This window comes from Sphingobium lignivorans (genome assembly GCF_014203955.1).
In the GTDB taxonomy this organism is placed as follows: Bacteria; Pseudomonadota; Alphaproteobacteria; order Sphingomonadales; family Sphingomonadaceae; genus Sphingobium; species Sphingobium lignivorans.
Map to the genome: position 1 here is coordinate 2519271 of NZ_JACHKA010000001.1, position 57671 is coordinate 2576941.

Genomic DNA, 57671 nt, shown 5'->3' on the forward strand with positions numbered 1-57671 from the left:
GGGTACGCATTCGGGCGAGCCCGTGTCCCCGCCGCCGATGGGCGCGGCGGACAAGGGCTATCCCCCGCTGGGCGATGCGCCCGGCCTTTATGTCCTGGAGCGATGATCCCATGACCAAGCCGGACATGATCGAGAACCGGACATTCGACGAGATTGCCGTCGGTGATCATGCGAGCCTCTCGCGCACGCTGGGCGAGCGGGAGATCCAGCTCTTCGCCCTCGCCTCGGGTGACGTCAATCCGGCGCATCTCGACCCGGACTATGCCGCCACGGACATCTTCCAGCGCGTCATTGCCCACGGCCTGTGGGGCGGCGGTCTCATTTCCGCCGTGCTCGGCACGGAGCTGCCCGGCCCCGGAACCATCTATCTGAGCCAGAGCCTGCGCTTCGTGCGGCCCGTCTGCCTGGGCGACACCATCACCGCGTCCGTTACGGTGAAGGAAAAGCGCCCGAAGACGCACGACCTCGTTCTTGATTGCCGGTGCAGCAACCAGCGCAACGAGGACGTCATCACCGGCGAGGCGCTGGTACGCGCACCGACGGAGAAAGTGTGCCGGCCCCGCATCGCGCTGCCCGACGTGCGCGTGCCTGATCACGACGACTATCGGCGGCTCATCGAAGCGACGCGGGGCGGCGCGCCCGTGCCCACGGCCGTGGCGCACCCCTGCTCGGCAGCGGCCATCGCGGCGGCAGCGGAAGCCGCCGAAGCCGGCCTCATCGTGCCCATACTCGTCGGACCGGAAAGCAGGATCAGGGCGGCAGCACAGGAAGCGGAAGTGGATATCAGCGCTTTCCGCCTCGTGCCTGCCCCGCACAGCCATGCCGCCGCCGCGCAGGCAGTGGCGCTGGTGCGCGCCGGCAAAGCGCAACTGCTGATGAAAGGCTCGCTGCATACCGACGAGCTGATGAGCGCGATCGTGGCCCGCGAGACGGGCCTGCGTACCGAGCGGCGGATTAGCCATGTCTACATCATGGACGTGCCCGGCCATCCCACGCCCCTGCTCATCACGGACGCGGCCATCAACATCGCGCCGACGCTGGAGGAAAAGGCCGACATCATCCGCAACGCCATCGACCTTGCCCATGTCATCGGCATCGAGACGCCCCGGGTCGCCATTCTCTCGGCCGTGGAGACGGTCAACCCCGCCCTCGCCTCCACGCTGGACGCCGCAGCGCTCTGCAAGATGGCGGATCGCGGCCAGATCGCCGGGGGCGTGCTCGACGGCCCCCTGGCCTTCGACAATGCAATCAGCGAGGCGGCCGCGAAGGAGAAAGGCATCGTCTCGCCGGTCGCCGGCAAGGCCGAGATCCTGATCGTGCCCAATATCGAGGCGGGGAACATGCTGGCCAAGCAGCTCACGTTCCTCGGGGGCGCGGATGCGGCGGGCATCGTGCTGGGCGCACGCGTGCCGGTCATCCTCACCAGCCGCGCCGATTCCGCGCGCACCCGCATGGCCTCCTGCGCGGTGGCGGTGCTGCTGGCCCGCGCCGCGACGAAGGCCGCGCCGGGCGTGGCGAGCCAGCCCGCATGAGCCAGGCGATCATCAGCCTCAATTCCGGTTCCTCCAGCATCAAGTTCGGTCTGTTCTCGCTGGAAGGCGGCGTGCCCGTCCATGCCGCCGGGGGCAAGCTGGAGAAGATCGGCATCGCGCCCCAGCTCACCATCCGGGATGGCGAGGGTAGCATCATCGCGGAGAAGGAATGGCCGCAGGGTGCGAGCCTTACGCATCAGGCGCTGCTCGACGATCTCTATGACTGGGCAGGCAGCCACCTCGCCGGGCACGAGATCATCGCGGTCGGGCATCGCGTCGTGCATGGCGGCGCCGATTTCGCCGCGCCGGTGCGGGTGGACGCGGCCATTCTGGCGCGGCTGGAAGCGCTCTGCCCGCTGGCGCCTCTGCACCAGCCGCACAATCTCGCCGCCATCCGGGCCATTGCTGCCCTGTCTCCCGACCTTCCCCAGATCGCCTGTTTCGACACCGCATTCCATCACGCCATGGAGCCGGTAGCGACGCGGCTCGCCCTGCCCCGCGCGATGTCCGACAGGGGCATTCGCCGCTATGGCTTCCATGGCCTTTCCTACGATTATATCGCCCGCCGGCTGCGCGAGATCGATCCTGAGCTGGCAAGCGGGCGCGTGATCGCGGGGCATCTCGGCAATGGCGCTTCGCTCTGCGCCATCCACGCGGGCCGCAGTGTCGACACGACGATGGGCTTCACGGCGCTCGACGGCCTGATGATGGGCACGCGCAGCGGCGCACTCGATCCCGGCGTCGTGATCCACCTGATGAAGCAGGAGGGCATGAGCGCCGACGAGATCGAGACGCTGCTCTATCGGGAGAGCGGGCTGCTCGGCGTCTCCGGCATTTCGAGCGACATGCGCACGCTTCACGAGAGCGACGATCCGCGCGCGGCCGAGGCCATCGCGCTTTTCGTGTGGCGCGCCGCGCGGGAAGCCGGCGCACTCATCAGCGCCATGGGCGGGATCGACGGCATCGTGTTCACGGCCGGCATCGGCGAAAATGATCCGGTCATCCGCGCCGCCATCGCCGCGCGCCTCGCCTGGACGGGCCTGGAAATCGACGAGGCCGCCAATCGCGCCAATGCGCCGCTCATCAGCACCCCCGACAGCCGTGTCACGGCCCGGGTCATTCCCACGGACGAGGAACGGATGATCGCCCTGCACACGCTGGCGACCCTGCAAGCGGAAGCAACGCCCTGGGCATGACCGCCGGTGCCTTCCGGCTTTTCAGCCCCGGGACAGAACGCGCCTTCTCTCGCACTCAGCCATAGCGCTCCTCCTTCCAGGGATCGCCGCGCATATGGTAGCCGTTCTGTTCCCAGAAGCCCGGCTTGTCGCCCCCGAGGAAATCGATGCCGCCGAGCCATTTGGCGCTTTTCCAGAAATAGAGATGCGGAATGACCAGCCGGACCGGCCCGCCATGGTCCCGCGTCAGCGGCTTCCCGTCCCAGCCATGGGCCAGCAGGGCATCGGGCGCGGCGAAATCCTCCAGCGGGACATTGGTCGTATACCCGTCATAGCCGTGCAGCATGACATGCGTCGCTTCCTCGGCCGGGCCGACCAAATCCAGCAGGTCACGGGTCGCCACGCCCGTCCAGTCATTGTCGTAGCGCGACCAGGTGGTGACGCAGTGGATATCCGAGCGGACCTGGGTCTGCGGCAGGGCCATGAAGGCGGCCCAGTCCAGCGACACCGGTTCCGCGACCATCCCGCCGATCCTCAGGCGCCACCGCTCGGTGGAGACGTCCGGCTGCCGGCCGAGATCGAGCACCGGCCAGTTGCGCACCAGATGCTGGCCGGGCGGCAGGCGCTCCTCCGCCGGGCGGGCGGGCGCGCCGGTGATGAACTTGTGTTCGCTCGCCCAGCGCCGCTTCGAGCGCGTCAGCTTGCTGTCCGGCGGAGTCGTCTCATCGTCCATAGGCGGTTCCCGGAGAGGCGCGGCGTGCCAGCGCAGCATCCGCCAAACCGCAGCCGCGCGCAAGGCCGGAACGCGCAGGGAGCGTGCTGCCAGGTCCACCTGCCATCTCAATTTCCCACGATGAACGCAGCCCATTTCTGCTATGCCGAGGCTTGATATGACGGCCCCAAGCTGCTTTCTATCATGATAGGAAAAGCCGGCGGCAAATATCGACCGCCGGCGCAGCGCGCAGGAGAGTAACCGTGCTCATCAAACGGCTCGATCACGTCAATATCCGCACGCGTGACCTGCCGCCGGTCGTCGCTTTCTATCGCGACATACTGGAGCTGGAGGAACGCGACCCGCCATCCAATCTCGACAGGACGATGGTGCGGTGGATGTACGATCACAAGGATGACCCGATCGTCCACATCAGCACGCCCGGCGCGCTCAGCGAGCATGGCATCTACGACAATATCACCGGGACGACCGGCGGGCTCGATCATGTCGCCTTCCAGTGCGTGGGCCTCGCGCCCCTCGTAGAGCGGCTGAAGAAGCATGGCGTGCCCTGGCGCGAGAACCGGGTGGACGTCATCAAGATGACGCAGGTGTTCCTGCACGATCCCACCGGCGTGCAGATCGAACTCAATGTGTTCGACGAGGATCCCGGCCCTTGAGCGGCGGGGCCGCTCCACACGAATAAAGAAGAAACAGAACCATAATCATCAGGAGAGAGACCATGAACAAGCCCGAGGTGAAGATGACGGCTCCTCCCAGCCAGGAGCGCAAGATTGTCAACGTTCCCGAACTTTTCCCGGACCTGATCGCGAAGCATGCCCATCCCGGGCGGTTCGTCCATTATGACGAGAAGGACAGCCCCTGGGTGCCCTTCGGCGAGAATGCGGCGATCAAGCACCTACTCTTTGACACCCGCCACAACATCTATTCCAACATCCTCTGGATGAAAGGGCCGGCCGTGGTCGGCACGCACAAGCACCGGGGCTATGTGGTGATGATGTGCCTGGAAGGCAGCGTCCATTATCTCGAATATGACTGGCTCGCGACGCCCGGCTGCTTCATCTACGAAACGCCCGGCGAGGCCCATACGCTGGTCACCGACCATCCCGAGGGCTGCAAGCTCTTCGGCTGGATGCAGGGCCCCAACGAGTTCTACGATCCCGAGGGCAATCTCGTCATGACCGCCGATGTCTGGTGGTTCATGGATCATTACGAGAGCTACTGCCGCGAGCACGGCATCCCGCTCAATCCCGAACTCTATCTCTGACGCCGCGCGCGCCGATCCAGTCGCCTATCCTTTCGAAAGGACATCATGGTGAGCCATCCTCCCAAAGCGCTCGAACAGTTCGACATTGCCGGCCGCAGCGCCATCGTGACCGGCGCCGCCTCCGGCATCGGCCTTGCCTATGCCGAGACCATGGCCGAGGCCGGCGCCCGCGTGACACTGACCGATGTGGACGGCGCGGCGGCGGAGCGCGAGGCGGCGCGGTTGCGCGCGGAAGGATATGATGCACGCGCCGCGCAGCTCGACGTCTCCGACCGGGCGCGCACTACGCAGGTGTTCGACGAGCACGAAGCGGCCTATGGCGGGCTCGATATCGCTTTCGCTAATGCGGGCGTAGGCATCGGACCCGGCTTCTGGGACCCCAACGGCCACCGCGCCCCGGACGGTCAGGTGGACAGCTACAATCCCGAATATTGGGACCGGATCATCGCCATCAATCTCACCGGCGCCTACAACACGATGCGCGACGCCGTCCGGCTGATGAAGAAGGGCGGCAAGGGCGGATCGATCATCGCCACCTCGTCCAACGCGGCGGTCATCTGCGAAGCGATCGTCCCCCTGCCCTACATGCCCGCCAAGGCCGGCGTCAGCCACATGGTGAAGCATCTCGCCTTCGAGCTGGCGGAATATCATATCCGGGTGAACGCCATCCTGCCCGGCCCCTTCGTCACCAACATCGCCGATGGCTCGCTCAAGGACCCGGTTGTGCGCGCGGCGTGGGACAAGTCGACGCCGATGGGCCGCATCGCCGAACCCTACCAGATCAAGCCGCTCGCGCTCTATCTCGCCTCGGATGCATCGAGCTACGTCACGGGTGCACAGATGTTGATTGACGGCGGCATGGCGCTGGGGAAATTCCACTAGTCGCAAGCCACGCGCCGCCGCTGGCCGGACCGGCCATGCGGGGCCTGCACGGCAAGCCAAGGAGCAAGACATGACCACGACCACCCGCGCCGCCATCTGCTATGGGGCGGAAAAGCCCTTCTCCATAGAGGATGTCACGCTGGACGATCCGCGCGAGGACGAAGTTCTGGTGCGCATCCACGCCTGCGGCATCTGCCATACCGACATGGCCGCGCGCGACAGCCAGATCCCGACACCGCTGCCGATGGTGCTGGGCCATGAGGGCGCGGGCGTGGTCGAGAAGGTCGGTGCGGCCATCACGCATGTGAAGCCGGGCGACCGCGTCATCATGAGCTTCAACAGTTGCGGCCATTGCCCCTCCTGCGCCATCGACCGGCCGACTTACTGCTATAATTTCGTGCCGGAGAACTGGACCGGCAAGCGCGCCGACGGGAGCGCGACCGCGCATCAGGACGGGGGGGACGTCAACGCCAATTTCTTCGGCCAGTCGTCCTTCGCCGCGCACGCGCTGGCTCATGCCCGCAATGTGGTGAAAGTGCCCGAGAGCGCGGCCGCTATTCCCCTCGCGACGCTGGCACCGCTGGGCTGCGGGCTGATGACCGGTGCGGGCGCCGTGCTGCGCAGCATGAATGTGCGCGCGGGCATGCCGATCGCCGTCTTCGGATCGGGCGCGGTGGGCCTCGCGGCGGTGATGGCGGCCAAGATCGCCGGGGCGAACCCGATCATCGCCGTCGACGTGCATGACAATCGCCTTGCCCTCGCCCGCGAGATGGGCGCGACGCACAGCATCAACGGCAGGACGCAGGATTCCGTCGAGGAGATCCGCAGGATCAGCCCGCAGGGTCTCGCTTATGCCTTCGACACGACGGGCCTCAAGTCCATCATCGAGCAGGCCTTCGGGCTGCTGCTCCCGCTCGGTGTGCTGGGCCTTGTCGGCGCGTCGGGCCCTGCGGAAATGCTGAGCTTCAACGAATCCAGCCTGATGGGCGGCGGCAAGCGGGTGATCGGCATCCTCGGCGGCGATTCCGATCTCCAGACTTTCCTGCCGGAGCTGATCGAGCATCATCTCGCGGGCCGCTTCCCGCACGAGCGCCTGATCCGCACCTTCCCCTTCAGCCAGATCAACGAGGCTTTCCACGCCGGCGAGAGCGGCGAAGTGGTGAAGCCCGTGCTGGTGATGGAAGACTGAACCCGGCACGCGCCGAACCTGCCGAGAGGATGACACCGATATGCGCGCCGCCATCATGCAGGGCCTGCACAAGCCCCTTCGCGTGGATACGCTTCCCGATCCCGTGCCCGGCGAAGGCGAACTGGTGGTGAAGGTCGGCCGCTGCGGCATCTGCGGCTCCGACCTGCACATGACCGAGGACCCCGGCTACGGGAAAGGCGCAGGCGACGTGCTCGGCCACGAGTTCGCCGGCGAGATCGTCGCTCTGGGCAAGGGCGTCACCGGCCTGCGCACCGGCGACCTCGTCTCGGTGAGCCCGCTCAGGAGCTGCGGCCACTGCGCCGCCTGCCGGGCGGGCGATGTTGCCTGGTGCGCGCATTTCGGGCTGCAGGCAGGCGGTTACGCGGAATATGCGCTCACCCGCCCCAATCAGTGCGTGAAGCTCCCCGACACGCTGAGCCTTGCCGATGGCGCCATCGTGGAGCCGCTGGCCGTGGCGCGGCACGGCATTGCCCTGTCCGGCATCCGCGCGGGCGACCGGGTGCTGGTGCTGGGCGCCGGGCCGATCGGTCTGGCCGTGGCATTCTGGGCGCGCCGGGCAGGCGCGGCGGCCGTGATCGTGCAGGACATCGCCGACTGGCAGCGCGAGCGCGCGCTCATCATGGGCGCGACCGGCTTCATCGTCGACAGGGACGATCCGGTGGGTGCCGCGACCCGCGCGCTCGGCGGCCCGGCGGACATCGTGTTCGAGTGCGTCGGCGTGCCCGGCCTCATCGCGCAGGCCGTGCAGCAGGTTCGCCCACGCGGCACCATCCTGCTGCTTGGCCTGTGCAACCAGCCCGACACGTTCAACAGCTTCGCCATGCTTTCCAAGGAGATCCGGCTGGTCACCTCGGCCTTCTTCACGCAGGGCGAATATGAGGCGGCGCTTGACGCGCTGGACCGGGGCGCCGCCGAACCGCGCGCGCTCGTGACCGAAACGATCAGCCTCGCCCGGACGCCGGAGATCTTCGAAAGCCTCAAGCGCCGCACGCATCAGTGCAAGGTGATGATCGCGCCGGGCGAATAGCCGCGCCCACGCAGGGACCGCAATGGCGCTTTCGGGCCACTATTTCCTTCGCATATGTGATCGTTTCATATACGGCGAACCCGGAATCAAGAACCATGAGTCTCGGGTAAGCGGAGTAAGGACATGACGGCACGCGGTCTGACGGTGGAAAAACCAGCACGGGCAGAAGGCCCCACGGTGCGCGATGCAGTGATGACCCTGCTGCGTGATCTCGGCATGACCACCCTGTTCGGCAATCCCGGCTCCACCGAGCTTCCGCTGTTCCGCGACATGCCGCAGGACTTCCGTTATATCCTCGGCCTGCAGGAAAGCGTCGTCGTCGGCATGGCCGATGGCTTCGCGCAGATGAGCGGCAATGCCGCCTTCGTGAACCTGCACAGCTCGGCCGGCACGGGCCATGCGCTGGGCAATATCTTCACCGCCTTTCGCAACCAGACGCCGCTGGTCATCACCGCCGGGCAGCAGGCGCGCAGCATCTTCCCTTACGACCCATTCCTCTATGCCGAGCGCGCCACGGAATTTCCGCAGCCCTTCGTCAAATGGACCTGCGAACCGGCCCGTGCGGAAGACGTGCCGCTCGCCATCCTGCGCGCCTATCACATGGCAATGCAGGCACCGCGCGGCCCGGTGTTCGTCTCCGTGCCCATCGACGATTGGGATCGCGCCTGCACGCCCATCGACGTCTCGACCGTATCGCAGGACGTGATGGCCTCGCCCGCGCTGATCGGCGCGGCTGCTGAAGCGCTGGACAAGGCAAGGTCGCCGGTCATCGTGGCTGGCGCGGGCGTGGGCCGCGAGAATGCGCGCGCCGCGCTCGCCAAGCTCGCCGAGGCGCACAAGGCGCGCGTCTTCGTCGCCCCGATGGCCGCGCGCGCCGTGTTCCCGGAGGATCACCCGCTGTTCGCCGGTTTCCTCCCGGCCTCGCGCGAGGCTGTCGTCTCCGCGCTCAAGGGGCATGATCTGGTGCTGGTGCTCGGCGCGCCCGTCTTCACTTATCATGTCGAGGGCTTCGGCCCCTATGTGCCCGAGGGAGCCTCGCTCATCCAGATCGTCGATGACCCGTCGGTCGCCGCCCGCACGCCGGTGGGCACGGCCATCATCGGCAATGTCGCCGACGCCATTGCCCGGCTGAGCGCTGCCACAAGCCCCGCCCCGCCGCGCGCCGTGCCGGACGCCGCTCTTCCCGCGCCCAATGTGGTGGGCAGCGGAACGGCCATCGAGGAAGCATTGCTGATGCAGCAACTCGCGACGCTGCGCCCGAAAGGCATCATCATCAGCGAGGAAGCGCCCAGCACGCGCGGGCCGATGCACGATCATTTCCCGATCCGGCTCGAAGACGAGTTCATGGCGACGGCAAGCGGTGGCCTGGGCTTCGCGCTGCCGGCCGCGGTCGGCGCGGCGATCGCGCAGCCCGATCGCACGGTTCTCTGCCTGCTTGGCGACGGATCGTCCATGTATTCGATCCAGGGGCTGTGGACGGCTGCCGAGATGGGCCTCGACGTGCGCTTCCTGATCGTCAACAATGGCGGCTATGCCGCGCTCGACCAGTTCGGCGCGCTGTTCGACATCGAAGTGGTGGGAAGCAAGCTGCCCGGCCTCGATTTCGTGAAGATCGCCGAGGGCATGGGCGTGCCGGGCGCGCGTGTCTCGACCGTCGATGCGCTCGACGAGGCGATCCGGGAACTGTTCGCCGGAAAGGGTCCGCGACTGCTCGAAGTCGTGGTCCAGCGCCCGGCATGACCCAGTGTCTTGTGCGCAGCATCGCCCGCAGCAAATGCGGGCCTGCGCACGGCACGACCATAATCACAGGAGAGCGATAACATGGCCAAGACCTTCATCACCTGCGCGATCACCGGCGCCTCCCCGATGCCCAAGCATCCCAATTTCCCCTTCCGCCCGGAGCATGTCGCGCAGGAAGCGCTGGACGCGGCGGCGGCCGGCGCCTCGATCATCCATGTCCATGTGCGTAACGGCGCGGACGGCACGCCGAGCCAGGAGCTTGAGGATTATCGCAAGGTCGTGGGCCTCATCCGCGAGAAGAACACCGACGTGATCCTGAACGTCACCACCGGGCCCGGCTGCATGTGGTTCCCCAAGAGCGCCGAGGAGCCGGCCGTGCCGGACATGGAAAAGACGCTGATGTTCACCGCCGAGCGGCGCATCGAGCATATCCTTGAGCTCAAGCCGGACATGTGCACGCTCGACATCTGCACGATGAACCTGTGGGGCGGCATCGCGATGAACCTGGAGATGATCGTCGGCAAGATGGGCACCATGCTGCAGGATGCAGGCGTGCTCACCGAGATCGAGTGTTTCGAGGCGGGGGATTTCGTTTTCGCCGACGATCTGATGGCCAAGGGCCTCATCCCGAAGAACTCGCCCTTCACCTTCGTGCTCGGCACGAAATACGGCCTGCCCGCCACGCCCGAGGCCATGATGTATTCCAGGAACCAGATCCCGCGCGGCGCGCACTTCACCGGCTTCGGCGTCTCGCGGCACAGCTTCCCCATGGCCGCGCAGTCCGTGCTGCTCGGCGGGCATATGCGCGTCGGCTTCGAGGACACGATCTACCTGCGCAAGGGCATGCTCGCGAACAGCAATGCCGAGCTGGTCGAATGGGGCGCGGACATCGTGAACAAGCTGGGCGGCGAAGTGGCCAGCCCGGGCGAGACGCGCGAGATGCTCGGCCTCAAGAGCTGAGCGACGGCGCATTGCCGGGAGGGGGCGGAAACATGATCCAGAAGGTGGACTCGTCGTCGGTCAAGTCGGCGACGCGCACGCTCGATATCCTCGAGTTCGTGGTCGGCTGCGGCCGGGCCGTCAGCGCCGCCGAGATCGCCGCGGCCCTCGCGATCCCGGTGAGCAGCCTCTCCTATCTGCTCGGCACGCTGGTCGAGCGGGGCTATCTCACCCGCAACGGCCGCCTCCATTTGCCGGGACCGGCGCTTGCGCGCCTCGGCGCCGGGGAACGCAGCGCGACACTGGCGGAGCGCGTTTATCCCGTCGTCCGCTCGGTCTCGCTGCAGCTCAACGAGACGGCCTCCTTCTTCGTGCGGCATGGTCATGAGATGGAAGCCATCACCGGCGAAGTCGCGCCGCAGGCCTTGCGCTATACGATCGAGGTAGGGCGGCCCGTGCCGCTCCATGCCTTCGCGGCCGGCAAGGCCATTCTCGCGACGTTCGACGAGACGGAGCTGAACGCCTATTTCGCCGCCAGCCGCCGCGATGCCTTCACGGCCCACACGCTGACCAGCGAGGGCGATCTGCGCCGGGAACTGGCCGCCATCGCCCGCACCGGCACCGCCCGCACCATTGAGGAATATACCCCCGGCATCATCGGCATCGGCCGCGCGGTCATTTCCGGCGGGCAATTGCTGGGCGCGATCAGCGTGGCGATCCCTGCCGCACGCACGACACCGCAGCTCGAGGAACGGGCCATCCAGATGCTCCAGCGCGCCGCCGAGGCGCTTGGCGACCGCTGAAGGCGCGGGCCCCGTGAACCTGCTCCACTCCCTGCCCCCGGCGCGGAATGAAGAGGACTTCACGGATATCCTCGCCCGGCCCGGCCTGCGCATCGAGCGGATCGTCTCGCATGGCCAGGTCACGCCGCCCGACGCGCCCTATGACCAGTCCCACGAGGAATGGGTCCTGTTGCTTGCCGGCGCCGCGCGGCTGTGGCTGGAGGATCGCGGCGAGGTCGCGCTCGAGCCGGGCGACAGCCTGCTCATCCCGGCCCATGTCCGCCATCGCGTCATCTATACGCAGGCCGACCCGCCCACCATATGGCTTGCCGTCCATCTGGAGGGCTGAGGCCATGGCCGAGATCATCAATCTGCGCATGGCCCGCAAGGCGAAGAAGCGCGCCGACGCCGCGCAGCAGGCGGCCGAGAACCGGGCGAAGTTCGGGCGGACGAAAGAGCGCAAGCAGCAGGAACGCATGGAAGCCGAGCGCGCTGCCCGCACGATCGAGAGCGCACGACGCGAAGGCCCTGCCGTCGAGGATTCCCCGCGCGAGGACGACTGAGGCCAGCCGTCCTTCGCGCCCATGATCGGGCGCTCTCGGGATATGCGGACAAGCGAACGGCCGCCGGATCGCTCCGGCGGCCGCCTGTCATGCGCTTTCTGGCGAACCGGCCCGATCAGGCCTTCTTGGTGCGCCAGCTGTCGGCATAGCCCGTGCGTGCCACAGCCGAGTACGGCACCGGCGCCACGACCGCCTTGATCTCCGTCTGCTCGTGCGGCTCGACGGTCGGCTTGGAGGTGCCGCCATTGGGCTCGCCCCAGAGCAGCGAGACTTCCGTGCCGGGCTTGGCATATTTGGGATCGATCATCGCCAGCGTGAGCATCTTGCCCTCGTTCGACGAGTAGCCGACCCAGGTCGAGACGCCGACATGCTTGCCGTCGACCAGCACCGAGTCATAGGGGTGCATCGAATAGACCGCGCTCGGGAACTCGAAATATTTCGCACGACCGGAGTCCGAGAAATAGCTGCTCATCACGCGCAGCATGTCCTCGTCATCCAGCGCCAGCGTTACCTTCTCGAGGTGCGGCTCGTTCGCCATCTTCTCCAGCGCTTCCTTGCCGATGAAGTCATGGTCGAACTTGACGATGATGCCATAGCCGATGTCCCAGGGCGTCAGGCCATAGCCTTCCAGGCTCTCGGGCACATAGGAACCGCCGATGGAGCACTTGGCGCCATAGCTGTTCTCGCCGGCCCACTTGCGGAAGTCGGCCGAGCCTTCGCCGAAGAGATAGCCCGGGAACGGCGAGGGCACCCAGCCGGATTCCAGCGTGTTGGACGAATAGGCACGGCCGCCGACAAGTGCCAGCCCATGGTTCTTGCCCGCCGCGACCAGCGCCGAATGAACCGCCTCATAATCCGCCCAAGGACCGTAGAGCTCATAGCCCGGCTGACCGGCCATGCCGTGACGCAGCGCGCCGACGGTCTTCCCGGCGATCTGGATGTCCGCCATGTTGAAGAATTTGAGGTCCGGCGGGGTCTGGCCCATCGCGTCCGTCAGGATCGCCATGGCGTTGGGGCCCTGCAGCTGGAAGCGATAGTGGCGGCGCACACCGTCGGTGCGCAGCGCGGTGCGCTCGTCACGGGTGAGCGTGACGTTCCACTTGCCGGTGGCGGCATGGAACTCGGCCCACTCGATGGCCGGCGCGCGGCCGACGAGGTTGAACTGGTTCTCGGCGAGATAGAACAGGATCACGTCGCCGATGACATAGCCCTCGGCCGTCACCGGAACCCACTGCTTGGCCTTGCCGGGCGCGAAGTTCTTGAAGCTGTTGATGCCGAGATAGTTGAGGAAGGCGAAGGCGTCGGGGCCTTCGACCATCAGCTCGACCATGTGGTAGCTCTGGTTGAAGAGCACGGCGGTCTTGGCCCATGCGCGCTGCTCGTTGCGCCAGTTGGAATATTCTGCCGGGACGCCGGGATAGACGTTCGGGCCGGTCTGCTGGTTGCGCAGGAAATCGACTGCATTTCCGGCATTATCCAGCACATCTTGAAGACTTTTCGCCATTCTACTCTCCTTCAGACTAAAGTTCAGGAATTCAGGATTCTGTCTTTTTCCGCGGCTTGCACCGCATCCAGCCAGGCCGCGAGGACGCGCGTCATCGCCGCTGGCTGCTCGACCGGGACCATATGGCCCGCATCGGGAATGATCGTCAGCGTCGCGCCGGGAATCGCGGCGGCGATGGCTTCATGCTGCACCGGCGGTGCCCAGGCGTCATCGGCGCCGGTGGCCACGAGCACGGGGCAGCGGATGGTCGGCAGCAGGCTTTCCACTTCCGGGCGCGCAAGCAAGGCGCGCATCTGCCGCTCATACATGTCGAGACCCGCATCGCTGCACATCTGCCACAGCATGTCCATCAGGCCCGGGCGCGAGCGATTGGCCTCGCCGACCATCGGGGGAAGCCATGCGTCGATGAGGGCGTCCATGCCCTGCTCCACGCCGCGCGCCAGCAGGGCAAAGCGACCATCGGCCTCGCCGGGCCGGGGCAAATGAATGCCGGTGCTGATGAGGCCGAGGCCCGCGACCCGCTCCGGGGCCCGGCGAATGATTTCCAGCGCGACCCGGCCGCCCATGGAATGGCCGACCACGGCAAAGCGCTCCGGCGCCTGTGCAAGCACCTGCTCGGCCATGGCGCCAAGGCTGTCCGCTTCCCCATAGCCCGCAACCGCCGTCACCGGATGATGCGCGCCCAGGGCCTCGGCCTGCGGTGCCCAGATACGGGCATCGCAGATCAGGCCGGGCAACAACAGCAGGGGCGCTGCCTTGGAAGGCGAGTGACTCATGGAAATCCGATGTTCTTCGTATATACGAAGATTTCATCTACTCGAAGACCGGCCTGAATGCCAGCCCCAAATGTGCAACACGCGCACAATTGAAAGGTCATGCTGCGGCACGACGTGCAGCATTTGCCGCACGTCGTGCAGAGGGAAAACCGGTCAGTCCACCAGCATCAGGGCATCGAGCGCAATGGCCCCCTGCCCTTCGGGGTAAACCACCACCGGATTGAGATCGAGTTCCTGGATGCGCGGTTCGCCGCGCAGCAATCGGCCGACCTGGCTGATCAGCTCCGCCACCGCGCCCACGTCCAGCGCGGGCGATCCGCGATAACCGTGTAGCAAAGCCTCCTGCTTGAGCTTGCCGAGCTCGGCGACGATCGCCTCCTTGGTCATGTCCGGCGAGAGCAGGCGCACATCCTGCAGGATCTCGGCCGTCACGCCGCCGAAGCCGGCGAGGATCACCGGACCCCATTGCGGATCGTTCTTGGCGCCGACGATCAGTTCCAGCCCGCGCGCGCCCATCGCCTCGATCAGCACGCCGTCCAGAATGATGGAGGCGTCATAGCGCTGCACATCCGCGAACATCTTGTCCCAGGCTGCGCGGATCGCGTCGGCCCCGACGAGATTGAGCGCCACGCCGCCGGCATCGCTCTTGTGGCTGAGCGCGGCGGCCTGCGCCTTCATCACCACCGGGCCGCCGATCGCTTCTGCCGCCGCGATGGCGTCCTCGACCGTCGCGGCAAACTGTCCCTTGGGAAAGCTGATGCCGAGCGGTGCGAGCAGTGCCTTCGCCTTATATTCGGGCACCACGCCCTTCTCGCTCACCAGCGCGGGCACGCTCGCCGGCGCCGCATCGGTCTTGCTCGCATCGCGCGCGCCAGCGGCTGAGAGACGGCGAATGGCGCGGAGTGCGCGCTCCGTGGTCGGGAAATAGGGAATGCCCTCGGCGCGCAGCTGCTCGATCCAGTCGGCCGGCACATCCGCGCCTTCGTCCACGCCGCCGAAGATGACCGGCTTGGTCGCCTTGAGCTCGCGCACGGCCTTGAGGAACGGCGGCAGCTTGATGCCGATGGTCGCCGGATTGGTCTGGATGATGCCGGCGAAGATCGTGCCGACGCGATCGTCCTCGAACAGGGCCGCCAGCGTGCGATAATACATGTCCGGGTCGACCAGACCCTGCGCCGTCAGATCGAGCGGATTGCTGACCGGCACGAACTCGGGCAGCGCCGCGCGCAGTGCCGGTGCATTGCCGTCATCGAGCGTCGGCAGCGCCAGCTCCAGCTCCTCGGCCAGATCGAGCGTCAGAGCCTTGAGCGCGCCGGATTCGCCCAGCACCGCCGTGCCGCCGCTCGGCAGCGCGGGGCAGCGCGCGGCGATCTCGGTGATGTCGCCCAGTTCCTCCAGCGTCTCGGCCACGACTACGCCGGCCCGCTCCACCTTGGCGCGCATCAGCTTGTAGTCGCCGGCCATGGCGCCGGTATGCGTCGCGGCGGATTCGCGCGCGGCGCTGCTCTTGCCGGGGTGCAGCAGGACGACCAGCTTGCCGGCCGCATTCGCCTTCTCCATCAGTGCGAGGAAGCGGGCGGGATCGCGGAACTGCTCGACGATCATCGCGATGATCCGCGTCTTCTCGTCGGCAATCATGAACTCGACATAATCCTCGACACCGCTGCCGGCCTCGTTGCCGGTCGAGACGGAGTAAGTGAGGTCGAGCGTGCGGCTCTCCAGCATCACGGCGAGCACGGCCGCCATGGCGCCGCTCTGCGAGACGATGCCCACGCCCCCCGGGCTCGGCGCCTTGATGTCGGTATCGATGAAGGTGAGCGGAATGCGGTCGAGATAATTCACCGAGCCGAGGCAGTTGGGCCCTTCCACCACGATGCCGGCCTCATGCGCGATGCGGCCGATTTCCTGCTGGTCGGCCATGCCCTGCTCGCCGCCCTCGGCGAAGCCCGCGGCAAAGATGATCGCGGCGCCGGCCTTGCGCGCGGCAAGCTGGCGCATCGTGTCCAGCACGGCGACGCGCGGAATGGCGAGGATCGCGCAATCGACGCCCTCGGGCAGCGCGTCCACGCTCGGCACCGCCGGACGTCCGCTGATCGTCTCGCGCTTGGGATTGACGAGATGGATGTCGCCGGGGAATTCGTTGCGGACGAGGTTGGCAAGCACGCTCGCGCCAAGCGAGCCGGGCGTCTCCGATGCTCCGACGATCGCGATGGACCGGGGGCGCAGCAGGCGATTGATGTCACGCGCCCCAGCCTGGGGACGCACTCCGGCCTCAACCGTCATATCTCAACTCTCCTTAGCGGAACCAAATACAGGCAATCAGGCCATTCCCCGCGTGGCGAGGGGCGCGGCGCAAACCGGGATGGACGAGGCGACCGGGAAGATGCCCGGCCGCCCCATGCCATCAGACCTCGGTCTTGGTCTTGTCATAGTGCCCGAGACCGGGCTTGAACGTCTTGTCGTCGAGGAACTGCTTCATGGCGACATGCCGGCCGTCCGACTTGTCGAACCAGTTGAGGCCTTCCTGCAGGCGGATCAGATAGTCTTCTGCATTGTCGTACGTCATTTCCTTGACGCGACGCACCGCATCCTTGGTGTATTTCACCGTCGCCCAGTTCTTCTGGATGAGCGTCTCGGCCACCTGCTTCACGCGGGCCTTGAGCTGATCGGCGGGCATCGACTCATTGACGAGATTGTAGCGCGCCGCATCCTGGCCCGAGAGATTCTCGCCCATCATGGCGTGATACATGGCGACCCTCATCGGCATGAGGTCGACCGCGACCTTGGTCGCGCCGCCGCCGGGCAGGATGCCCCAGTTCACTTCGGAGAGGCCGAACTGCGCCTCGTCCGCCGCGAAGGCGAGATCGCAGGCGAAGAGCGGGCCATAAGCGCCGCCGAAGCACCAGCCATGGACCATGGCGATGGTCGGCTTCTGATACCAGCGCAGACGCTCCCACCAGGTATAGGCCTCGCGCTGCGCCTTGCGCGTGCCGGCCAGGCCCTCGGCTTCCGTCTCGCGGAAATATTCCTTGAGGTCCATGCCCGCGCACCAGGCCGGGCCTTCGCCGCCGAGCACCAGCACGCCGACATCGTCGCGGAACTCGAGTTCGGTGAGCACCTTCAGCATCTGCCGGTTGAGCTTGGGGCTCTGCGCATTCCGTTTGGTGGGGCGATTATAATAGACCCACGCCACGTTGTTCACGATCTCGTAGCGGACGGTATCCTCTTCCCGTTCCACCGGCTTATTCTCCTCGGACATGCGATTTTCCTTTTCAGGCTAATTATGCTATAAGCCATAGCATTCACCGCCGATGGGAGCAAGCCATCGAACGAGGTCAGGGAAACATGGGCGAACGAATGAGGCAGGACGATCAGAACGCAGGGAACGGCAGTGAGGATACGCCGGCGGCGTTGCTCCCCAGCCCACTCGACAACATGATGGGCTATCGCATCCGGCGCGCCTCGATGGCCATGATGCATGATCTGGCCCATGCGCTGCGGCCCTTCGACATCAGCGTGGGTGAAGCGTCCCTGCTCATCATGGTCGGCGCCAATCCCGGCTGCCGGCAAAGCGACCTCGGCCGCGCCCTCGAGATCAAGCGCGCGAACATGACGCCGCTCGTCGGCCGCCTGAAGGCGCGCGGCCTCATCACCGACGCGCCGATCGACGGGCGCTCGCTCAGCCTCACGCTCACGGAAGAGGGAGAGACCCTGCAGAAAGTCCTGCTGGCGCACGCTCAGGCAAGCAACGACCGCTTCCGCAAACGCCTCGCCCTCGACGAGAAGGACCTGATCGCCGCGATGGCCGCCCTGGCACGCTGAGGCGCCGCGCGGATGGGCCGCGAAAAAGCCCGTCGCTTTGCTCTTCCCCCCGCAACGCAAAGCTGATAGCGGGCCTCTCCACGCACTCGTAGCTCAGCTGGATAGAGCGCTGCCCTCCGAAGGCAGAGGCCACAGGTTCGAATCCTGTCGAGTGCGCCAAAGCTCCCCATGAAATCAGCACGTCAAGCGGGACTCCCCAGCGGCCTTTGAGCTCGACCTGGCTGGCGCCCCGCAAACCCGGATGTCGTCGGCCCGCGGCCAGCGGGCTTTCCGCCCACCTTTGGGAGTTGCCTTCACAAGTCACGAACCTCGGGCAGCTATCAGCGACGTGCGCCCCCCCTTTCCGATTGAGGCGATTACGTATTGATCCTGACACGATGTCAGACCCTACATCGTCAGGCGTCGGAAGGAGCAAGGCGATGAACGAAGCGGACGTCAAGGATCCGGTGTGCGGGATGACGGTCGATCCGGCCAGGACTGCGCACCATGCCCGGCATGGCGGCAAGACCTATCATTTCTGCAGCGCGGGGTGCCGCTCGAAGTTCATCGCCGAACCTGCCCGCTACCTGGGCCCGCCTGCGGCCCCGGCCGCGGTCCCCAAAGGCACGATCTGGACATGCCCGATGCATCCGGAAATTCGACAGGACCATCCGGGCGCTTGCCCGATCTGCGGCATGGCGCTCGAACCGGCAACCGTGACGGCCGATTCCGGCCCCAGCCACGAGCTGATCGACATGACGCGGCGCTTCTGGATCGGCCTGGCGCTCGCCATCCCGGTCTTCATCCTCGAAATGGGCGCACACCTCTTCCCGGGGGTCCATCGCCTGATTCCCATGTCCGTCTCGGTGTGGGTCCAGTTCGTCCTGGCGACTCCCGTGGTCCTGTGGGCCGGCTGGCCCTTCTTTGAGCGGGGCTGGGCGTCGCTGCGAACGCGCAATCTCAACATGTTCACGCTCATTGCCATGGGAACGGGCGTGGCCTGGACCTACAGCGTCGTCGCGACGCTTGCACCGCAGCTCTTCCCGCCCGCGTTCCGCAACGCCGACGGGATGGTCGCGGTCTATTTCGAGGCCGCAGCCGTCATCACCGTTCTCGTGCTGCTGGGCCAGGTGCTCGAGCTGCGCGCCCGCGAGCGCACCTCTGGCGCGATCAAGGCGCTTCTCAACCTCGCTCCGAAGACCGCACGCCGGATCGCCCCGGACGGCAGCGAGGAGGAAGTGACGCTTGATCTCGTCGCGGTGGGCGACCGGCTGCGCGTGCGGCCGGGTGAGAAAGTGCCTGTCGACGGCGTGGTTGCCGAAGGCCGTTCCTCCCTCGATGAGTCCATGGTCACCGGCGAGGCCATGCCCGTTACCAAGGCGGCCGGGGACAAGGTCATCGGCGGCACGCTCAACCAGACCGGCGCCCTTGTCATCGTCGCCGACAAGGTTGGACGGGATACCATGCTGGCCCGCATCGTCCAGATGGTCGCCGAGGCACAGCGCTCGCGCGCGCCGATCCAGCGCATGGCCGATCAGGTCTCCGGCTGGTTCGTGCCCGTCGTCATCGGCATCGCGGTGATCGCCTTTGCCGCCTGGGGCATCTGGGGACCCGAGCCGCGTTTCGCCTACGGGCTCGTCGCGGCCGTCGCCGTCCTCATCATCGCCTGCCCGTGCGCGCTGGGGCTCGCGACGCCGATGTCGATCATGGTGGGGGTCGGCAGGGGCGCCGGGCTCGGCGTCCTCATCAAGAATGCCGAGGCGCTCGAGCATATGGAGAAGGTCGACACGCTCGTCGTCGACAAGACCGGTACGCTGACCGAAGGGCGCCCCGCCGTCACCGGGATCGTCGAGGCCGACGGGTTCGACGAGGCCGAACTGCTGCGTCTCGCCGCTTCGGTCGAGCGTGCATCCGAACATCCGCTCGCACTCGCGATCGTCGAGGCGGCGAACGAGCGCGGCATCGCGACGAGCGAAGTCAGCGCGTTCGACTCCCCGACCGGACGCGGGGCCCTGGGCATGGTGGACGGCCGGCAGATCGTCCTCGGCAATGCCCGCTTCCTTGGCGAGGAAGGCGTCGCCACCCAGTCGCTCGCTGCGCAGGCCGATGCGCTTCGCCGTGGCGGCGCCACAGCGATCTTCATCGGCGTCGACGGCAACGTCGCGGGCGCGTTCGCGATCGCCGATCCGGTGAAGAAGACGACCCCCGAGGCACTGGCCGCGCTTAAGGCGGAGGGGATTCGCGTCGTCATGCTGACCGGTGACAACCGCACGACCGCCGAGGCGGTCGCCGCGCAGCTCGGCATTGACGAGGTCGAGGCGGAAGTCCTGCCGGATCAGAAGAGCGCGGTGGTCGCGCGCCTCAAGAGCGAGGGCCGCGTGGTCGCCATGGCCGGCGATGGTGTCAACGATGCGCCCGCACTCGCCGCCGCCGATGTCGGCATCGCCATGGGCTCAGGCACTGACGTCGCGATCGAAAGCGCCGGTGTCACGCTGCTGAAGGGCGATCTCACGGGAATCGTGCGCGCCCGGCGGCTCAGTCAGGCGACCATGTCCAACATCCGCCAGAACCTCGTCTTCGCCTTCATTTACAATGTCGCGGGCGTGCCGGTCGCGGCCGGAGCGCTCTATCCGACGTTCGGCATCCTGCTCTCGCCGATCATCGCGGCGGCGGCCATGGCATTGTCTTCGGTCAGCGTCGTCACCAACGCGCTCCGGCTGAACCGGCACGCGCTGTGAACATCGGGCAGGCATCGAAAGCGAGCGGAGTCTCGCAGCGCATGATCCGCCACTATGAGAAGATCGGCCTCATCCCACCCCCGCCGCGACGGGGCGCCGGCTATCGCGACTTTGACAATAGCGATCTTCACCGGCTTCGGTTCATCGCCAACGCCCGCGATCTCGGTTTCCCGATCGAGGAGATCAGGACGTTGCTCGGCCTGTGGTCGGATAACTGTCGCAGCAGCGCGGAGGTCAAACGGCTCGCGCTTGCCCGGGCCGGGGAACTCCAGCGCAAGGCAGAGGCCCTGACCGCGATGCAACGCACCCTGGTCGATCTGGCCGAACGCTGTCACGGTGACGAGCGGCCCGATTGCCCGATCATCGCGGAGCTTGCCGGGGGCCATCGATAGAGCCGGCAACCACTGACACAACCAATCGTTCAGCCGTCGCGTTGACTCGACGAGGGGGACCAGCGACATGCGGTGGAAGATGCAAATGCCCGCCCCCACGCCCGCCAACGCCCTTCGGTCCGGGCCGTCGCGCGCCATGAATATGCTCCGGCGCAGCAAAGCGATGCCGCTGTCGCTCCTCGCCCTGCTGGCGATAACCTTGCCAGCGATTGAAAGTGACCTTCCATGAAGGCGGCCCGGCAAGCTTTCTGGCCGGCGAGAAGCGCGTTGCGACATTAGCGTTCGAGACGAGAATATCCCCAATATCCCATTGATCCCCGCGCGCATCGGCGATCTCGATGCGATCGTGAGTCTGGATACCGGCATGTATGGCTCTTTGAGCATTCCTCAGGACAAGAAGCAGCGTCTGCTGGCTGGCGGCCATTTGAAGCCGACGGGGGAACCGGACACTTTCGACCTGACCGGGGTCCGTCTTGGCGACAAGGTCGACATCGCCGCGCCTGGCATTGAAGTCGAGGAAGGACCATCGGCCAGTGCGAAGGCCGTCGGCGTCACCGAGGATACCGAACTCGAACTGGGCTTCGTTTTCCTGAAGAATTACAAGACCGTGTGGGATTATAGACGCAAGCAGCTTTACCTGCTTGCGCGATGAGGCTCGTGACAGGGTACAGTCCCGCTGCCCGCTTCGCGGCTTTCAGTCCCCCGCGTCTTCCAATGTCCTGAGGCCCATCACTTTCTCGACGGCATCTTCCAGCAGGACGGGAAACATCTCGTCCTCCAGGAACACGGGACCCGGCCTGTTGAGAAGGCTGTTGTTGAGCGCGGCGAGGAGCATCTGCACGGCAAAGCGGATCGCCGGTTCCTTCACCGATGCCTGATCGATCGTGGCCTCTGCCCTGATCCGATCCAGCAGATAATTGGCAAGCTCGTGACTGTTCCTGCGAAAAGGCTCCCAGGCTTCGGGATCCTCCAGGGACACCTTCACGGCACTGCGCAGGAAGATCGCGTTCGCCAGATAGGCCTGCACCATTCGCCGGATGGTCGCTCCGAGCATATCCCGGAACGGGACGGCATCCAGCTGCGCCTGGGACTGGGCACGGGAGCTCATCGCGTGCTTGATGATCAGGGCCTTGAAGAAGGATACCTTGTCGGGAAAGCGCGCATAGAAAGCGCCTGTCGAACAGCCGGCGTCCGCGCAGATCCGCGCGACGGACAGGTCTTCGAAATCCACCCGCCTGGCGAGCGCCAGACCGGTCTCCAGGAGCGCGTCGCGCATCTGCTTGCTGCGCTGTTGCTGCGCGGGAAATGCGCCGGCCGTCCTGAGCTGTTCTTCCAGATCACGCGCCAAAAGCCACTTGCTCCTCATTTTCCGCACGGTTGACACAGAAGCGTCCCTATCGCAAATGCTCACAAAACATAATGAGAGTCTGATTCTTTTTTAGGAGGGGTTATGTTTTCTCGTCGCGCATTCCTTGGAACGGCCGCCGCACTGCCTCTCGCGGCCCGTGTCGAGGCCGCCCCTGCCCGGCCGCCGCACATCGTGTTCATCATGGCCGATGACCTGGGCTATGCGGACCTCAGCTTCACGGGCCGAACCGAATACGCCACGCCGCACATCGACAGCATTGCCGAGCAGGGCTGCTTCTTCTCGGATGCCTATGCCAATTCGTCGGTCTGTTCGCCGACCCGCATGGCGCTGGCGACGGGTCGCTACCAGTATCGGCTTCGCGGCGGTCTCGACGAACCCATTGGCGGTGGCCCGGAGCCTGTCGGCCTTCCGCCCGAGCATCCGACGATCGCCTCTCGCTTGCGGGAGGCTGGATACCGGACGGTCCTGGTCGGGAAGTGGCATCTGGGATCGCCTCCCCGGTTCAGCCCGTTGCTGAGCGGCTATGATCGCTTTTTCGGCATTCACGGCGGCGGCGCGGACTATTTCACGCACAGCCAGTCCATGCAGGGCGGCGGCTCCAGCGATCTGTACGACGGCAGCAGCGTCACGGACCGCCACGGCTATCTCACCGAGATCCTGACCGAGCGCGCCGTGGCGGAAATCGATCTTGCGGCGAGGACGCGCAAGCCGCTGTTTCTCAGCCTCCATTACACGGCCCCGCATTGGCCATGGGAAGGCCCCGAGGACGAAGCGCTCGCCGCGCAGATCAAGTCGCTGCTCAATTATGACGGCGGCAGCGATTCGACCTTCGCGAAGATGGTGCAGGCGCTCGACAAGGGGGTCGGCAAAGTGCTCGCCGCTCTGGAAGCCCAGGGCATGAGCCAGGACACGATCGTCGTGTTCACCAGTGACAATGGCGGCGAGCGCTTCTCCAAGGTCTGGCCATTCGACGGCATGAAGGGCGATCTGCTGGAGGGCGGCATCAGAGTGCCGATGATGATGCGCTGGCCCGGGAAGATTCCCCCCGGTTCCCGGACCGCCCAGATCGCGATGACCATGGACTATATGCCGACATTCCTCGCGACCGCGGGCGGTTCGGCGGATCCCGCCTTTCCCAGCGATGGCATCAACCTGATGCCGGCAGCCCTCGGCCAGAGCGCTCCGGCCCCGCGAACGGTCTTCTGGCGCTACAAGGCGGGCGAACAGGCGGCCGCCCGCTCCGGCGACTGGAAAATGCTCAGCGTGAACGGGCATGAATATCTGTTCAATCTGGCCGACGACAAACAGGAACGCGCCAATCTCAAGGATTCAAATCCTGAGTTGTTCAGAAAACTCAAGGACGAATGGCGCGCATGGAACGAGACCATGCTGCCTTATCCCGACAATTCCCCCAGCTATTCGAGCAGAGGCAAAGGATATCTGGCGGTTCATGATTGAAACGAAACGATATAATAAAAGGGAGGACATAGGTGAGACCATTTTCCGCATTTCGTTCGCTTGCAACGACATCGTCCATCATCGCCATGGCGTTTTGCCATCACGCGCCGCTCATGGCCCAGCAGGATGATGCGGCGACCTCTTCGACGGCTGACAATGCGCCGTCCACGGAAGCCATCGTCGTCACCGGCAGTCGGCTGGCCCGGGGAGGCTTTCAGGCTCCCACGCCCGTCACCGTGCTCGGGCAGGAGGAAATCGCACGGCAGGGTTCAGCGAATATCGGCGACGCGCTGAATCAGCTGCCCTCGTTCCGCGCGCAGTCCACCCCCGCCACGGCCGGCGTGTCCCTCGCCAACGCGGGCGCACAACTGTCCGACCTTCGGGGCCTTGGCGCCAACCGCACGCTCGTGCTGGTCAATGGACGGCGCTTCATTTCGGGGACGGTCGCGGGCAATCCCCTCTCCCCTGCCGGCGCGGTCGACCTCAACATGATCCCGACCTCGCTGGTGGCCCGGACGGAGGTGGTGACGGGCGGCGCGTCGGCGGCCTACGGCTCGGATGCCGTGGCCGGCGTGGTCAACCTGATCCTCGATGACCGGCTGGAAGGCCTGCGCGGTTCGGCACAGCTCGGCATGGCCGAGCGCGGGGACAATGTGGAGCGCTTCTACTCCCTCGCCGCAGGAACCAGCTTCGCGGGCGGCGCCGGGCACATCGTCCTTGCCGGCGAATATGCCGGTTCCGATGGCATCGGCTCCTGTTATGATCGCCCGTTCTGCGCGGCGGAAGTCGCGCCCATCACCAACCCGACCCCCCAGGCGAATGGCCTGCCCCGGCAGGTCCTGCTTCCCAATGCGCGGCCCGCCACGGCCTCATGGGGCGGCCTCATCGTGTCCGGGCCATTGCGCGGCACCGAGTTCGCGGATGACGGGTCCACCTTCCAGCATGATTATGGCGTCTATTATGGGGCAGGCCTGTTCCAGTCCGGCGGCAGCGCGGATCCGCGCAATGCCTATTTCGACAATTTCCCGCTCGTCGCGCCGGTCGAGCGTTATTCGCTCTACGGCCAGTTGCGCTACGATCTGGGGTCGGACCTCGAATTCAAGATGGATGCGTCCTACGGGCGCGTGACGGCGGAACTCGTCGGCGCGCAGACCCGGGATACCAACATCGTCATCCAGCGCGACAACCCCTTCCTGCCGGAGTCGGTGGTCGACCGCATGACCGCGCTCGGGCTGACGTCCTTCACCTTCGGCCGCATCGGCCAGGATCTGGGGCCGATGGTCGGCAGGACGACGCGCGAGACGGCCCGGATCGCTGCCGGGCTGGAGGGCCGGATCGGCCAGGGCTGGTCATGGGACGTCTATTATCAATACGGCCAGACCGATTATGCGCAGACCGCCTCCAACAACCGCATCAACGACAATTTCCTTCGCGCGGTGGACGCCGTCGAGGCAAGCGATGGATCGATCGTCTGCCGCTCGACGCTCACCGACCCGACCAATCAGCTGGTCCAGGGCTGCGCGCCGCTGAACCTGTTCGGCCAGAACAACTTCTCGGCGGCCGCAAAGGCCTATGCCTATGGAACGGCGCAGCAGAACACCAAGCTCACCCAGCATGTCGTGGCAGCCACGCTGCGCGGCGACCTTTTCGAAGGCTGGGCGGGCGCCATCCCGGTCGCGATCGGTGCCGAATACCGGGTAGAGGACGCCGAAGGATCAGCCGATCCGGTCTCCACGGCCCTGCGCTTCTACACCAGCCCGGGCTCCGGCATCACCGGCCCCGCCGTCGAAGTGAAGGAAGCCTTTGCCGAGGCCGCCCTGCCGCTCGCCCGTGACCTGCCCTTCATGCAGAGCCTGGAACTGAACGGCGCCGTGCGCGTGACCGATTATTCCACGAGCGGCACGGTCACGACGTGGAAAGTCGGCGGCGTCTGGGACGTCTCCAGCCTCCTGCGCGTGCGCGCGACACGGTCGCGTGATATCCGCGCACCCAATTTCTTCGAGCTCTACAGCCCGCCCAGCACTTCCTTCCAGCGCATCGACGACCCGCGCTTCGACGGTGCCAGCGAGCTGGTGCCCGTGCTGATCGGCGGGAACGAGCAGCTGAGGCCGGAAACGGCGGACACCTTCACCGCGGGCGTCGTGGTCTCGCCGATGCGTGGTCTTCGCATCGCGGCCGACTATTACGACATCAGGCTCGACGGCGCGATCTCCACGCTGGGCGGCGGGACGATCGTCGCGCGGTGCGAGCAGGGCGCGACCGAGTTCTGCGCACTGATCGATCGCGACCCCGTGACCCAGCAATTGCTGGGCGTGCGGAACATCAATCTCAACGTCAATTCCCTCAAGGTCCGGGGCGTTGACTTCGAGGCGAGCTACCGCACAGGGCTGGCGGACGGGACACTGGATATCCGCCTGCTCGGCACGCATGTGATCGATCTCATCACGGTCGACAGCGGCGGGACCGTCGATCGCGCCGGCATGAATGGTGCCCCGACATCGCAGACATCAGGCGTGCCCAGCTGGACCGTGACGGGCAATATCGGGTGGTCCAAGGGGCCGTTCGCCGCACAGCTGCAGGGCCGCTATGTCTCGTCCGGCGTGTATAATGCGCTGCTCATCGGCCCCGGCGAGGAGGGATACGCCCCGACCGCGCCGAACAGCATCAGCGACAACAGGATCGGCGCGCGGGTCTATCTCAACCTGAACTCGCAGATCACCGTCTATGAATCGGGCAGGCAGAAGCTGGAGCTGTTCGGCGTCGCGAACAATCTGCTCGATACGATGCCGCCCAACAACACCCCGTCAAGCTCCGGCCCGGGCAATGCCGTGCTCTACGACGTGATCGGCCGCGCCTACAAGATCGGCGTCCGCTTCGCTTACTGAGCGCAAGACCATCTGGTCGTGAGGCAGCCGGTCCGGATCGGCTGCCTCCGGTCGGGTCATAAAGCGATTTTCATGTCGAGCCGGACGAACCGTCCGAGCGGATCGTAGAATTGCGGGAAGGTGTTGCCGTTGCCGAGCACGCCGATCAGCGAGTCCGCCGCGACCAGAGGCGGGTCGCGGTCCAGCACATTCAGTACCGACAGGCTGAGCGTCAGACGGCTGGAGGCCGGGATGGCCAGGCTCAGGTCAAAATAGTCCTGGCGAGGGATCTTCCCGCGATCGGGCGAAACGGCCCCGGCGAGAAGCGGATCGGCACTGCTCCGGTCGACCCGGACGGCGCCCAGCCGACGCCAGGTCAGCATCGTGGAGATTGCCCCGTCCGTCACCCAGGTCACCGATGCACGCTGGCGCCAGCGAGGCGTCGGCAGGCCGCACACCAGCCCATACAGCCCCACACAATCGAAGCGGCCAAGTTCAGGCGCGCGCTCGGCCTGCTGACGGAAGACGTGGCTGGCGACGAGCGAGAGCCGTATCTCCCCACCCGGCCCGGCCGGCAGAGCCATAGTGTAGCGCAGACCGATATCCACACCGGAGGTCGACAGGGCGCCGATGTTGCGCAACGGATCGGCGACATAGCCGTCGTTGCCAAGGTCGAGCGAGCCGTTGATGGGCGATCGATGGACCAGCTGGCACAGGCTCGGGGCGCCGGTCTGTACGCAGTTGGCGAGGATAAGATTGGCCCCGATCTGGCCGATCGCGTTGCGTACGCGGATGTCGAAATAATCCAGGCTCAGGCTGAAGCGCGGCATCTCCGGCGGCGCGATGCTGACGCCGAGCGTGAGAGTGTCGGCTATCTCGGGCTGCAACGCCGGGTTCCCACCGGTGCGAATGTTGAACAGCCGGGCCGGATTGACGGCGATGTTGCCGAACTGGGCCGCCGTGACGCCGGATGCCGCGCAGGCCGCGAAGTCGTTGCCGTTCACGAGGCCGTTCGTCGCGGGGCCGGCGCAGGGATCCCAGCCACTGAACGTCGGATTGCGGGCTGGTGCAAACAGTTCGGCCACATTTGGCGCGCGCACGGCACGATTATAGCTTCCCCGCAAGCTCAGCCCGCGCCTTGCCCAGGTGAAACCGGCCTTGCGACTGTGTGACCAGCCCGATGTCGAATAGCGGCTGATGCGCCCTCCGAATTCCAGCGTGATCCGTCCGACCGCATGGGCGACGCCGGTCAGCGGCAATTGCAATTCGCCGAAGGCTTCCACCACATCGAACGCGCCATGCTGGTCGAGCCGGCGAGTCCCGCTCTGGCCCGAAAGGTCGCCGCTTTCGAAGGTCTCGTTGAAGTCGAGGGCGAGTATCTCACGACGATATTCACCGCCGATCACCACGCCGACCGCCTCGCCAGCCCATGGGCTGCGGATTCCCGCCGCGTCCAACCGACCGGTCAGAGCCACATTTGCCACCCACTCCTCAGTGCGCCCACGCATCGAGGCCGTCGCGGCAAGATAGTCCACGGCTTGCTGGTCGGCCGGGCCCACGCGCCAGACATCATAGGGGCGGCAGGCCAGGTCGATTCCGGTCAGGACGGCAGCGCAGACCGGACGCCCGACAGTCGGACTGGCAGGCCTGTCATCCAGCGTCACATCAAGGGCCCGCCCGATGCGCGTCCGGGAGAGATCGCCGGTGAAGACTTCCCGAAGATCGACCCGGCCATATTGCACATGGCTTTCATACTGCCAGTCCGCGTTCGCTTCGCCCCGCAGCCCCACAATGGCGCGGAACGAGCGATGCCGGATATCGTCCACCCTCGGCCCGCCTTCGACATTGCGGCGCCCGATCGACACAAGACGCCGCGCGCCCGTCCCCGCGGCGATTCCACAAACGGCGTCCTGCTGGCTCGCGGAAAGCAGCGGATTGTCGCACGCGATGGGGAAGAGCTCACCGAATATGCCCGAGGGCGCAATGCGGGCCCGGGTGTGGTCATCCGCGATCATGAATTCCGCGAAGGGGACGAAAGCGGAGCTCAACTCGTAATGACCGATCAGCCCTGCCGCGATCCGGCGATCGGGCCGCTGGAGGTGATTGTCGGGCGCGTAATTGAAGGAATCGCGACTGGTCACATAAGGGCGGAATCCGTCAGAACCCGGATCGAGCGTGACCGCCGGCCCCGCCCCACCGTCCAGGATGAAACGGGCCGGGACCGTCGTGCTGGAGCCCAGGCAGCTCAGCGCATTGTCGGTCGCGCGGGCCCTGCTCAGCCCGCAGGCGCTGTAATCCCGCTGTCGCTGCAAGACCCCATCCACCTGCCGGAACGTGCTATAGGCCACGATATGCCCTCGGTCCCCCAGCCGCGAGCCCGCCTGAAGAGTCACTTCGCGGCTCCATCCGTCAGCGACCAGTCCCGCCGGGGACGCATAGCCCGCTCTCGTCACGATGGCTCGCGCCGGACTGTCATTGTCATGGATATAGGCGCCGAGGCTCGCGGAGGCAGTCACGCCCTCGAAATGATCGTCGGTAATGAAATTGATTACGCCGGCGACGGCATCGGACCCGTAGATGCTCGATCCGCCGCCGGAAACCACCTCCATCCGCTTCACCACCGGCAGGGGAATGCTGTTGAGATCGGCCACCAGAGCCAGCGGATCGCCGGGCATCATGCGGCGTCCATTGATGAGCAGCAGCGTGCGCGCGCTGCCCAGGCCGCGCAAATTGACCGTGGCGGTGCCGGTCGCCTGACCGGAAAGGAAGGCGCCCTGCTCGGTGCCGGCGAATGGAAGGCTGGCGACCAGATCCTCGGCCCTGAGCATCTGCCCGGGATGCTGCGCAGCGAGATCCAGCGAGAAGACCGGGCCGACCGGCTCCTCGCTCGGGGGGCGGATGCGCGAGCCGGTGAGGATGATCGTTTCCTCAGCGGGCGCCGCACCCACCTGAGCGAGCGATGGCGGTGCCCGTGCAGGCCTCGTCGCGATGCTGGCCCGTCTCGCCCTCGTGATCACGAAAATGCCGCTGGGCCTGCGCGCAGCCCGCAATCCGGTTCCGGCCAGCATCCGGCGCAGAGCTTCGGCCGTGCCCAGCCGTCCCGCGATCGCGTGCGTGCGGAACCCAGCCACGTCTTCTTCCCGAAAAGCGATCTGCGCGCCGGTAAGGCGACCGAGGGTGCGGAGAGCGTCGCCGGCCGGACCCGAGGCGACCCGCACGACGTCATCGCGTACCTGGTCCCGCGCAGCAACCGGACTGGCCATCGACGCCGCGAGCGCCAGCACGAGACAGGACGAGCGGAAAAGCAGGACGTGAACCGAAAAGGCCCTCGACCGAACTCTGCAGATGAGACACGTCAACTGCTTCTCCGCATGTGCCCGGCTCAGCGTCTCCCGGGTTCGAAGCGGATCACCTTGCCATCGGTCTCTGCCCGTACATCGAGCAGAGACGTCACGGCGTCCACGAAGCCGTCGATCTCCCCGGATCGGAATACGCCGCTCACCTTGAAGGATGCGACGGCAGGGTCAACCTCGATCTGCCTCGTCGCCATGCGATTGACGCGCTGGACGGCGATGGCCAGCGTTTCGTCGACAAGGACCACCTCGCCCGTGACCCAGGCCCTGCTGCGATCGTCCAGCAGGCGCTCCATGAGCGCCGGCCGGCCATCGCCATGGATCACGAGCCGCGTCCCCGGCTTCAGCGCCTGCTCGAAGCGATGTGCCGGCGACCGCACGATGACGCCCCCTTCATACAGTTCGACCTGGATCTGGTCGTCCAGACGCTCGACCGAGAACAATGTCCCCGTTGCGGTGACGCTGATCCCGCTCGCCGCGACCACGAAAGGCCTCGCCTTGTCCGATCGGACGGCGAAGAGAGCCCGCCCCCCCGCCAGTTCGAGCGCGCGTGACTGGCTCGTATCGCGCATCAGGACCCTGCTGTCGCCATCGAGCGTGACGACAGATCCGTCGGGTAACGTGGTCACCCTGCGCTCTCCGGCCGCCGTGCGCAGATCGACAGGCGCGGTCGGGGGCACCCCGGAAGGGATCATGACCAGCGCCAGGGAGGCCGCCAGGGCCATCGCGGCAACGGCGCCACCGCCAAGGAACCATCTCCGGTCGATGCGCCGCACCTCGGGTGCCGGCTCTGCCGGTGCAGGCTCTGCCGGTGCCATCGCCTCCGGGCGCTCCTGCAGCGCATCCCAGGTTTCGCTCACGCGCGTGAACGCTTCCAGATTGGCCGGCGCTGCGGCCAGCCATCGGTCAAAGGCGGCGCCTTCTTCGGCCGTCAATCGTCCCTGCAACAGCAGGGCATACCACTGCGCGGCCGCATCGATGGGGTCGTGGGGGGCATGCATCGTCATTTCGGATCCCCCAGCCGACGCACCAGATGGGCGATGGCCTGCGCCAGTCCCTTCTCCACCGTGCTCAGCGATACACCGAGCCGATCGGCGATCTCGCGCTGGGAGACATTCTCGAACCGGGCGAGCATGAAAATCGTGCGCGTCCGTTCGCTCAGTTCCTGCAGGGCCTGGGTGACGATGGCCAGTCGCTCCCGACCAATCAACACGCGCTCAGGATCGATCACGTCGATGTCCGATGAAACAGCGGCAATATCCTTGCTGTGGCGCATCCGGACCGCCAGCCTGCGCGAGCGATCCGCCAGCAGATTGGCCGCGACACCGAACAGATAGGCGTCGATGCGATCGGCTCCCTCCCCGTGCCGGTCCGTCCGGATCAAGACTTCCTGCGCCATGTCCTCGGCATCGGCATAGGCGACGCCGCGACGCAAGAAATAAGTGATGAGGGGCAACCGAAAACGGCCGTTGAGCGCGGTCATGGTGGCGGCCGGCACATCCGTGCCGCCACATAGCCTCAACCGGTCAGCAGCGGCCATGGCCAGCGCTCCCCGTCGGCCGGACGCAGGCGAACGGGATGCCGGCGCTCTGCGCCGCGCGATCTCTGCTTTCCGTCCGCCTGTCCGTCATGTCGTTCCGATACCGTATCCGTCAGCGGCCCTGCCAGCCATCCGGCTGGCCATAAGGCAAGCCGACTTCGACCGCTTCGATCGCCCGGATCTTGTTGTCACGGATATTGAAGGCTTCCGCGATCAGCACATGGCTCGGTATCCGTGCATTGGCCGGCATCGCAACCTTGCCGTGCGTGGGCGAGTCGACTTCCTTGATCGTCCCCGGATGGACGAACATGAACATGCCCACCACATTGCCCCGCTCCTCGTCGACCAGCACATAACGGCGCGGCTCGACGCGCTGGATGTAGCGCCAAAGTCCGGTCTTCATGTTCTGGTCGCACGTCATGTTGAACGGGTTGAAGGCCGGATCCGGAAAGCTCGGCGACTTGTGCTCCGGATTGTTCGTGGTCTGGATGCCGTTCTCGACCCTGTTGCAATCGCTGGTGAAGGCCACGGGGGCACCACTGGTCAATCCGTTGAAGTAGCTGTCCGCTGCCTTCACCAGCGCCTCACGGGACGGCCGCTGCCCCTTGGGGAGCGTTTCGTCGAAAGCGGGCATCTTGGCGCGCGCTTCCAGTTTCGCGACGTGTTCGGCATTGCGATAAATCAGCATCTCGGCTTCGGCGACCTTGCGATCGACCACCTTGAGGCGCAGCGAGACGAGCACCGGGCGATCCGCCTCACGCGCCGTCCCGAACCAGACCACCTGGCCGGCCGGAACGTCCGCGAAATAACGGCTGTAGCTGCCCTTGTTCTGGTACGTCGCCCAGAAGCCGTCCCCCAGCGTCAGCGGCACGCTGTTTTCGGTATAGTGAAATCCGGCCGCGACCGGAACCTTCGCGGGATCCTTCGCGTCCATGGCCGCCATGAAGCCGGCAGCGACACCCTCCAGGCACGCACGGTCGCAGCTCGCCTGAGCCAGGGCCGGTGATGCCGCGATGGCGGCAAAGCCCAGCAGCGCAGTGGCGATCGTCTTCCTCAAACCCATTCTCGATACTCCCGCGACAATCATCAATCCCATCCGCTTCCGCGGCCATAAGCATAGCTCGTGCCGATCGCCTCGATCCGGCGAACGCCCGTCCTGTCGACCTTGAAAGCTTCGAAAATGCCGACGCTGCTGGGACGGAGAAGATTGGGGGGCACCGCGACCGGGCCGCCCTTCGTGTCGAGCGTCTTCTTGTCCCCGTCATGCTCGAACAGCGCCATGCCCACCACGATGCCGCGTTCCTCGTCGACGATCGTGTAGCGACGATACTGGATACGGCTGACGAAATCGAAGAAGCGACTGTCGATGTTGTCCTTGCAGTTGAGGCTGTAAGGCTGGAACTCGGACTCGAAGCTGCGCGACCGATAGGTGGGATTGCTGGTGGTCTGGAGGCCGTTCTCAAGACGGAAGCAGTCGCTGGCAAAGGTGATACCGGCAGAACTGTCCTGTTCGATCGCGTCGAAATAGCGATCCGCCACCTGGATCAGACTATTGCGCGAGAGGCGCTGCGCCGCCGGAACCGGCTGGCTCCAGAGAGGGTCCACGCCCTTGGCATTGAGCGCCGCCGCGTGGGGTGCATTACGCACGACGATGATCTCCGACTCGCGGATCGCCTTGTTCACGACCTTGAGGCGGACGGTCAGCAGCCCGTCGATGCCATTCTCCTGCATCGTCGCAAAGGCGTTTATCTCGCCGCGTGCCGCGTCCGAGAAATTGACGCGATAAGCGCCGAGATCGCTCCCGAGCGACCAGAATCCTTTGTTCAGCGGAAGCTCGACGCCGTTCTCCGTGTGACGGAAGTCGCGCGCCAGCGGCAGGCTCGAGGCATCATGTGCGCGCATCGCCTTGAGATAGGCGTCCATCACGCTCTCGAGGCAGGCCCGCTCGCAATCCATTTCGCCCGGCTTGGGCGGCGCGCCATGCGGGGCGGGAGATGCAACCGAGGCACCCGGCGGCGCCACCGCAAGCAGAGCGGCGACAAGGGACAGACGGATCATGGTTGTTTCTCCACCCAGCCTGAAGGCATCTTGTAGGGCACGGCGAGATGCGCGGCCTCGATCTGACGGATCTTCCCGTCCTCGATCTTGAAGAGTTCGCCCATCATCAGCGTGAAGGGCCGCGTGAACGGGTAAGGCACTTTCATCACTTTGCCGTCGGCGAGCGTGACCTGCGGGATGTTGCCGCGGTGATCCCAGAACATGATCGAATAGACGAGCCCCCGCTCCTCATCGACGATGGGGAAACGACGCTCCCGAACGTCCGTGACGAACTTTGAGAAGCCGCTGTCGAACTGTGCCTGACAGCCCACGGCATGCAGCGTCCCCACATAGCGCTCGGCCTTGCTGCTGGTGGTCTGGGTGCCATTCTCGAACCGAATGCAGTCCGGATGGAACGGCGTCAGCTTGCCGGTCGCTTGCACGATGCCCTCGAAATAGGAGTCCGCGATCCGGATCAGCTCGGCGCGCGACGACCGCTTTCCCGGGGGGACGACCGCGTGAAAGGCCGGCTTGTCGTAGGACGCTTCGAGCGGGCGCTTGTCCTCCCGCGCAACGATCGCTTCCATCTCGCTGATCTTGCGATCAATCACCTTGAGACGGAGATTGAGCAGGGCACGCGTGCCGTTTTCCTCGACCTCGGCGAACAGGGCCGTCTCGCCGGCCTTCACGTCAGAAAAGTGCAGCCGGTAAGGGCCAAGGCCCGTGACGCTGGCCCACATGCCATCGCCGAGCGCCATCGTCTGGCCATTCTCGGTGTAGCGCGCGCCGGCAGAGAGCGGCAAGCCCGCCGCGTCCTTGGCGGCCAGGGCTGCCAGATAGGCATTGCCCAGCCCTTCCAGACAGGCACGATCGCAGTCTGCGCCTGCCTCGGCCTTCCCTGCCTGCGCCATCAGCAGCAAGGGTGCTGCGAGCAGAGCCAATCTCCGTTTCTTCATCGATTTCTGGTTCCTCGAAAAAGGCGGCGGGATCGCGAACGACCCCGCCCCGTCTCGTTCAGAATGTGACCGTGGCGCCGACATAGATGTAGCGGCCGAGAGGGTCATAGACCTGCGGGTAGGTGTTGCCGTTGCCGAGAACGCCGGTGAGCGAGCTCGTGCTGATCAGCGGCGGTGCCTTGTCGAACAGGTTGTTCACGCCGGCGCGGAGATTGAACTGGCCGGCCACGTTGGTCGAATAGGCCAGGTCGAAATAATGGCGATCGCCCACGCGGCGGTCGACTTCCGCGACGCGTCCGGTCAGCAGGGGATCGCTGCTGGCGCGATCGACGGTGACGGCACCGATATAGCGCCAGTTGAGCGAGAAATCGCCGACCCAGGGCGTCGCCCAGACCAGCCGCGCGCGGTGCCGCCATTCCGGCGAGGGTACGCCGCAGGTCAGGCCGAAATAGCCCTTGCACTCGTAGGTGCCGAGACCCGGCAGCGGCTCGGTCTTGAGCGAACCCAGCCATGTGCCGTTGAACGACATGGAGAGGGACCCAACATTGCCGAGGCCGACCTCGTCGAGCGCAAGGCGGTAATCGACGGAAAGATCGATGCCGCTGGTCGATTTCGAACCCGTGTTGCGACGGATGTCGAGCACATAGCCGTCATTGCCGAGATAGATGGAACCGTTGACCGGCGACCGCAGGACGAGGTCGCAGTAGAAGGGGTCCGCCGTCTGCACGCACTGGCGCAGGATCAGATTGCCGCCGATCACGTCGATCGTGTCCTCGACGCGGATGTTGAAATAGTCGGCGGTGATCGAGAGCCCCGGAAGGAATGTCGGCGTCGCGACGAAGCCCGCCGTCCAGGTATAGGCCGTCTCCGGCCTCAGGCCGGGGTTGCCGCCCGTACGACTGTTGTACTGGCCCGCCGGATTGGCGATGATCGTGCCGAACTGCGCTTGCGTGACGCCGGAAGCCGCGCACTGCGCGAAGGTGTAGCCGTTCACGCGGCCATCGACGGCCGGGCCCGCGCAGGGGTCCGTGCCGGTGAACCCGGGGGCGCCAAGCGGCGAGAAGAGCTCGGAGACGTTCGGCGCGCGAACCGCCTTGTTGTAGCCGGCACGGAATCGGATGTCGCGGCTGGGTGCCCAGTCACCACCGATCTTGAAGGTGTGCGTCGAGCCTGCCGTGCTGTATTCGGAGAACCGGTAGCCCATGTTCAGCGACAGGGAGTGGAACAGCGGGCGCTCCTCCACGATCGGCACATTGGCTTCGCCGAACAGCTCGAAGACGTCGAACTTGCCGTCCATGTTGACGCGGCGGCTGCCATTCTGGCCCGCCAGCTCGCCGTTACGGAAGGTCTCGTCGAAGCGACTGGAGAGGGACTCCTCGCGATATTCCGCGCCAAGCGCCACGCTGACGCCATTCTCGGCCCAGGGAAGCTGCACGCCATATTTGCCCAGGTCGCCGGAGAACGAAAGGCCGGCCACCTTCTCCTTCGTATCGCCGGTCCAGAAGGCCGCGATCTGGAGGTAGTTCACGGCCTGCGGCGTCACGCCGTTCACGGACCAGACGTTGTAGGGGACGCAGTTCGGGTCCACACCGTTCAGAACCGCCGCGCAGACCGGGCTGCCGAACGTCGCGCTGCCCGGGCGCGTGTCGGTGACGACATTCAGCGCACGGCCGATCCGCGAGAGGGCGAAGTCACGCTGGAACATCTCGGTGAGCGTCGTGAGGCCGAACTGCCCGTACACGTCGTAGCTCCAGGCATCGCCCAGGTCGCCCCGCGCACCGGCGACGATGCGGTAGGACTGGTGGCGAAGATCGTCGAGCCGGCCGCCGCCTTCCACGTTGCGCTTGCCGATCGAGACTCCCCTCGTCGCGCTCGTCCCGCTGGCGGCGCCGCAGATGGCGCTCATCTGGCTCGCGGAGAGCAACGGATTATTGCAGTTGATCTGGAAGATCTGGCCGAAGATGCCGGAAGGCGCGAGCTGGGCGACCGTGCGGTCGTCCATGTACATCACGTCGAGATAGGGGACGAAAGCCTTGCTCACTTCATAGCTTGCGAAGGCGCCCATGGTGTAGCGCCGGTCGGGGCGCTGGAAGTAGTTGATGGGCGTGTAATTGTAGGAGTCCCGCAGCACATTGTAGGGACGGAAGCTGTTGCCTTCGCCAGCCGGGTCCAACGTGACCTCCGCACCCGAACCACTGTTCAGGACGAACCGCGCGGGACTGGTGGTGCTCGATCCGAGGCAGGCATGCGTGCTGCCGGTCGGGCCCGTGGCGCCAAGCGCGCAGGCGACATAGTCGCGATTGCCCTGGAACGACGCGTCCAGCTTGCGATAGCCGCCATAGACCGTGATGTTGCCGCGGCCACCTTCCAGGTTGATGCCGATCTTGGCCGACAGATCCAGGCCATGGCCGTCTGTCACGCTGCCCGTCGGCACGTCGTAGCCGGCCGCCCGGGCGAGCGGCGCGACGATGCTGTCGCGATTATTGTGCTGATAGAAGCTGTGCTGGGCGGAGATCTGCACGCCCTCGAACCTGCGATCCATGATGAAGTTCACCACGCCCGCCACGGCATCGGAACCATAGACCGCCGAGGCGCCGCCCGTCACCACGTCGACGCGGCGGATCATGTTGCCGGGGATGAAGTTCAGGTCCGGCACCAGCGCCATCGGGCTGCCAGGCATCAGGCGCTTGCCGTCGATCAGGACCAGCGTTCGCGTCGACCCGAGATTACGGAGATTGGCGTTGGCGGTGCCGGTTGCCTGACCGCCGATGAAGGCGCCCTGCCCGGCCGTGAACGCCGGAAGCGTGTTGACCACGTCCTCGATGCGCATCGCGCCCGTCAGCTTGATGTCTTCCTCGCCCACTGTCGTCACGGGGCTCAGGGCGGAGAGACCGGGCTGACGAATGCGCGATCCGGTAACGACGATGGAGCTGGTGCTCGCAGCGCCATCCTCGTCCTGCGCCCAGGCGGGTCCGCCCGGGATCGCGACGGTAGCCGACGCCAGCATGAGAGAAAGAACACTCTTCTTCATGATAAACCCCCTGTTTGTTTCCTTGATGACGGCGTGCGCCGCACTCACTGGCGAGGCGGCGGCAATTTGCTGAAGGTTCTGGGCAGGTCGGCGTCGCGCGCGCCGGGCCAGCCCGAAGGCATTCCGTAGGGCGCTGCCGTGAGGACCGCCTCGATCGTCCGGATCTTGCCGCTCTCGAGCTTGAAGGCCTCGGCGATCTCCCAGGTCATCGGCGTGTCGGGACCAAAGTCCTTCAGCATCGTTCCATCCGCCAGCGGGAAGTTGCGGATCGTACCGCTGTGGTCGAAGAAGCCGAACGCGAAGACGGCGCCGCGCTCGACGTCCACGACCGGAAAGCGGCGGTCCCGGACCCGGTCGACGAAGCGAAAAAAGCCTGTCTTGAACTGCGCGGTGCAACTCAACGCCGAGAGGCGCGCGATCGGGTTCGCGGCGGCAGCGGCCTCGCCCTGCTGGCCCGCGAGGCGGCGATTGATGTCGGCATAGTCGATATCGGGATTGTTCGTGGTCTGAACACCGTTCTCGTGCCGCAGACAGTCATCCGTGAAAGGGTAGTCGGCGTGGCCGTCATTGAGCTCGATCGCCGCGAAATAATTGTTCGCACCCCGGACGAGTTGTTCGCGCGTCTCGCGGCGCTCGGCCGGAATGATTTCACTCCAGGAAGGATGCGGCGCACCGCGCTCCTCCAGCATGGCCGGGCCGCGACTGATGTTGCCCGAGCCGCTCGACCGCGAGATGATCGTCTCGATCTCGGTGAACTTGCCATCCTTGACCTGAAGCCGCCCCGCATAGAGCGCGAGCTTCTTGGCCTCCTTCATCACGGCGACGAAGCCGATCTGCTGCGTATCGATATCGATGAAGATGTTGCGATATCGCCCGGCTGCTTCGACCGTGCCCCAGAAACCGTCCCCCGGAGACAGGGTCTGGCCGTTTTCGGTCAGCCGGACATCTGCCGCGAGAGGCAAGTTCGCGGTCTTCTTCCCGCCGACCGCATCGACGAACTGGTCCGCCATTCCCTGAAGACAGGACCGATCGCAGTCCGACGCGGCGTGGACCGGAGCCGCCACAAAGGCGGCCGCCAGCGCGGCACCAAGAGTGATAACATGTGCGCGCCGATAACGGAGCGCTGCCGCGCTGCGGATGTTCATAGTCGCCTCCCGGTCCGCCCCTTGTCGGGCGATCACGGAGAAGACGCGCGACCGTCACAAACCCGTAAGATTTTTTATCCGGCCGGCTCGGGCCTCCGGGCGGCATGCCGCATAGTCCGCTTCTGCACCCGCCGAACGACCCGCCAGGGAAGGGAAGGAAAGGACTCGCCTGCCTACGGCATGCGGGAAGCATCCGCGCCGGCCGCGTCCGCTTCCCGGAGCCGCCACCGCGGGTCGTCAGCGCAGCGTGCCTCCAGGCCCCGGCCCAGCTCCGCGAGGCTCACCGCGCCCAGCCGCTCGACCATCAACGCCTCCGCATCGCGAAGCACATCTTCTACCGCGGCGTTGACGAGTTGCTCGACTGCACAGGCCGGGTTGGAATGCTCGTTCCCGATCGCGAAAAGCCGGGGGCCGCCGACTGCGCGATAGACGTCCAGGAGCGACACGCGTTCCAGGTCGCAGGCAATGGCCCAGCCGCCGCCATGCCCCTTCTCGGAGCGGACATAGCCCGCATCGCGCAGTCCCGCCAATGTGCGCCGGACGACGACCGGGTTGGTCCCCAGCATCATGCCGATCGCTTCCGATTTCATGGGGCCGTCATGCCGCGCCATGTGGAGCAGCACGTGCAGCATGCGGGAAAGGCGGCTGTCGTTTCGCATGGGGCGATCTTCGCATGTCTCCGCCCATTGGCAAGGGCACGCCATCATGATACTTATGAAGTTACATGATTCGCGAGGGAAAGACATGCGGGAATTCGAGAATCCGGACCATTGGGACAATGCGGCGCGCCATTATCAGCAGACCGCCCATCCTTTCACGGCGCTCTTTGCGGAGGACGCGCTGGCGCGGCTGCCCCTGACGCCCGGGAGCCGCGTGCTCGATGTCGCGGCCGGCACCGGCGCGCTCGCTCTCGCCGCCGCGCGCAGCGGTGCGCAGGTGCTGGCGACCGATTTCTCCCCCGGCATGGTGGAGTGCATTGCCGCCGCCGGCCTGCCCAATGTCGAGGCGCGCGTGATGGACGGGCAGGCGCTGGACCTGCCGGACGCGCAGTTCGATGCCGTCTTTTCGATCTTCGGCGTCATCATGTTTCCCGACTGGCGCAAGGGCCTTGCGGAAATGGCCCGGGTGACGCGGCCCGGCGGGCATGGCGTGGTCGCCACATGGCAGTCCCGGGGCGCGGCGACGTTCCTCCTGCTGGGCGAGATCCGGCAGAAGCTGTTCCCGGAGCGGCCGGGCATGGCCATGCCCGAAGCCGTCCAGGCGCTCAGCGATCCGGACGATTTCGCCCGCGCCCTCGTCGCTGCCGGCTATCGCGATCCCTGTATCGAGGCTGTGACGCATAATTATCGGCTGGACGTGGCGGCGCTCGATGCCCCCGATACGCTGTTCGGCATGTCGCCCGACTGGACCAGTCTGGACGATGTCGAGAAGGCCGCGGTGGTCGCCGAGGTGCGGGATCGGGCGGCTGATCGCCCAATCCTGCCCATCCCCTCGACCGCCCTTATCGGCGTGGCGGAACGGTGAGGATCGCACGGAACCTCAGGGCTTGATCTCGAGCGAGGCGATGTCGTCCCGAAGGCCGAAGACGTATCCCAGGTCGATGGGGAATGAGCGCATGGCTCCGGCGCCTTCCGGGACGCCGGATCATGGAGATCACATCGCGGCGCAGATCGGCCGCCGCCGATATCACCGCTGCGCACAGCGTTCTTGAACTGCCGGCCCGACGGGCTCATTCCTGATGGACGGCTCCACCCCTTCGCAGCGGGAGAGGAGTCCGGAACGGGGCAGTCATGGCACAGCAGGAGGCAAGTCCAGTCTCGCGCAGCCGTCGGATCGGACGATGGCTTGCCATCACGGTTGGCGTCGGGGCCGCCGGCCTGCTCGTGCGCCATCTCACGGACCTTGAGCATTTCGCGATTCTGGTGCGGCAGGCTCAGCCGCTCTGGCTTCTGGTCGGCCTCGGCCTTCAGGTTTCCACTTATGTGATGGTTGCGCTGAGCTGGAAACTCGTCCTGCTCCGCGCGGGATTGCGCCGGAAGCTGCATGTCCTGCTGCCAGTCTCGATCTCCAAGCTGTTCGCCGACCAGGCCCTGCCAGGCGCGGGCCTGGGTGGCCATGTGCTGCTGGTCGATCGCCTCATGGCGCTGGGCGCGCCGCGGGGGGCGGCGGCCGCGACGCTGCTCATCTCCATGATCGGCTATTATCTCGCTTACATGGTGCTTGCGCTGGCCATGCTGCTGGTTCTCTGGCTGCATCATCGCGCGACGCCGCTGCTGTCCGGGCTGGTCACGACTTTCCTTCTCGTCGCCCTTGCCATTCCCCTGCTGGCCCTGTGGCTGCGGCATCGTGGCAGCCAGCCCCTGCCGCCCTGGCTGGAGCGAGTGGGTCCGGTCCGCTCGATCCTCACCACCATCGGCGAGGCGCCGGTGGACCTCGTCGGCGATCGGCGCCTGCTGGTCCGGGTGTCCCTGCTGAATGGCGGCGTCTTTCTGGCCGATGCGGCGACGCTTGCCGTCTGCATGCGGGCGCTGGGCATGGCCTGGGATCCGGCCACTGCCTTTCTGGCTCTCATGGCCGGGTCGATCGCGGCCACGCTGGCGCCCATTCCGCTGGGATTGGGTAGCTTCGAGGCCAGCTCGACGGCCATGATGGCGTCTCTCGGCGTTCCGGTCGAGGCGGCCTTGACGTCTACGCTTCTCCTGCGCGGCCTCACGCTCTGGCTTCCCCTGTTGCCAGGCCTGGTCCTGATGCGGCCAGGATGGCACGGGAAAAGGGAGCGGCAATGATTGAGGGCTTCTGGAGCATGTCCGGCGAGCAGGCGCTCACGGCTTTGCACAGCACGCCAGCGGGGCTCGAGTCCGGCGAGGCCGCGGCCCGGCTGGAGGCGGACGGGCCGAACGCGATCGAGGAGGCGCGTTCATTCCCTGCCCTGCGGTTGCTGGCGAGGCAGTTCAAAAGCCCGCTGGTGCTGATCCTCGTCTTCGGCGCGATGGTTTCGATGGTGCTGCGCGAGTGGCTCGACGCGACCATCATCCTGCTGATCGTGAGCGGAAGCTGCCTGCTGAGCTTCCTCCAGGAATATCGGGCATCGAAAGCCGTTGCCGCGCTGCGGGACCGGCTGGCGCTCAAAGCCCGCGTGCTGCGTGACGGACAGGAAATCGAGATCCCGACGCGCGAGATCGTGCCCGGCGACATCGTGCTGCTGTCGGCTGGCAACATGGTGCCTGCCGATGGCCTGCTGATCGCCGCACAGGATTGCCTCGTCAATCAGGCCGCCCTGACCGGGGAGTCGCTCCCTGTGGAGAAGGCGCCCTGCGTGCTCCCCGCGGCGGCGGCGATGGGCGAGCGCACCAATGCCCTGTTCGCCGGCTCGTCCCTGCGCAGCGGCACCGCGAGGATGCTGGTCGTCCAGACCGGGTCGCGCACCGCATTCGGCCAGATCACCAGCCGGATCGGTGCCGCTGACGAGGAGACGGAGTTCGAACGGGGCGTGCGGACCTTCGGCATGATGCTTGTCCGCGTGATGATCGTCATGGTGCTCGCGGTGTTGACCGTGAACCAGCTGATGGACCGCCCGTTCGTGGAGTCCCTGCTGTTCGCGGTCGCGCTGGCGGTCGGTCTGTCGCCGGAGCTGCTGCCGGCGATCATCAGCGTCACGCTCGCCAAGGGCGCGCGTCATCTGGCCGCGCGCGGCGTGATCGTCCGGCGACTGGACGCGATCGAGAATCTGGGCAGCATGGATATTCTCTGCACCGACAAGACCGGCACGCTCACCAGCGGCAAGGTCAGGCTGGAGGCAGCGGTCGATCTGGAGGGCGTGCCCTCGACACAGGTTCTGCAGGCGGCATTCCTCAATGCCTGCTTCGAGACCGGGATCGCCAACCCGCTGGACGAAGCGATCGTGGAGGCCGCGCCGGCCGTGCATCTTTCGAGCGAGGCCTGGCGCAAGCTCGACGAGATCCCTTATGATTTCAGCCGGCGGCGGCTCAGCATCCTGGTCGAGGAAAAAGGCGCGCCGGGCCAGTCCCGCATGGTCACCAAGGGCGCCTTTGCGGAAATGCTCGCCGTCTCCGGCCGCCTCCGGGAGCGCGGTACGGACCGTCCCCTGCTCGACGAGGACAGGCGCCGGATAGAAGCTCTGTTCGAGGAGAAGGGAAAGGCCGGTTTCCGCGTGCTGGCTGTGGCCGAGCGGCAGTTCAGCACCGGCCATGACCGGGTGACTCACGAGGATGAGGCCGATCTCACACTCATTGGCCTGCTGCTGTTCCTCGATCCTCCCAAGGAGGGTGTGGAGCGGACCATCCGCGATCTGCGGGACCTGGGCATCACCACCAAGATGATCAGTGGCGACAACCGGCACGTTGCCGCCCATGTCGCGGCCCAGGTGGGGCTCGATGCCACCGCCGTGCTGACCGGCGACGAGATCGCCGGCATGTCGAGCGAGGCCCTGTGTCATCGCGCCGGGCAGGTCGCGGTGTTCGCCGAGATCGATCCGCAGCAGAAGGAGCAGATAATCCATGCCCTGCAAAAGGCGGGACATGCCGTCGGCTACATGGGTGACGGCATCAACGATGCCCCTGCCCTGCGCCTCGCCGATGTCGGGATTTCGGTGGATCAGGCCGTCGATGTCGCGCGTGAGAGCGCCGACATCGTGCTCCTGCAGCAGGATCTGAATGTGCTGCGCCAGGGCATCGTTGATGGCCGCCATACCTTCGCCAACACGCTCAAATATATCTCGATCACCACGAGCGCCAATTTCGGCAACATGGTGAGCATGGCGCTCGCCACGCCTTTGCTGCCGTTCCTGCCGCTGCTTCCCAAGCAGATCCTGCTCAACAATTTCCTGTCCGACATTCCCTCGATCGCGATTTCCAGCGACAATGTCGACCCCGAGCATCTCGAGGTGCCGCAGCGCTGGAGCATCCGGAATGTTCAGGCCTTCATGATCGTGTTCGGTCTCGTCAGCTCGGTTTTCGATCTGCTGACCTTCGGTGCGCTGCTCTGGATATTCCGGACGGACGCGGCGACTTTCCAGACCGTCTGGTTCGTGATTTCCCTGCTCACGGAACTGGTCGTCGTGCTGGTCCTGCGCACGCGGCGGCTGAGCTGGAAGAGCCGGCCCGGGGGCCTGTTGCTCCGCACGACGCTGGTCATGATCGCGGTCGGGCTCATCCTGCCGTTCGTGCCCGGTCTCGACGGCCTGTTCGGTTTCGAGCGACCGTCCGCCCGGATCATGGGCTTCAGCATCGCTATCGTAGCCTGCTATGCGCTGGCGACAGAAGTCACCAAGCGCCTGTTCTTCCCCCGACGCGAGAAGCAGGCCTGACGCAGAGCGGCCTTGACTAGACCGCCCCGGCAGGAAAAGGCTGGCGCGTGATCGTTCGCTCCAAACCCGGCCTGCGCGAGATACTCTTCGCGCTTCACGGCACCATCCTGGTGCAGATCCTCGGTCGCCTGTCCATCATCGCGGTGGTCTGCGTCTGCGCCGTTCTGGCCGCGCTCACCTGGCCGGGCCTGTTCGCGCAGATCAGGGGCATTCCCTTCGCGCTGATCGGCATCTCGCTCTCGATCTTCATGAGCTTCCGCAACGGCGCCTGCTATGATCGCTGGTGGGAGGCGCGCAAGCTGTGGGGCGCGCTGGTCATCGCCTGCCGGTCCTTCGCCCGCCAGAGCGGCACGCTGGACGAGGCGGACCGGGCGGTGCTGCTGCGTTATCTCTGCGGCTTCACGGCAGGGCTCGCCGCCCGGCTGCGCGGCAATGACGAGCCTGCCGTCATTCGCGCCCATTGCGGCGAGGGATCGTGGACGACCTCCCCCAACCCGACCGATGCCGTGCTGCAGCAGGCGGGCCGGCATTGCCTCGAACTTGCCGCGAGCCGAAAGATCACGTCCATCCACCATTCGCTGCTGGAGGGGCAGCTCGTCGCGCTCAGCCAGGTCCAGGCCGGGTGCGAGCGGATCGTCACGACGCCGATCCCCTTCACTTACTCGCTGGTCCTGCACCGCACGACCTACATCTTCTGCCTGCTGCTGCCTTTCGCGCTGGCCGGGATGCTCGGCTGGTGGACGCTGCTTCCCGTGCTGCTGGCGAGCTACACATTCTTCGGCCTCGATGCGCTGGCCGACCAACTCGAGGATCCCTTCGGCCTTGAACCCAACGACTTGCCGATCGATGCCATCACGCGCACCGTGGAGCGCGAGCTGCTGGCGTTGCTGGGCGAGGCAGACCTGCCCCCGCCGCTGGAGCCGCAGCGCTACATCCTGACCTGAAAGAGCCCGCCCTCCATGGCATCGACGGGGACGGCCATGCCTTCCAGCGCCAGCAGGAAGCGCTTGGCCGCAAGGCCGCCGGCAAATCCCGTCAGCGCGCCATCGGCCCCGACCACGCGATGGCAGGGCGCCACGATGGAGATGGGGTTCCTGCCATTGGCCGCGCCCACCGCGCGCACTGCGCTGGGCCGACCGATCGCGCGGGCGATATCCGCATAGCTGCGCGTCTCGCCGAACGGGATTGCGAGCAGCGCCGTCCAGACCTGCTTCTGGAAATCCGTCCCCTCGAAATCGAGCGGAAGATCGAAGCGCTGGCGCGTGCCGTCGAAATAGCCACCCAGCTGGCGCGCCGCCTCGTCGAGCATCGGATGATCGCCCGCCTCCACGCGTGGCCCGCGCTTCACCCGCGCCGGATCGTCATTCTCCCAGAGGACCGCCGAAAGGCCACGCTCGCTCGCGAGCAAAGTGAGCACGCCGAGCGGCGAATTCATGGTGCGGACTGCGTAACTCATGCCGGGCTCCTGTCATGGAAATGCCGCCATAAAGGCACGGGCGCGCGCGCACATCCCGCAGCTTGCGTTCAAACCGCACCGGCGAAGGCGCCACCAGGCATCGTCATCGGGCGCGATCGGGAAGGTTGCTTGACTTAGCGCCATTCGTTTCCTAAACGTTCACTGTCCGTTCCAACTTTCAGGGCCATGCCATGCTGACCGCCAAGCAACAGCAACTGCTAAGCTATATCAAGCAGCATCTCGACCAGGGCGGCGTCTCGCCCAGCTTCGAGGAAATGAAGGAAGCGCTGGACCTCAAGTCGAAGTCGGGCATCCATCGGCTGATCAGCGCGCTCGAGGAGCGCGGCTTCATTCGCCGCCTGCCCAATCGGGCGCGGGCGCTGGAGATCGTCAAGCTGCCGGACAGCCTGTCGTCGAGCGCCCATGCCGCGCCGGGCGCGAATGTGGTCCCGCTTCGCAAGCCCACCCCTGCCCCGCTCGCCGCGTCGACGATCGCCGCCAATGACGTGGTGGAGATTCCGCTCCATGGGCGCATCGCCGCCGGTGTGCCGATCGAGGCGATGGAAGGGCAGACCATGTTGTCCGTGCCCGCCGCACTGCTCGGATCAGGCGATCATTATGCGCTCGAAGTGTCCGGCGATTCCATGATCGAGGCCGGCATCCTCGATGGCGATTTCGCGCTGATCCAGCGCGCGGACACCGCCCGGCCGGGCCAGATCGTCGTCGCGCTGATCGACGAGAACGAGGCGACACTCAAATATTTCCAGCCCGAAGGCCGCAAGGTTCGGCTGGCGCCCGCCAATCGCGATTATGATCCGCAAGTCTATGATGCGGATCAGGTGCGGGTGCAGGGCAGGCTCGCGGGTCTGCTGCGCCGTTATAATTGACCGCGGCATCTGGCGGGGGCGGCGTCCTCGCTGAACCGGCGCGGACGACGGACCGGTAACGGACGGCCCCCGGCGCTGCGCTGCGTTCCTCACCCGGGATCCAGCCGCGTCTGCGGTCGGGACCCCGACGAGGCGCGCCGGCCCGCCCCCGGAAAATGCCGGTCATCTGTCGCGGATGATCCAGGGATGCTCGTCCCGGGGATCGCGCCCGCCAATGATCCTTCGGTCCCGCAAGGAGATCATCGCGCCGCCCATCGCCGCCAGCACCGGCCGGTCGAGCTTTGCCCAGCGGGGCAGGCAGGCATTGGGCAGCCTGCGATCGGCAATGGCGACGTCCGCCCGGGCACAGGCAGCGACGAGCGCCTGCCACGGCACGCGCAGGCTGGACCGGGTCATCAGCAGCCGGACGGACTCGGCATCGGCGCGCCGGAGCGTCACTTCGCACAGGTCCCGCGAACAGGCCGCCTCGCCGGTGTCGGCCAGCACGGCGAATGCGCCTTCATAGCCCGCCGCCTCGGCAAGGGTGGTGCGCACATAGTCCCCAGCGCGGTCGCGCAGCAGGGCCATTTCCCCGTTCGCCACGCGCAGGGCCACATGCCGCCCGTCCGCGGTGACCAGCACGTCGGGCGCGGGCGCGGCCAGCGTGAACGCGAGGCCGATCACCGCGGCCGGCGCGCCCAGCCAGCGGACCCGACTGCGCCAGAGCATCAGCCAGATGAAGCCGATCATCGCCAGCGCGAAGGCGAAATTCCCCGATGTCGGCCGGACCATCGTGGCGAAGGGCTGGTCCGCCACGAAATGCGCGAGCGCCAGCAACAGTGCCAGCGCCGCTTCCACGATCCACCAGGCCGGCCTGCCGAGGCCGACGATGTCCAGCATCAGCGCGAGCGCCTCGAAGGGCATGATGACGAAGCTCGTCAGCGGAATGGCGATCATGTTCGCCAGCGCGCCAAGCAGGCCGGCGCGATGAAAATGCGCGAAAGCGATCGGCGTGAGCACAATCTCGACGACGAGCCCGGTAGCGAGCAGCGCGCCCAGATGGCGCAGGAGGCGCCGCCAGCGCGCTTCCTCCCGCCGCGCGAAGAAGGCCCGCGCCGGCGGATATTCGTAAAGCGCGACGATCGCGGTGACGGCGGCGAAGCTCATCTGGAAGCTGGGGCCCGGCACGCTCTCCGGCCAGAAGAGCATGACGATGAGGGCGCCGACCGCGATCATGCGCAGGCTGATCGCCTCGCGCCCCAGCGCCAGCCCGCAAATGACGAGCAGCGCCGCGATGCACGAGCGGACCGTCGGCACTTCCGCGCCGGTGAACAGGGTGTAAGCGATTCCCGCCACCCCGCCGAGGCACGCGGCCACGAGGAGGATCGGCCATCGCAGCGCCAGTCCCGGCGAGAGGGCGAGCAGTCGCATTGCCACGAGCATCACGCCGCCGATGAGCGCGGAGACATGGAGGCCGCTGATCGAGAGCAGATGCGCGAGGCCGCTGCGGCGCATCGCTTCCGCGTCCGCCTCGCTGATGCGCGTGCGGTCCCCGGTCGCCAGCGTCACGGCGATCGCGCCTTCGCCGCCGGGAAGGCGCTCGGCGATGTGCGCGGCCATCCGCGCCCGCGCGCCGGGCCCGCTGTCGCCCCCGCTGACCCTGCGGACCGTCCCGATCACCCGGCCGGACGCGCCGATCCCCGCGAAATAAGCCCGCTCGGCAAAATCATAGGCGCCGGGCACGGCGGAAGGTGCCGGCGGCATCAGCCGCGTGCGCAGCGCGACGACATCGCCCCGCCCCGGGCTTTGGGGCAATTGCGCAGGTTCCGCGTTCACGCGAATACGCCGGGGCAGGTCCGGCCGGTCGAGCGGCGCGAGATCGAGCCGGACGAGCCCGCGCGAGAGCAGCGACTCGACCCCCGTCACGCGCGCGTTCAGCTCCACCATGGCCGGCCGGGCGAGCGGCATGGCGCCCATCAGCAGCGCCTTGGCCCATATCAGCAGGCAGCCCGCCGCCAGCAGCATGGCGCCCGTCGCAAGTGTCGGCGCCAGCCGCCCGCCCCGGCCCAGCATCCCGACCGCCATCGCGAAGCCCAGCCAGCCGACGACCCAGGCGACCCAATGCAGCGATGTCGGCAGGGCAAACCACGCGCAGATGCCCGCTCCCAGTGCGACCGGACACCACAAGGGCAGTTGGGCGCGCTCATCCTCCAGCCATGCCTCCACCCATGTGCGCAGGCGTGAGACAGCAGCGCTGCTGCGGTGCAACAGCGGGATTTGTCGACTGGAAAAAGCCGTGCTAGGGGCGTGCTCGTTCAATGGACCCCTTCCCCCCTGGAGCTGAGCATAGCGTGACGGACGGTTTGAAAACAACGAGCAAGGTCGTCACCCGCTTCGCCCCCTCGCCCACGGGTTTCCTGCATATTGGCGGCGCCCGCACCGCGCTGTTCAATTATCTCTTCGCCCGGCATCATGGCGGCCGATTCCTGCTGCGGATCGAGGATACCGACCGCGCCCGCTCTACCGAGCAGGCGATCGAGGCGATCTTCGACGGGCTGGGCTGGCTGGGCCTGGAGGGCGATGAAGAGCCTGTCTTCCAGTTCGCTCGCCTCCATCGCCACGCCGAAGTCGCGCAGCAGATGCTGGCGGCCGGTCACGCCTATAAATGCTTCGCGACGCCCGAGGAACTGGCCGAGCTGCGCGAGCAGCAGCGCGCCGCCCGCCAGCCGATGCGCTATGACGGCCGCTGGCGCGACCGCGATCCCGCCGAGGGTGGCGACAAGCCCTTCGTGATCCGCCTCAAGGCGCCGCGGGACGGCGAAACGGTAATCGAGGACGCGGTGCAGGGCCGCGTCGTCGTCCAGAACAACGAGCTCGATGACATGATCCTGCTCCGCTCGGACGGCACGCCGACCTATATGCTCGCCGTGGTCGTGGACGATCACGACATGGGCATCACGCATGTCATCCGGGGCGACGATCATCTCAACAATGCCTTCCGCCAGCTCGGCATCATCCGCGCGATGGGCTGGCCCGAGCCGGTCTATGCCCACATCCCGCTCATCCACGGGGCAGACGGTGCCAAGCTCTCGAAGCGCCATGGCGCCATGGGCGTCGACGCCTATCGCGACGAGCTGGGCATGCTGCCCGAGGCAGTGAACAATTATCTGCTCCGGCTGGGCTGGGGCCATGGCGACGAAGAGATCATCGATCGCGCGCGCGCCGTCGAGCTGTTCGACCTCTCCGGCGTGGGCCGCTCTCCCTCCCGCTTCGACATCAAGAAGCTGGAAAGCCTCAATGGCCATTGTATCCGCGAGGCCGATGACGGGCGCCTCGCCCTGCTGGTCGCGGAGCGCATGGCACCACTGGACGACAGCGCCGCTGCGCAGGCGCGCCTCCACAAGCTGGCCGACATCATGCCCGCCCTCAAGCCCCGCGCGAAAACGCTGCAGGAATTGACCGAGGGCGCCGCTTTCCTCTTTGCCACGCGACCGATTCATGTCGACGAGGCCGCCGCGAAGTTGCTAGACACAGACGCGCGGACCTTGATCAAGACCGTGGCCGATGCCCTTGGAAAGCTGCCGGACTGGTCGCTCGAAGGGATCGAGACCGCGATACGGACCGTGGCTGAGGATGCCGGTCTGGGACTTGGCAAGGTGGCACAACCGCTGCGCGCCGCATTGACCGGGCGAACGACTTCGCCTGGTATTTTCGACGTGCTCTACCATCTTGGACAGGAAGAGACACTCGGGCGTCTTGGTGACCAGATCCGGGACTGACCAGCCGCGAACAAAGGAACGAGGGGTGAAGGAATGACCGATAATGTCAAACTGAACGTCGACGCTAAAGAGGTGGACCTCAAGGTGCTCTCCGGTTCGGTGGGCCCGCAGGTCATCGACGTGCGCAAGCTTTACGCGCAGACGGGGATGTTCACTTACGATCCCGGCTTCACCTCCACGGCGAGCTGCGATTCGGCTCTGACGTACATCGATGGCGACAAGGGCGTCCTGCTCCACCGCGGTTACCCGATCGAGGAACTGTCCGAGCATTCGAGCTTCATGGAAGTCGCCTATCTGCTGCTGCGCGGGGATCTGCCCTCCAAGGACGAGCTGGACAAGTTCGTCTGGACCATCACGCGCCACACCATGGTGCATGAGCAGCTCAGCACCTTCTTCCGCGGTTTCCGGCGCGACGCGCACCCGATGGCGATCATGTGCGGCGTCGTTGGCGCCCTGTCGGCCTTCTATCACGATTCGACCGACATCACGGACCCCGTCCAGCGGATGATCGCGAGCCACCGCCTCATCGCGAAGATGCCAACGCTGGCTGCCATGGCCTACAAATATTCGGTCGGCCAGCCCTTCGTCTATCCGCGCAATGACCTGAGCTACACCGGCAATTTCCTGCACATGACCTTCTCGGTCCCGGCCGAGGAATATGTCGTGAACCCGGTGATCGAGCGGGCGCTGGACCGCATCTTCATCCTGCACGCCGACCATGAGCAGAACGCGTCGACCTCGACCGTCCGCCTCGCCGGCTCGTCGGGCGCGAATCCGTTCGCCTGCATCGCGGCGGGCATCGCCTGCCTGTGGGGCCCCGCGCATGGCGGCGCCAACGAAGCGGCGCTGAACATGCTCCGCGAGATCGGGACGCCCGAGCGCATCCCGGCCTATATCGCCCGCGCCAAGAACAAGGACGATCCTTTCCGGCTGATGGGCTTTGGCCATCGCGTCTACAAGAATTACGATCCGCGCGCGACAGTGATGCAGAAGACGGTGCGCGAAGTGCTCTCCGAGCTCAAGGTGAGCGACCCGATCTTCGACGTTGCCCTGCAGCTCGAGGAAATGGCGCTCAAGGACGATTATTTCGCCGAGAAGAAGCTCTTCCCGAACGTCGATTTCTATTCGGGCATCATCCTTTCGGCCATCGGCTTCCCGACCGACATGTTCACGGTGCTTTTCGCACTGGCGCGGACTGTCGGCTGGGTGGCGCACTGGAACGAAATGATCTCGGATCCAGAGCAGAAGATCGGCCGCCCCCGCCAGCTCTACACCGGCCCGGCGCAGCGCCCCTACGTGCCTGTCGCCGAGCGCTGAGAACGAATATCGGCCGGACGGCAGCGAGCCTGTCGTCCGGCTTCTTCCATGGATCACCCCGGCGCTCCACTCGCGAGGCTCCGCTTTCCCGCCCTCCCCGTCCGCTCCCTCGCTCGGCCTCTCCGCGCGGCTGGGCGATTGCCGTCCGTCGAAAGATCGGCTACCGATCCCCGCAGGGTCAGCAGTTCACCCAGGCGTCACCGTCCCGCGAGGGAAGCTAAACCTGCCGAAAACCAGACAAACGACTCCAGCCCTCGTGCCGCGTCGCAAGCCGGTGACCCTCGATATCCAGCAGGCACATGCGAGGATTGGTCATGTCCAGAACGATCTTGCCGTTCGCTGCTCCGGATTTTTCCGCTCTTGCCCGCTCGCTGCGCCAGCAGCTTGTCGGGCGCACCGCAGCGCCCGGTCATCTTGAACTGATGAACATGCTGGCGCGGGCCGCCGGCAGCCGCAATTACCAGCATTACCGGGCGCAGGCACTCGCCACGCCCACGCAGCAAGCGCACGCTGCGCCCCCGGCCACGCACGACATCGAGGCGGCGGACGCCCCGCCCGTGCGCCCCGAACGCCTCGAAAAAGCCCTGCGCTGCTTCGATCGGGATGGCCGGCTCACTCGCTGGCCGGCGCGCACCGTGCTCCAGCATCTCTGCCTGTGGCCGCTCTGGGCGGATTTCCCCCCGGCCCGCACGCTCGATGAGAAGCAGGTCAACGACTATCTTAAGAGCCGCAACAGCTTCTCGGATCATGCCATCCTGCGGCGGGAGATGTGCAACACCGGGCTCCTCAGCCGCACGCGCGACGGCCGGGCCTATCGGCGGCTGGAGCGGCGCCCGCCGCCCGAAGCGCTCATGATGATCCGCCTGCAAGCCGACAAGTGCCGCAAGGCGGGGTGACAGGGGAATGAACGTCAGCAGGAAGGTTCGGGGCCCATGTCCCGGCCTTTCCGGGCTCAGGCAGCCTTGCGAGTCTTCGCCAGCTTCTTGAGAAGCATGTCCCGCTTCAGGCGCGAGAGATGGTCGATGAAGAGAATGCCTTCGAGATGATCCATCTCATGCTGGAGGCAGGTGGCGAGCAGCCCTTCCAGCTCTTCCTCGTGGATGCGGCCCTGCCGGTCCATCCAGCTTGCCCGGATGCGCGCGGGGCGATCCACCTCGGCATATTGGTCGGGCACCGAGAGGCAGCCCTCATTATAGACCGAGTGCTCGGCCGAGCCTTCGAGAATGCGCGGATTGATGAACACCAGCGGGTTCTTCACCGGCGGCGCGCCCTCCTCGTCCGACTCGGGCTCCTGCAGGTCGATCACGAGCACGCGCTTGGGAACGCCGATCTGGATGGCTGCAAGGCCGATACCGGGCGCGGCGTACATCGTCTCGAACATGTCGTCGATCAGCGTCTGCAACGCATCGTCGATGGTCTCGACGGGCGTCGAAATCGTCCGCAGGCGCGGATCGGGCGTCTCGATGATAGGACGGATGGCCATGAGGGGGAGATATGAGAGCGGCCACGCAAGATCAAGGGCGGCGTTGATGCTTTGTTCCGATCAATCTGATCGAACGCAAAGACAGGCCTCGTGCGTTACCCCATTGTTTCGGCGGCAAACGGGCCTTTCGCAAGGCGGATGACGGGAGGGGCAATGCGCGACAGCCAGAGCCAGCAGGCGGTGATCGACTTTCTCTCGCGCCCCGGCGTGCTCGCCCCCGGCCGCCCGGAGCGAATCGATACGCATGGCGCCATCCTCTTCCTGGCCGGAGACCGGGTGTTCAAGCTCAAGCGCGCCGTGCGCTATTCCTATCTTGATTTCTCGACCATCGAGAAGCGGCGCCGCGTCTGCGAGGCGGAACTGCGCCTCAATCGCCGCACGGCGCCCGACCTGTATCTGGAAGTGCGCAGCGTCAATGCGCAGGCGGACGGCAGGCTGGGCTTCGAGCCCGGCACGCCGGTCGACTGGCTGGTGGTGATGCGCCGCTTCGAAGCGGAGGACCTGCTCGAAAGCGTCGCCGCGCGGGGCGGGCTAACGGCGCCTCTCACCCGCCTGCTCGCGGACCGGATCGCGGCCTTTCACCGCGAGGCGGAAGTGGCCATCGTCCCGGATGGCGCCGCGCGGGTGCGGGCGATCATCGAGGGCAACCGGGCGAGCATGGCGGATTGCGACGCGGCGGTGCTCCCGCTCGAAGACTGCGCCCGCCTGCTCCAGCGCAGCCTCGCCGCGCTCGAAGGGCTTGTCCCCTGCCTCGATGCACGCGGCCGGAACGGACATGTCCGTCACTGCCATGGCGACTTGCATCTGGCCAATATCTGCCTGTGGCGCGGCGAGCCGACCCTGTTCGACTGTCTGGAATTCAGCACCGACCTCGCCACGACGGACGTGCTGTACGATCTCGCTTTCCTCGTCATGGACATGTGGGAAAAGGGCCTTCACGCGCAGGCCTCGCTGCTGTTCAATCGCTATCTGGACCTGACCGGGGAAGAGGACGCCATCGCGGCGATCCCGCTCTTCCTCTCCATGCGAGCAGCGATCCGCGCGCATGTCAGCGCCGTGGCGGCGCAGACACAGGGCGATGCGGCCGGGGCGGAGGGGAAGCGCCGGTCCGCTGGCGCCTATCTGCGCGCGGCGCTTGCCTTTCTCGATCAGCCGTCCCCGATGCTGGTCGCCGTCGGCGGCTTCAGCGGCACCGGCAAGTCGACGCTTGCCGGGGCGTTGGCGCCGGGCCTTGGCGGTGCGCCGGGCGCGCGGTGGCTGCGCACGGACGTGCTGCGCAAGCGACTCGCGGGATTGGCGCCCGAGGAGCACCTGCCCGCCGCCGCCTACACGCCGGAACAGTCGGCGCGGGTCTATGAGACGCTCGGCGAATCCGCCGGCGCGAGCCTCGCGGCAGGCAGAAGCGTCATCGTGGACGGCGTCTTCGCCAGCCCGGAAGAGCGCGCCGCGATCCGCGCGGTAGCAGCGGCCCATGGCCTGCCCTTCATCGGCCTCTGGCTCGAAGCGCCCGCCGCCCTGCTCATGGACCGGGTGTCCGCCCGGCACGGCGATGCCTCGGACGCGGACGCGCGCGTCGTTTCCCTGCAACTTCAATATGATCTCGGCGATCTTTCGGACTGGCGGCGGATCGATGCGTCCGGCGCTCCGGAGGATGTCGCGCGCCGGGCAATGTCGGCACTGGAGGAGGATCAACGCTCATGGCCCTGATGCATGCCATGCAACTCGATGCGCCGGGCGAACGACTGCGTCCCGTCGCGCGTCCGCTGCCCGAGCCGGCGGCCGGACAGATCCGCCTCGCCATTTCCGCCTGCGGTGTCTGCCGCACGGACCTGCATGTGATGGACGGGGACATCCATGGCGTCCTGCCGATCATCCCGGGGCACGAGATCGTCGGCCGCGTCGATGCGCTCGGCCCCGGCGTGACTGGCCTTGCGCCGGGCGACCGCGTCGGCGTGCCCTGGCTCGGCCATAGCTGCGGCACCTGCCGGTTCTGCCTGAACGGGCAGGAGAATCTGTGCGACGCCCCGCTCTTCACCGGCTTCACGCGCGATGGCGGCTATGCCAGCCATTGCATCGCGGACGCACGCTATTGCTTCCCCATTCCGGACATGTTCGACGATGTCCATGCCGCCCCGCTGCTCTGCGCGGGGCTGATCGGCTATCGCGCTTACCGGCTCGCCGGGGATGCGCCCACGCTCGGCCTCTATGGCTTCGGCGCCGCCGCGCACATCCTTGCCCAGCTCGCCATCTGGCAGGGGCGCCGCGTGCTGGCCTTCACGCGCGAGGGGGACGCGCGCAGCCAGCACTTCGCTCGCGCGCTCGGCTGCGCCTGGGCCGGGTCGTCCACGCAGCCCTCGCCCGAGCCGCTCGATGCCGCCATCATCTTCGCGCCGGATGGAGCGCTGGTGCCCCGCGCGCTCAAGGCCGTCCGCAAGGGCGGGCGCGTGGTCTGCGCCGGCATCCACATGTCCGATATCCCGGCCTTTCCCTATGCCGATCTGTGGGAGGAGCGCAGCATCCTCTCGGTCGCCAATCTGACGCGCGCCGACGGGCTGGAGTTCCTGCCCCTCGCCGCGCAGGCCGCCATCCGCACCAGCGTGACGGCGCTGCCGCTCGATCAGGCAAACGAAGCGCTCGATCGCCTGCGGCGCGGCGATGTCGACGGCGCGCTCGTCCTCACCATGTGAAGCACACTCAGCCGGCCGTCACATTGTAGCCGCTGTCCACATAGAGGGTCTGCCCGGTGATCGTGCGCGCCTTGTCCGAGAGGAGGAAGGCCGCCATCTCCCCCACCTGCTCGATGGTGACGAGCTGGTGCAGCGGCGCATTCTCCGCCGCCCGGCACATGAGCGCGTCGAAATGGCTGAGGCCGGATGCCGCCCGGGTCTTCACCGGCCCGGTCGACAGGGCATTCACTCTGATGCCGCCGGGCCCCAGTTCCGCCGCGAGATAGCGCACCATCGCTTCCAGCGCGGCCTTGACCGGCCCCATGATGCCATAGCCCGGCACGACCTTCTCCGATCCGTAGAAGCTCATCGTGAGGATGGAGCCGCCCTCGGCCATCAGCGGTTCGGCCAGATGCGCCAGCCGCGCCAGCGAATGGCAGGAAATGTCCATCGCGGTCGCGAACCCGGCCGCGGAACTGTCGACCACGCGCCCCGCGAGGTCCTCCTTCGGGGCGAAAGCGATGGAATGGAGCAGGAAATCCAGCTTGCCCCAGCGCCGGCCGATCTCGGCGAACACCGCTTCCGCCTGATCCTGTCGCGTGACGTCGAGCGGCATCAGCAGCGGCGCGTCCAGCATCTCCGCCAGCGGCGCGGTGAAATCGCGCGTCCGCTCATTGAGATAGGTCAGCGCGATTTCCGCCCCGGCCGCCCGCAGCGCCTGCGCGCATCCCCATGCCAGCGACTGGTCGTTGGCCAAACCGATGATGAGTCCGCGCAAAATCGTCTCCTTCCTGCTGCCGTTCCGTGCGCCCGCCGCCTAGCGCGTCGCCCGCACCATGAGCGTATCGACTGGCACCCAGCTCAACAGCGCCTCGGCGGTGCGGCCGATCACGGCATGGGCCAGCGCGCTCTTGCCGTGCGTGCCCAGCACGACGAGGTCGGGCCTGTCCTCGGCCAGGCTCCTGCGGATCGCGCCGTCGGTGGAACCGAAGCGCAGATCGATCTCGATCCGGCCCCTCAGCGCCGTCGATATGTCGGGGTGGGACAGGAATTGCGCGACGTCCCGCTCCACTTCGCAAAGGAGCTGCGTATGTCCTTCCTCGCTGTCGAGCCATGCCTCATAGGGCACATGATAGGCATGGACGAGCCGCACATGCGCCGCCGGAAACAGCCGTACGGCAGTGATCAGCGCCGCGCGCGAGCAGTCGGAGAGGTCGGAGGCGATGAGCAGCCGGGCATAAGGCGCGTGCGGCCGCTGCTTGACGACCAGCACCGGCGTGTCGGCATGGCGGACCACATAATCGACGGCGGTGCCGAGAAAATAATCGCCCAGGCTGTGCGTGCGCGCCACGCCGGTCACGATGAGCGCCGCGCCCTGCCCCGCTTCCGCGATCTTCGCGGGTGCCGATCCTTCCGGCAGAAGAATGCGGACGTCGGCAGCGGGATCGGGCAGCACGGCGCGCACCGCCGCTTCCAGCGCATCGTGGTCCTGCCGCGCCTCGCCGGGATCGACGACATGGATGACCTCGACGGGCTTGCCCCATGCCGCGCCCAGGCTGAGGGCCCGGTCGATCGCGCGGTCGCTCCTGGCGCTCAGGTCGGTGGCGACCAGGACCGGGCCGTCGATATTCATGAGCTGTCTCCGTTTCTCGAGGCGAGGCGTTGCGGCAACCCGATGACCTTGCACGTCGGGGCAGCGGCACGCAATGTGTGGTTTCCCAGGCGGCAGTTTTTAATTTTTTCAATCACCTGGCGCCCCTTCCCGGGCGCGCGCTCAGTCGATCGGGCGGCGAGCGCGCAGGGCCTGCGCGAGCGTGCCTTCGTCCAGATAATCGAGCTCGCCGCCGATCGGCACGCCATGGGCAAGCTGGGTCAGCCGCACCGGATAGGCCTCCAGCCGCTCCGCGATGTAATGGGCCGTGGTCTGCCCCTCGAGCGTCGCGTTCATGGCGAGCACGACTTCGTCG

Annotated in this window: 50 protein-coding genes and 1 tRNA gene (2 of these 51 cut by a window edge); 30 read left to right on the forward strand and 21 right to left on the reverse strand. The window is 66.4% G+C overall.

All coding sequences use genetic code 11. The features are described 5' to 3' along the window. The 3 genes in view from HNP60_RS11690 to HNP60_RS11700 are tightly spaced (at most 4 nt apart) and all read left to right on the forward strand, a layout consistent with a single transcriptional unit that may run on beyond the window. Positions 1-106, forward strand: partial view of a PHA/PHB synthase family protein gene (locus HNP60_RS11690; RefSeq protein ID WP_260394852.1) — the 3' end only. Its footprint begins 1643 nt before the window's first position; only the last 106 of its 1749 coding nucleotides appear in the window; its start codon lies beyond the left edge, outside the window; it ends in the stop codon at positions 104-106. Positions 107-110: 4 nt separating this feature from the next. After that, on the forward strand, positions 111-1532 hold the full coding sequence (locus tag HNP60_RS11695; protein WP_184153875.1) for a bifunctional enoyl-CoA hydratase/phosphate acetyltransferase: 1422 nt from the start codon (positions 111-113) through the stop codon (positions 1530-1532). Next, complete coding sequence (locus HNP60_RS11700) at positions 1529-2728, forward strand: acetate/propionate family kinase (protein WP_184153878.1); 1200 nt, start codon at positions 1529-1531, stop codon at positions 2726-2728. Before HNP60_RS11695 ends, HNP60_RS11700 begins: the two co-directional genes overlap by 4 nt. A 55-nt stretch (positions 2729-2783) precedes the next feature. On the opposite strand, the gene HNP60_RS11705 is transcribed toward HNP60_RS11700, so the two are convergent. Beyond that, the gene (locus HNP60_RS11705; RefSeq protein WP_184153881.1) at positions 2784-3440 is read right to left on the reverse strand and encodes a sulfite oxidase-like oxidoreductase; all 657 of its coding nucleotides are present in this window, start codon (positions 3438-3440) and stop codon (positions 2784-2786) included. A 242-nt stretch (positions 3441-3682) separates the two neighbouring features. Here HNP60_RS11705 and HNP60_RS11710 point away from each other — a divergent pair, with 242 nt between their 5' ends. The 10 genes from HNP60_RS11710 (at position 3683) to HNP60_RS11755 (ending at position 11847) form a co-directional block, all read left to right on the forward strand. Continuing rightward, positions 3683-4096 carry a VOC family protein gene (locus tag HNP60_RS11710; protein WP_184153884.1) on the forward strand — a complete coding sequence of 138 codons (414 nt, stop codon included), beginning with the start codon at positions 3683-3685 and terminating at the stop codon, positions 4094-4096. A 62-nt stretch (positions 4097-4158) separates the two neighbouring features. After that, positions 4159-4704 carry a 2,4'-dihydroxyacetophenone dioxygenase family protein gene (locus HNP60_RS11715; protein WP_184153887.1) on the forward strand — a complete coding sequence of 182 codons (546 nt, stop codon included), beginning with the start codon at positions 4159-4161 and terminating at the stop codon, positions 4702-4704. 45 nt (positions 4705-4749) lie between these two features. Then, positions 4750-5586 carry an SDR family NAD(P)-dependent oxidoreductase gene (locus HNP60_RS11720; protein WP_184153890.1) on the forward strand — a complete coding sequence of 279 codons (837 nt, stop codon included), beginning with the start codon at positions 4750-4752 and terminating at the stop codon, positions 5584-5586. A 70-nt stretch (positions 5587-5656) separates the two neighbouring features. Then, positions 5657-6775 (forward strand): NAD(P)-dependent alcohol dehydrogenase, encoded by a 1119-nt coding sequence (locus tag HNP60_RS11725; protein ID WP_184153893.1) that lies wholly within the window; start codon positions 5657-5659, stop codon positions 6773-6775. Positions 6776-6815: 40 nt separating this feature from the next. Next, positions 6816-7823, forward strand: coding sequence for an alcohol dehydrogenase catalytic domain-containing protein (locus HNP60_RS11730; protein ID WP_184153896.1), 1008 nt, complete (start codon positions 6816-6818; stop codon positions 7821-7823). A gap of 123 nt (positions 7824-7946) precedes the next feature. Further along, positions 7947-9563, forward strand: a complete 1617-nt coding sequence (gene mdlC, locus HNP60_RS11735; protein ID WP_014076815.1) for a benzoylformate decarboxylase — start codon at positions 7947-7949, stop codon at positions 9561-9563. A gap of 81 nt (positions 9564-9644) precedes the next feature. Continuing rightward, complete coding sequence (locus HNP60_RS11740) at positions 9645-10523, forward strand: beta-keto acid cleavage family enzyme (RefSeq protein WP_184153899.1); 879 nt, start codon at positions 9645-9647, stop codon at positions 10521-10523. A gap of 32 nt (positions 10524-10555) precedes the next feature. Continuing rightward, positions 10556-11305, forward strand: a complete 750-nt coding sequence (locus HNP60_RS11745) for an IclR family transcriptional regulator (RefSeq protein WP_184153902.1) — start codon at positions 10556-10558, stop codon at positions 11303-11305. A 13-nt stretch (positions 11306-11318) separates the two neighbouring features. Next, positions 11319-11633, forward strand: coding sequence for a cupin domain-containing protein (locus HNP60_RS11750; protein ID WP_184153905.1), 315 nt, complete (start codon positions 11319-11321; stop codon positions 11631-11633). 4 nt (positions 11634-11637) lie between these two features. Next, the gene (locus HNP60_RS11755; protein WP_184047650.1) at positions 11638-11847 is read left to right on the forward strand and encodes a DUF4169 family protein; all 210 of its coding nucleotides are present in this window, start codon (positions 11638-11640) and stop codon (positions 11845-11847) included. Between the two features lie 115 nt (positions 11848-11962). Here HNP60_RS11755 and desA read toward each other — a convergent pair whose 3' ends face one another. From desA to HNP60_RS11775, 4 genes are all read right to left on the reverse strand, one after another. After that, positions 11963-13351: a syringate O-demethylase gene (desA, locus tag HNP60_RS11760; RefSeq protein ID WP_014076820.1), complete on the reverse strand. Its 1389-nt coding sequence runs from the start codon at positions 13349-13351 to the stop codon at positions 11963-11965. Between the two features lie 23 nt (positions 13352-13374). Then, on the reverse strand, positions 13375-14127 hold the full coding sequence (locus tag HNP60_RS11765; protein ID WP_184153908.1) for an alpha/beta fold hydrolase: 753 nt from the start codon (positions 14125-14127) through the stop codon (positions 13375-13377). A 153-nt stretch (positions 14128-14280) separates the two neighbouring features. Next, a complete protein-coding gene (locus HNP60_RS11770; protein WP_184153910.1) occupies positions 14281-16410 on the reverse strand; it encodes an acetate--CoA ligase family protein in 2130 nt (709 codons plus the stop codon). A 121-nt stretch (positions 16411-16531) separates the two neighbouring features. After that, a complete protein-coding gene (locus tag HNP60_RS11775; RefSeq protein ID WP_014076823.1) occupies positions 16532-17386 on the reverse strand; it encodes a p-hydroxycinnamoyl CoA hydratase/lyase in 855 nt (284 codons plus the stop codon). A gap of 98 nt (positions 17387-17484) precedes the next feature. On the opposite strand from HNP60_RS11775, the gene HNP60_RS11780 reads away from it, so the two are divergent. The 5 genes from HNP60_RS11780 to HNP60_RS11800 all read left to right on the forward strand — a co-directional run bounded on the left by HNP60_RS11780 (position 17485) and on the right by HNP60_RS11800 (position 21710). Then, complete coding sequence (locus tag HNP60_RS11780; RefSeq protein WP_184153913.1) at positions 17485-17949, forward strand: MarR family winged helix-turn-helix transcriptional regulator; 465 nt, start codon at positions 17485-17487, stop codon at positions 17947-17949. A gap of 82 nt (positions 17950-18031) precedes the next feature. Beyond that, positions 18032-18108 (forward strand) — tRNA-Arg (locus tag HNP60_RS11785). Positions 18109-18326: 218 nt separating this feature from the next. Continuing rightward, a complete protein-coding gene (locus tag HNP60_RS11790; RefSeq protein WP_184153915.1) occupies positions 18327-20666 on the forward strand; it encodes a heavy metal translocating P-type ATPase in 2340 nt (779 codons plus the stop codon). Further along, positions 20663-21058: a Cu(I)-responsive transcriptional regulator gene (gene cueR / locus HNP60_RS11795; protein ID WP_184153918.1), complete on the forward strand. Its 396-nt coding sequence runs from the start codon at positions 20663-20665 to the stop codon at positions 21056-21058. Before HNP60_RS11790 ends, cueR begins: the two co-directional genes overlap by 4 nt. A gap of 310 nt (positions 21059-21368) precedes the next feature. After that, positions 21369-21710, forward strand: coding sequence for a hypothetical protein (locus HNP60_RS11800; protein WP_184153922.1), 342 nt, complete (start codon positions 21369-21371; stop codon positions 21708-21710). A gap of 42 nt (positions 21711-21752) precedes the next feature. Here HNP60_RS11800 and HNP60_RS11805 read toward each other — a convergent pair whose 3' ends face one another. Next, positions 21753-22424 carry a TetR/AcrR family transcriptional regulator gene (locus tag HNP60_RS11805; protein ID WP_184153925.1) on the reverse strand — a complete coding sequence of 224 codons (672 nt, stop codon included), beginning with the start codon at positions 22422-22424 and terminating at the stop codon, positions 21753-21755. Between the two features lie 84 nt (positions 22425-22508). Here HNP60_RS11805 and HNP60_RS11810 point away from each other — a divergent pair, with 84 nt between their 5' ends. After that, positions 22509-23885, forward strand: a complete 1377-nt coding sequence (locus tag HNP60_RS11810) for a sulfatase family protein (protein ID WP_184153928.1) — start codon at positions 22509-22511, stop codon at positions 23883-23885. Positions 23886-23998: 113 nt separating this feature from the next. Beyond that, a complete protein-coding gene (locus HNP60_RS11815; protein ID WP_184153931.1) occupies positions 23999-26770 on the forward strand; it encodes a TonB-dependent receptor plug domain-containing protein in 2772 nt (923 codons plus the stop codon). A 56-nt stretch (positions 26771-26826) separates the two neighbouring features. Here the strand turns inward: HNP60_RS11815 and HNP60_RS11820 are convergent, their stop codons facing one another. The 9 genes from HNP60_RS11820 to HNP60_RS11860 form a co-directional block, all read right to left on the reverse strand. Beyond that, positions 26827-30012, reverse strand: coding sequence for a TonB-dependent receptor domain-containing protein (locus HNP60_RS11820; protein ID WP_184153934.1), 3186 nt, complete (start codon positions 30010-30012; stop codon positions 26827-26829). A gap of 119 nt (positions 30013-30131) precedes the next feature. Next, complete coding sequence (locus HNP60_RS11825) at positions 30132-31109, reverse strand: FecR family protein (protein WP_184153937.1); 978 nt, start codon at positions 31107-31109, stop codon at positions 30132-30134. After that, complete coding sequence (locus HNP60_RS11830) at positions 31106-31642, reverse strand: RNA polymerase sigma factor (protein WP_260394853.1); 537 nt, start codon at positions 31640-31642, stop codon at positions 31106-31108. Before HNP60_RS11830 ends, HNP60_RS11825 begins: the two co-directional genes overlap by 4 nt. 112 nt (positions 31643-31754) lie before the next feature. Next, the gene (locus HNP60_RS11835) at positions 31755-32705 is read right to left on the reverse strand and encodes a DUF8021 domain-containing protein (RefSeq protein WP_184153940.1); all 951 of its coding nucleotides are present in this window, start codon (positions 32703-32705) and stop codon (positions 31755-31757) included. Between the two features lie 23 nt (positions 32706-32728). Then, the gene (locus tag HNP60_RS11840) at positions 32729-33700 is read right to left on the reverse strand and encodes a DUF8021 domain-containing protein (RefSeq protein ID WP_184153942.1); all 972 of its coding nucleotides are present in this window, start codon (positions 33698-33700) and stop codon (positions 32729-32731) included. Further along, positions 33697-34620, reverse strand: coding sequence for a DUF8021 domain-containing protein (locus HNP60_RS11845; protein WP_184153944.1), 924 nt, complete (start codon positions 34618-34620; stop codon positions 33697-33699). Before HNP60_RS11845 ends, HNP60_RS11840 begins: the two co-directional genes overlap by 4 nt. A 73-nt stretch (positions 34621-34693) precedes the next feature. Then, positions 34694-37666 carry a TonB-dependent receptor plug domain-containing protein gene (locus tag HNP60_RS11850; RefSeq protein WP_184153946.1) on the reverse strand — a complete coding sequence of 991 codons (2973 nt, stop codon included), beginning with the start codon at positions 37664-37666 and terminating at the stop codon, positions 34694-34696. Positions 37667-37710: 44 nt separating this feature from the next. After that, positions 37711-38676, reverse strand: coding sequence for a DUF8021 domain-containing protein (locus HNP60_RS11855; protein ID WP_184153948.1), 966 nt, complete (start codon positions 38674-38676; stop codon positions 37711-37713). 308 nt (positions 38677-38984) lie between these two features. Continuing rightward, positions 38985-39470: an Rrf2 family transcriptional regulator gene (locus HNP60_RS11860; protein ID WP_014076837.1), complete on the reverse strand. Its 486-nt coding sequence runs from the start codon at positions 39468-39470 to the stop codon at positions 38985-38987. Between the two features lie 85 nt (positions 39471-39555). Between HNP60_RS11860 and HNP60_RS11865 the strand changes: the two genes are divergently transcribed. From HNP60_RS11865 to HNP60_RS11880, 4 genes are all read left to right on the forward strand, one after another. Beyond that, positions 39556-40335 carry a class I SAM-dependent methyltransferase gene (locus HNP60_RS11865; RefSeq protein ID WP_184153950.1) on the forward strand — a complete coding sequence of 260 codons (780 nt, stop codon included), beginning with the start codon at positions 39556-39558 and terminating at the stop codon, positions 40333-40335. Between the two features lie 266 nt (positions 40336-40601). Further along, a complete protein-coding gene (locus tag HNP60_RS11870; RefSeq protein WP_184153952.1) occupies positions 40602-41597 on the forward strand; it encodes a lysylphosphatidylglycerol synthase transmembrane domain-containing protein in 996 nt (331 codons plus the stop codon). After that, positions 41594-44137: a magnesium-translocating P-type ATPase gene (gene mgtA, locus HNP60_RS11875; RefSeq protein ID WP_184153955.1), complete on the forward strand. Its 2544-nt coding sequence runs from the start codon at positions 41594-41596 to the stop codon at positions 44135-44137. The genes HNP60_RS11870 and mgtA overlap by 4 nt, the downstream gene beginning before the upstream one ends. Before the next feature lie 47 nt (positions 44138-44184). Continuing rightward, positions 44185-45081 carry a bestrophin family protein gene (locus HNP60_RS11880; protein ID WP_184153958.1) on the forward strand — a complete coding sequence of 299 codons (897 nt, stop codon included), beginning with the start codon at positions 44185-44187 and terminating at the stop codon, positions 45079-45081. Here HNP60_RS11880 and HNP60_RS11885 read toward each other — a convergent pair. Then, positions 45066-45593 carry a methylated-DNA--[protein]-cysteine S-methyltransferase gene (locus tag HNP60_RS11885; protein ID WP_184153961.1) on the reverse strand — a complete coding sequence of 176 codons (528 nt, stop codon included), beginning with the start codon at positions 45591-45593 and terminating at the stop codon, positions 45066-45068. The genes HNP60_RS11880 and HNP60_RS11885 overlap by 16 nt on opposite strands. Positions 45594-45784: 191 nt before the next feature. Between HNP60_RS11885 and lexA the strand changes: the two genes are divergently transcribed. Continuing rightward, positions 45785-46480, forward strand: a complete 696-nt coding sequence (lexA, locus tag HNP60_RS11890; protein ID WP_184153964.1) for a transcriptional repressor LexA — start codon at positions 45785-45787, stop codon at positions 46478-46480. 162 nt (positions 46481-46642) lie between these two features. On the opposite strand, the gene HNP60_RS11895 is transcribed toward lexA, so the two are convergent. Beyond that, on the reverse strand, positions 46643-48727 hold the full coding sequence (locus HNP60_RS11895) for a ComEC/Rec2 family competence protein (protein WP_184153966.1): 2085 nt from the start codon (positions 48725-48727) through the stop codon (positions 46643-46645). Positions 48728-48777: 50 nt separating this feature from the next. Between HNP60_RS11895 and gltX the strand changes: the two genes are divergently transcribed. From gltX to HNP60_RS11910, 3 genes are all read left to right on the forward strand, one after another. Further along, positions 48778-50238 (forward strand): glutamate--tRNA ligase, encoded by a 1461-nt coding sequence (gene gltX / locus HNP60_RS11900; protein ID WP_260394857.1) that lies wholly within the window; start codon positions 48778-48780, stop codon positions 50236-50238. 33 nt (positions 50239-50271) lie between these two features. Further along, positions 50272-51555 (forward strand): citrate synthase, encoded by a 1284-nt coding sequence (locus tag HNP60_RS11905; protein WP_014076846.1) that lies wholly within the window; start codon positions 50272-50274, stop codon positions 51553-51555. Positions 51556-51869: 314 nt separating this feature from the next. After that, positions 51870-52451, forward strand: coding sequence for a DUF2087 domain-containing protein (locus tag HNP60_RS11910; protein WP_184153971.1), 582 nt, complete (start codon positions 51870-51872; stop codon positions 52449-52451). 56 nt (positions 52452-52507) lie between these two features. On the opposite strand, the gene def is transcribed toward HNP60_RS11910, so the two are convergent. Next, positions 52508-53038 carry a peptide deformylase gene (gene def / locus HNP60_RS11915; RefSeq protein WP_014076848.1) on the reverse strand — a complete coding sequence of 177 codons (531 nt, stop codon included), beginning with the start codon at positions 53036-53038 and terminating at the stop codon, positions 52508-52510. 153 nt (positions 53039-53191) lie between these two features. On the opposite strand from def, the gene HNP60_RS11920 reads away from it, so the two are divergent. Both HNP60_RS11920 and HNP60_RS11925 read left to right on the forward strand, forming a co-directional pair. Beyond that, entirely contained in the window at positions 53192-54745 is a 1554-nt protein-coding gene (locus HNP60_RS11920; protein ID WP_184153974.1) for a bifunctional aminoglycoside phosphotransferase/ATP-binding protein, read from the forward strand. Continuing rightward, the gene (locus HNP60_RS11925; protein ID WP_184153977.1) at positions 54736-55725 is read left to right on the forward strand and encodes a zinc-dependent alcohol dehydrogenase family protein; all 990 of its coding nucleotides are present in this window, start codon (positions 54736-54738) and stop codon (positions 55723-55725) included. Before HNP60_RS11920 ends, HNP60_RS11925 begins: the two co-directional genes overlap by 10 nt. Before the next feature lie 7 nt (positions 55726-55732). Here the strand turns inward: HNP60_RS11925 and fabI are convergent, their stop codons facing one another. The 3 genes from fabI to recR all read right to left on the reverse strand — a co-directional run. Beyond that, complete coding sequence (gene fabI, locus HNP60_RS11930; RefSeq protein ID WP_184153981.1) at positions 55733-56482, reverse strand: enoyl-ACP reductase FabI; 750 nt, start codon at positions 56480-56482, stop codon at positions 55733-55735. 39 nt (positions 56483-56521) lie between these two features. Then, the gene (locus HNP60_RS11935) at positions 56522-57337 is read right to left on the reverse strand and encodes a universal stress protein (RefSeq protein ID WP_184153984.1); all 816 of its coding nucleotides are present in this window, start codon (positions 57335-57337) and stop codon (positions 56522-56524) included. Between the two features lie 141 nt (positions 57338-57478). Further along, on the reverse strand, positions 57479-57671 hold the final stretch of the coding sequence (gene recR / locus HNP60_RS11940; protein WP_184153987.1) for a recombination mediator RecR. It continues 404 nt past the right edge of the window; only the last 193 of its 597 coding nucleotides appear in the window; its start codon lies off the right edge, out of view — the gene reads right to left on this strand; the stop codon is at positions 57479-57481.

What these genes read in the sequence shown, in the direction of transcription:
- HNP60_RS11870 (WP_184153952.1), top strand. Translation starts at nt 40,602, where the DNA reads ATGGCACAGCAGGAGGCAAGTCCAGTCTCGCGCAGCCGTCGGATCGGA.
- HNP60_RS11860 (WP_014076837.1), bottom strand. Translation starts at nt 39,470, where the DNA reads ATGCGAAACGACAGCCGCCTTTCCCGCATGCTGCACGTGCTGCTCCAC.
- desA (WP_014076820.1), bottom strand. Translation starts at nt 13,351, where the DNA reads ATGGCGAAAAGTCTTCAAGATGTGCTGGATAATGCCGGAAATGCAGTC.
- HNP60_RS11810 (WP_184153928.1), top strand. Translation starts at nt 22,509, where the DNA reads ATGTTTTCTCGTCGCGCATTCCTTGGAACGGCCGCCGCACTGCCTCTC.
- HNP60_RS11695 (WP_184153875.1), top strand. Translation starts at nt 111, where the DNA reads ATGACCAAGCCGGACATGATCGAGAACCGGACATTCGACGAGATTGCC.
- mgtA (WP_184153955.1), top strand. Translation starts at nt 41,594, where the DNA reads ATGATTGAGGGCTTCTGGAGCATGTCCGGCGAGCAGGCGCTCACGGCT.
- HNP60_RS11765 (WP_184153908.1), bottom strand. Translation starts at nt 14,127, where the DNA reads ATGAGTCACTCGCCTTCCAAGGCAGCGCCCCTGCTGTTGTTGCCCGGC.
- HNP60_RS11740 (WP_184153899.1), top strand. Translation starts at nt 9,645, where the DNA reads ATGGCCAAGACCTTCATCACCTGCGCGATCACCGGCGCCTCCCCGATG.
- HNP60_RS11855 (WP_184153948.1), bottom strand. Translation starts at nt 38,676, where the DNA reads ATGGCGGACCAGTTCGTCGATGCGGTCGGCGGGAAGAAGACCGCGAAC.
- HNP60_RS11885 (WP_184153961.1), bottom strand. Translation starts at nt 45,593, where the DNA reads ATGAGTTACGCAGTCCGCACCATGAATTCGCCGCTCGGCGTGCTCACT.
- HNP60_RS11840 (WP_184153942.1), bottom strand. Translation starts at nt 33,700, where the DNA reads ATGATCCGTCTGTCCCTTGTCGCCGCTCTGCTTGCGGTGGCGCCGCCG.
- gltX (WP_260394857.1), top strand. Translation starts at nt 48,778, where the DNA reads ATGGACCCCTTCCCCCCTGGAGCTGAGCATAGCGTGACGGACGGTTTG.
- HNP60_RS11865 (WP_184153950.1), top strand. Translation starts at nt 39,556, where the DNA reads ATGCGGGAATTCGAGAATCCGGACCATTGGGACAATGCGGCGCGCCAT.
- HNP60_RS11835 (WP_184153940.1), bottom strand. Translation starts at nt 32,705, where the DNA reads ATGGGTTTGAGGAAGACGATCGCCACTGCGCTGCTGGGCTTTGCCGCC.
- HNP60_RS11830 (WP_260394853.1), bottom strand. Translation starts at nt 31,642, where the DNA reads ATGGCCGCTGCTGACCGGTTGAGGCTATGTGGCGGCACGGATGTGCCG.
- HNP60_RS11715 (WP_184153887.1), top strand. Translation starts at nt 4,159, where the DNA reads ATGAACAAGCCCGAGGTGAAGATGACGGCTCCTCCCAGCCAGGAGCGC.
- HNP60_RS11825 (WP_184153937.1), bottom strand. Translation starts at nt 31,109, where the DNA reads ATGACGATGCATGCCCCCCACGACCCCATCGATGCGGCCGCGCAGTGG.
- HNP60_RS11770 (WP_184153910.1), bottom strand. Translation starts at nt 16,410, where the DNA reads ATGACGGTTGAGGCCGGAGTGCGTCCCCAGGCTGGGGCGCGTGACATC.
- HNP60_RS11805 (WP_184153925.1), bottom strand. Translation starts at nt 22,424, where the DNA reads ATGAGGAGCAAGTGGCTTTTGGCGCGTGATCTGGAAGAACAGCTCAGG.
- HNP60_RS11920 (WP_184153974.1), top strand. Translation starts at nt 53,192, where the DNA reads ATGCGCGACAGCCAGAGCCAGCAGGCGGTGATCGACTTTCTCTCGCGC.
- HNP60_RS11775 (WP_014076823.1), bottom strand. Translation starts at nt 17,386, where the DNA reads ATGTCCGAGGAGAATAAGCCGGTGGAACGGGAAGAGGATACCGTCCGC.
- HNP60_RS11850 (WP_184153946.1), bottom strand. Translation starts at nt 37,666, where the DNA reads ATGAAGAAGAGTGTTCTTTCTCTCATGCTGGCGTCGGCTACCGTCGCG.
- HNP60_RS11910 (WP_184153971.1), top strand. Translation starts at nt 51,870, where the DNA reads ATGTCCAGAACGATCTTGCCGTTCGCTGCTCCGGATTTTTCCGCTCTT.
- HNP60_RS11925 (WP_184153977.1), top strand. Translation starts at nt 54,736, where the DNA reads ATGGCCCTGATGCATGCCATGCAACTCGATGCGCCGGGCGAACGACTG.
- HNP60_RS11935 (WP_184153984.1), bottom strand. Translation starts at nt 57,337, where the DNA reads ATGAATATCGACGGCCCGGTCCTGGTCGCCACCGACCTGAGCGCCAGG.
- HNP60_RS11815 (WP_184153931.1), top strand. Translation starts at nt 23,999, where the DNA reads ATGGCCCAGCAGGATGATGCGGCGACCTCTTCGACGGCTGACAATGCG.
- HNP60_RS11745 (WP_184153902.1), top strand. Translation starts at nt 10,556, where the DNA reads ATGATCCAGAAGGTGGACTCGTCGTCGGTCAAGTCGGCGACGCGCACG.
- HNP60_RS11730 (WP_184153896.1), top strand. Translation starts at nt 6,816, where the DNA reads ATGCGCGCCGCCATCATGCAGGGCCTGCACAAGCCCCTTCGCGTGGAT.
- HNP60_RS11725 (WP_184153893.1), top strand. Translation starts at nt 5,657, where the DNA reads ATGACCACGACCACCCGCGCCGCCATCTGCTATGGGGCGGAAAAGCCC.
- HNP60_RS11780 (WP_184153913.1), top strand. Translation starts at nt 17,485, where the DNA reads ATGAGGCAGGACGATCAGAACGCAGGGAACGGCAGTGAGGATACGCCG.
- HNP60_RS11700 (WP_184153878.1), top strand. Translation starts at nt 1,529, where the DNA reads ATGAGCCAGGCGATCATCAGCCTCAATTCCGGTTCCTCCAGCATCAAG.
- HNP60_RS11905 (WP_014076846.1), top strand. Translation starts at nt 50,272, where the DNA reads ATGACCGATAATGTCAAACTGAACGTCGACGCTAAAGAGGTGGACCTC.
- HNP60_RS11820 (WP_184153934.1), bottom strand. Translation starts at nt 30,012, where the DNA reads ATGGCCAGTCCGGTTGCTGCGCGGGACCAGGTACGCGATGACGTCGTG.
- def (WP_014076848.1), bottom strand. Translation starts at nt 53,038, where the DNA reads ATGGCCATCCGTCCTATCATCGAGACGCCCGATCCGCGCCTGCGGACG.
- mdlC (WP_014076815.1), top strand. Translation starts at nt 7,947, where the DNA reads ATGACGGCACGCGGTCTGACGGTGGAAAAACCAGCACGGGCAGAAGGC.
- HNP60_RS11720 (WP_184153890.1), top strand. Translation starts at nt 4,750, where the DNA reads ATGGTGAGCCATCCTCCCAAAGCGCTCGAACAGTTCGACATTGCCGGC.
- HNP60_RS11755 (WP_184047650.1), top strand. Translation starts at nt 11,638, where the DNA reads ATGGCCGAGATCATCAATCTGCGCATGGCCCGCAAGGCGAAGAAGCGC.
- HNP60_RS11790 (WP_184153915.1), top strand. Translation starts at nt 18,327, where the DNA reads ATGTCAGACCCTACATCGTCAGGCGTCGGAAGGAGCAAGGCGATGAAC.
- lexA (WP_184153964.1), top strand. Translation starts at nt 45,785, where the DNA reads ATGCTGACCGCCAAGCAACAGCAACTGCTAAGCTATATCAAGCAGCAT.
- HNP60_RS11705 (WP_184153881.1), bottom strand. Translation starts at nt 3,440, where the DNA reads ATGGACGATGAGACGACTCCGCCGGACAGCAAGCTGACGCGCTCGAAG.